Source organism: Ruegeria sp. AP12, assembly GCF_056540025.1.
The window spans coordinates 1,290,343-1,346,884 of the sequence record NZ_JBQFVZ010000001.1; the positions used below are offsets into that span (position 1 = coordinate 1,290,343).

At 59.3% G+C, this 56,542-nt stretch carries 54 protein-coding genes and 2 tRNA genes (2 of these 56 running past the window's edge); 26 read left to right on the forward strand and 30 right to left on the reverse strand.

The window, feature by feature from the left end; all coding sequences use genetic code 11:
- The 3 genes from ACR0E6_RS06480 to ACR0E6_RS06490 form a co-directional block, all read left to right on the forward strand.
- Positions 1-271 carry the final stretch of a capsule biosynthesis protein gene (locus tag ACR0E6_RS06480; protein WP_480581716.1) on the forward strand. The gene continues 1,028 nt to the left of window position 1, outside the view, so the window shows 271 of its 1,299 coding nt (coding positions 1,029-1,299); the start codon falls outside the window, past its left edge; the stop codon is at positions 269-271.
- A 79-nt stretch (positions 272-350) separates the two neighbouring features.
- On the forward strand, positions 351-1,484 hold the full coding sequence (locus ACR0E6_RS06485) for a polysaccharide biosynthesis/export family protein (RefSeq protein ID WP_480581718.1): 1,134 nt from the start codon (positions 351-353) through the stop codon (positions 1,482-1,484).
- Between the two features lie 15 nt (positions 1,485-1,499).
- Entirely contained in the window at positions 1,500-3,488 is a 1,989-nt protein-coding gene (locus ACR0E6_RS06490) for a capsular polysaccharide biosynthesis protein (RefSeq protein ID WP_480582225.1), read from the forward strand.
- A gap of 8 nt (positions 3,489-3,496) precedes the next feature.
- Here ACR0E6_RS06490 and ribD read toward each other — a convergent pair whose 3' ends face one another.
- The 6 genes from ribD to ACR0E6_RS06520 form a co-directional block, all read right to left on the reverse strand.
- Entirely contained in the window at positions 3,497-4,597 is a 1,101-nt protein-coding gene (gene ribD / locus ACR0E6_RS06495; RefSeq protein ID WP_480581720.1) for a bifunctional diaminohydroxyphosphoribosylaminopyrimidine deaminase/5-amino-6-(5-phosphoribosylamino)uracil reductase RibD, read from the reverse strand.
- On the reverse strand, positions 4,594-5,064 hold the full coding sequence (nrdR, locus tag ACR0E6_RS06500) for a transcriptional regulator NrdR (RefSeq protein ID WP_170451578.1): 471 nt from the start codon (positions 5,062-5,064) through the stop codon (positions 4,594-4,596). Before nrdR ends, ribD begins: the two co-directional genes overlap by 4 nt.
- Positions 5,065-5,184: 120 nt before the next feature.
- Entirely contained in the window at positions 5,185-5,598 is a 414-nt protein-coding gene (locus ACR0E6_RS06505) for a secondary thiamine-phosphate synthase enzyme YjbQ (RefSeq protein WP_170734496.1), read from the reverse strand.
- Between the two features lie 21 nt (positions 5,599-5,619).
- On the reverse strand, positions 5,620-6,018 hold the full coding sequence (locus ACR0E6_RS06510) for a hypothetical protein (protein WP_170451582.1): 399 nt from the start codon (positions 6,016-6,018) through the stop codon (positions 5,620-5,622).
- A 79-nt stretch (positions 6,019-6,097) separates the two neighbouring features.
- On the reverse strand, positions 6,098-6,640 hold the full coding sequence (locus tag ACR0E6_RS06515; protein ID WP_480581722.1) for a DUF4166 domain-containing protein: 543 nt from the start codon (positions 6,638-6,640) through the stop codon (positions 6,098-6,100).
- Positions 6,641-7,078 carry a thiol-disulfide oxidoreductase DCC family protein gene (locus ACR0E6_RS06520; protein ID WP_480581724.1) on the reverse strand — a complete coding sequence of 146 codons (438 nt, stop codon included), beginning with the start codon at positions 7,076-7,078 and terminating at the stop codon, positions 6,641-6,643.
- 320 nt (positions 7,079-7,398) lie between these two features.
- On the opposite strand from ACR0E6_RS06520, the gene ACR0E6_RS06525 reads away from it, so the two are divergent.
- The gene (locus ACR0E6_RS06525) at positions 7,399-8,418 is read left to right on the forward strand and encodes a helix-turn-helix domain-containing protein (RefSeq protein ID WP_480581726.1); all 1,020 of its coding nucleotides are present in this window, start codon (positions 7,399-7,401) and stop codon (positions 8,416-8,418) included.
- A 174-nt stretch (positions 8,419-8,592) separates the two neighbouring features.
- On the opposite strand, the gene rpoD is transcribed toward ACR0E6_RS06525, so the two are convergent.
- From rpoD to ACR0E6_RS06545, 4 genes are all read right to left on the reverse strand, one after another.
- Positions 8,593-10,581, reverse strand: coding sequence for an RNA polymerase sigma factor RpoD (rpoD, locus tag ACR0E6_RS06530; RefSeq protein ID WP_480581728.1), 1,989 nt, complete (start codon positions 10,579-10,581; stop codon positions 8,593-8,595).
- 114 nt (positions 10,582-10,695) lie between these two features.
- A complete protein-coding gene (gene dnaG / locus ACR0E6_RS06535) occupies positions 10,696-12,645 on the reverse strand; it encodes a DNA primase (RefSeq protein ID WP_170734492.1) in 1,950 nt (649 codons plus the stop codon).
- Positions 12,646-12,724: 79 nt separating this feature from the next.
- Positions 12,725-13,021: a hypothetical protein gene (locus tag ACR0E6_RS06540; protein WP_170451594.1), complete on the reverse strand. Its 297-nt coding sequence runs from the start codon at positions 13,019-13,021 to the stop codon at positions 12,725-12,727.
- A 127-nt stretch (positions 13,022-13,148) separates the two neighbouring features.
- Entirely contained in the window at positions 13,149-14,579 is a 1,431-nt protein-coding gene (locus ACR0E6_RS06545) for a Glu/Leu/Phe/Val family dehydrogenase (protein WP_170734491.1), read from the reverse strand.
- 327 nt (positions 14,580-14,906) lie between these two features.
- Between ACR0E6_RS06545 and ACR0E6_RS06550 the strand changes: the two genes are divergently transcribed.
- From ACR0E6_RS06550 to ACR0E6_RS06560, 3 genes are read left to right on the forward strand one after another with little or no spacing between them, the layout of a single operon-like run.
- Positions 14,907-16,808 carry a pilus assembly protein TadG-related protein gene (locus ACR0E6_RS06550; RefSeq protein WP_170734490.1) on the forward strand — a complete coding sequence of 634 codons (1,902 nt, stop codon included), beginning with the start codon at positions 14,907-14,909 and terminating at the stop codon, positions 16,806-16,808.
- Positions 16,805-17,407 carry a TadE family protein gene (locus ACR0E6_RS06555; protein ID WP_170451600.1) on the forward strand — a complete coding sequence of 201 codons (603 nt, stop codon included), beginning with the start codon at positions 16,805-16,807 and terminating at the stop codon, positions 17,405-17,407. Before ACR0E6_RS06550 ends, ACR0E6_RS06555 begins: the two co-directional genes overlap by 4 nt.
- Positions 17,394-17,996, forward strand: a complete 603-nt coding sequence (locus tag ACR0E6_RS06560) for a hypothetical protein (RefSeq protein WP_170451602.1) — start codon at positions 17,394-17,396, stop codon at positions 17,994-17,996. The genes ACR0E6_RS06555 and ACR0E6_RS06560 overlap by 14 nt, the downstream gene beginning before the upstream one ends.
- Here the strand turns inward: ACR0E6_RS06560 and ACR0E6_RS06565 are convergent.
- Complete coding sequence (locus tag ACR0E6_RS06565) at positions 17,993-18,406, reverse strand: hypothetical protein (RefSeq protein ID WP_480581731.1); 414 nt, start codon at positions 18,404-18,406, stop codon at positions 17,993-17,995. The two genes, ACR0E6_RS06560 and ACR0E6_RS06565, sit on opposite strands and share 4 nt — an antisense overlap.
- Before the next feature lie 221 nt (positions 18,407-18,627).
- On the opposite strand from ACR0E6_RS06565, the gene ACR0E6_RS06570 reads away from it, so the two are divergent.
- On the forward strand, positions 18,628-19,539 hold the full coding sequence (locus ACR0E6_RS06570) for a pirin family protein (RefSeq protein ID WP_170451606.1): 912 nt from the start codon (positions 18,628-18,630) through the stop codon (positions 19,537-19,539).
- Between the two features lie 23 nt (positions 19,540-19,562).
- On the opposite strand, the gene ACR0E6_RS06575 is transcribed toward ACR0E6_RS06570, so the two are convergent.
- Positions 19,563-20,150, reverse strand: a complete 588-nt coding sequence (locus tag ACR0E6_RS06575; protein WP_170451607.1) for a TetR/AcrR family transcriptional regulator — start codon at positions 20,148-20,150, stop codon at positions 19,563-19,565.
- 102 nt (positions 20,151-20,252) lie between these two features.
- Between ACR0E6_RS06575 and ACR0E6_RS06580 the strand changes: the two genes are divergently transcribed.
- The 6 genes from ACR0E6_RS06580 to ACR0E6_RS06605 all read left to right on the forward strand — a co-directional run bounded on the left by ACR0E6_RS06580 (position 20,253) and on the right by ACR0E6_RS06605 (position 25,078).
- A complete protein-coding gene (locus ACR0E6_RS06580) occupies positions 20,253-20,501 on the forward strand; it encodes a hypothetical protein (protein WP_170453088.1) in 249 nt (82 codons plus the stop codon).
- 118 nt (positions 20,502-20,619) lie between these two features.
- A complete protein-coding gene (locus ACR0E6_RS06585; protein ID WP_170621564.1) occupies positions 20,620-21,906 on the forward strand; it encodes a homoserine dehydrogenase in 1,287 nt (428 codons plus the stop codon).
- 71 nt (positions 21,907-21,977) lie between these two features.
- Entirely contained in the window at positions 21,978-22,961 is a 984-nt protein-coding gene (glpX, locus tag ACR0E6_RS06590; protein WP_480581734.1) for a class II fructose-bisphosphatase, read from the forward strand.
- 91 nt (positions 22,962-23,052) lie between these two features.
- Positions 23,053-24,795 (forward strand): single-stranded-DNA-specific exonuclease RecJ, encoded by a 1,743-nt coding sequence (gene recJ / locus ACR0E6_RS06595; protein WP_480581736.1) that lies wholly within the window; start codon positions 23,053-23,055, stop codon positions 24,793-24,795.
- A gap of 107 nt (positions 24,796-24,902) precedes the next feature.
- Positions 24,903-24,977, forward strand: a tRNA-Glu gene (locus ACR0E6_RS06600).
- Positions 24,978-25,003: 26 nt separating this feature from the next.
- Positions 25,004-25,078, forward strand: a tRNA-Glu gene (locus tag ACR0E6_RS06605).
- A 39-nt stretch (positions 25,079-25,117) separates the two neighbouring features.
- Here the strand turns inward: ACR0E6_RS06605 and ACR0E6_RS06610 are convergent.
- Positions 25,118-25,897 (reverse strand): DeoR/GlpR family DNA-binding transcription regulator, encoded by a 780-nt coding sequence (locus ACR0E6_RS06610; RefSeq protein WP_480581738.1) that lies wholly within the window; start codon positions 25,895-25,897, stop codon positions 25,118-25,120.
- A gap of 542 nt (positions 25,898-26,439) precedes the next feature.
- On the opposite strand from ACR0E6_RS06610, the gene ACR0E6_RS06615 reads away from it, so the two are divergent.
- From ACR0E6_RS06615 to ACR0E6_RS06650, 8 genes are all read left to right on the forward strand, one after another.
- Positions 26,440-28,179 carry an ABC transporter substrate-binding protein gene (locus tag ACR0E6_RS06615; RefSeq protein WP_170451615.1) on the forward strand — a complete coding sequence of 580 codons (1,740 nt, stop codon included), beginning with the start codon at positions 26,440-26,442 and terminating at the stop codon, positions 28,177-28,179.
- Between the two features lie 61 nt (positions 28,180-28,240).
- The gene (locus ACR0E6_RS06620; protein WP_170451617.1) at positions 28,241-29,290 is read left to right on the forward strand and encodes an ABC transporter ATP-binding protein; all 1,050 of its coding nucleotides are present in this window, start codon (positions 28,241-28,243) and stop codon (positions 29,288-29,290) included.
- A 1-nt stretch (position 29,291) separates the two neighbouring features.
- Entirely contained in the window at positions 29,292-30,368 is a 1,077-nt protein-coding gene (locus ACR0E6_RS06625; RefSeq protein ID WP_170451619.1) for an ABC transporter ATP-binding protein, read from the forward strand.
- On the forward strand, positions 30,365-31,228 hold the full coding sequence (locus ACR0E6_RS06630; protein ID WP_058280832.1) for a carbohydrate ABC transporter permease: 864 nt from the start codon (positions 30,365-30,367) through the stop codon (positions 31,226-31,228). Before ACR0E6_RS06625 ends, ACR0E6_RS06630 begins: the two co-directional genes overlap by 4 nt.
- Complete coding sequence (locus ACR0E6_RS06635) at positions 31,225-32,022, forward strand: carbohydrate ABC transporter permease (RefSeq protein ID WP_058280831.1); 798 nt, start codon at positions 31,225-31,227, stop codon at positions 32,020-32,022. The genes ACR0E6_RS06630 and ACR0E6_RS06635 overlap by 4 nt, the downstream gene beginning before the upstream one ends.
- Positions 32,023-32,030: 8 nt before the next feature.
- Entirely contained in the window at positions 32,031-32,432 is a 402-nt protein-coding gene (locus ACR0E6_RS06640) for a DUF2160 domain-containing protein (protein WP_480581741.1), read from the forward strand.
- A gap of 65 nt (positions 32,433-32,497) precedes the next feature.
- Positions 32,498-32,893 (forward strand): BlaI/MecI/CopY family transcriptional regulator, encoded by a 396-nt coding sequence (locus ACR0E6_RS06645; protein ID WP_170451622.1) that lies wholly within the window; start codon positions 32,498-32,500, stop codon positions 32,891-32,893.
- A complete protein-coding gene (locus ACR0E6_RS06650; RefSeq protein ID WP_480581743.1) occupies positions 32,880-33,977 on the forward strand; it encodes a M56 family metallopeptidase in 1,098 nt (365 codons plus the stop codon). The genes ACR0E6_RS06645 and ACR0E6_RS06650 overlap by 14 nt, the downstream gene beginning before the upstream one ends.
- A gap of 5 nt (positions 33,978-33,982) precedes the next feature.
- Here the strand turns inward: ACR0E6_RS06650 and ACR0E6_RS06655 are convergent, their stop codons facing one another.
- A complete protein-coding gene (locus ACR0E6_RS06655) occupies positions 33,983-35,386 on the reverse strand; it encodes an MATE family efflux transporter (protein ID WP_480581745.1) in 1,404 nt (467 codons plus the stop codon).
- A 317-nt stretch (positions 35,387-35,703) separates the two neighbouring features.
- Between ACR0E6_RS06655 and ACR0E6_RS06660 the strand changes: the two genes are divergently transcribed.
- Positions 35,704-36,804 (forward strand): Hint domain-containing protein, encoded by a 1,101-nt coding sequence (locus ACR0E6_RS06660; RefSeq protein WP_170734480.1) that lies wholly within the window; start codon positions 35,704-35,706, stop codon positions 36,802-36,804.
- Between the two features lie 11 nt (positions 36,805-36,815).
- On the opposite strand, the gene ACR0E6_RS06665 is transcribed toward ACR0E6_RS06660, so the two are convergent.
- The 11 genes from ACR0E6_RS06665 to ACR0E6_RS06715 all read right to left on the reverse strand — a co-directional run bounded on the left by ACR0E6_RS06665 (position 36,816) and on the right by ACR0E6_RS06715 (position 45,824).
- Complete coding sequence (locus ACR0E6_RS06665; RefSeq protein ID WP_480581747.1) at positions 36,816-37,916, reverse strand: alpha-hydroxy acid oxidase; 1,101 nt, start codon at positions 37,914-37,916, stop codon at positions 36,816-36,818.
- Positions 37,916-38,470 (reverse strand): sulfopyruvate decarboxylase subunit beta, encoded by a 555-nt coding sequence (comE, locus tag ACR0E6_RS06670; protein WP_170630348.1) that lies wholly within the window; start codon positions 38,468-38,470, stop codon positions 37,916-37,918. The genes ACR0E6_RS06665 and comE overlap by 1 nt, the downstream gene beginning before the upstream one ends.
- Positions 38,467-38,973 carry a sulfopyruvate decarboxylase subunit alpha gene (comD, locus tag ACR0E6_RS06675; RefSeq protein ID WP_170451631.1) on the reverse strand — a complete coding sequence of 169 codons (507 nt, stop codon included), beginning with the start codon at positions 38,971-38,973 and terminating at the stop codon, positions 38,467-38,469. Before comD ends, comE begins: the two co-directional genes overlap by 4 nt.
- A 49-nt stretch (positions 38,974-39,022) precedes the next feature.
- Entirely contained in the window at positions 39,023-39,433 is a 411-nt protein-coding gene (locus ACR0E6_RS06680) for a universal stress protein (protein ID WP_170517663.1), read from the reverse strand.
- Positions 39,434-39,456: 23 nt separating this feature from the next.
- Positions 39,457-40,434 (reverse strand): alcohol dehydrogenase catalytic domain-containing protein, encoded by a 978-nt coding sequence (locus ACR0E6_RS06685; RefSeq protein WP_480581749.1) that lies wholly within the window; start codon positions 40,432-40,434, stop codon positions 39,457-39,459.
- Entirely contained in the window at positions 40,431-41,192 is a 762-nt protein-coding gene (locus ACR0E6_RS06690; protein WP_480581751.1) for an SDR family NAD(P)-dependent oxidoreductase, read from the reverse strand. The genes ACR0E6_RS06685 and ACR0E6_RS06690 overlap by 4 nt, the downstream gene beginning before the upstream one ends.
- Positions 41,185-42,492 (reverse strand): histidinol dehydrogenase, encoded by a 1,308-nt coding sequence (gene hisD / locus ACR0E6_RS06695; protein ID WP_480581753.1) that lies wholly within the window; start codon positions 42,490-42,492, stop codon positions 41,185-41,187. Before hisD ends, ACR0E6_RS06690 begins: the two co-directional genes overlap by 8 nt.
- A gap of 12 nt (positions 42,493-42,504) precedes the next feature.
- Entirely contained in the window at positions 42,505-43,833 is a 1,329-nt protein-coding gene (locus ACR0E6_RS06700) for a TRAP transporter large permease (protein ID WP_170451642.1), read from the reverse strand.
- Positions 43,834-43,844: 11 nt separating this feature from the next.
- The gene (locus ACR0E6_RS06705; RefSeq protein WP_170517654.1) at positions 43,845-44,357 is read right to left on the reverse strand and encodes a TRAP transporter small permease; all 513 of its coding nucleotides are present in this window, start codon (positions 44,355-44,357) and stop codon (positions 43,845-43,847) included.
- A gap of 111 nt (positions 44,358-44,468) precedes the next feature.
- Positions 44,469-45,614, reverse strand: coding sequence for a TRAP transporter substrate-binding protein (locus tag ACR0E6_RS06710; protein ID WP_170451646.1), 1,146 nt, complete (start codon positions 45,612-45,614; stop codon positions 44,469-44,471).
- A 24-nt stretch (positions 45,615-45,638) separates the two neighbouring features.
- On the reverse strand, positions 45,639-45,824 hold the full coding sequence (locus ACR0E6_RS06715) for a hypothetical protein (protein WP_170451648.1): 186 nt from the start codon (positions 45,822-45,824) through the stop codon (positions 45,639-45,641).
- Positions 45,825-45,959: 135 nt separating this feature from the next.
- Here ACR0E6_RS06715 and ACR0E6_RS06720 point away from each other — a divergent pair, with 135 nt between their 5' ends.
- Positions 45,960-46,991, forward strand: coding sequence for a LacI family DNA-binding transcriptional regulator (locus ACR0E6_RS06720; protein WP_480581756.1), 1,032 nt, complete (start codon positions 45,960-45,962; stop codon positions 46,989-46,991).
- On the opposite strand, the gene ACR0E6_RS06725 is transcribed toward ACR0E6_RS06720, so the two are convergent.
- The 3 genes from ACR0E6_RS06725 to ACR0E6_RS06735 form a co-directional block, all read right to left on the reverse strand.
- Positions 46,978-47,958 (reverse strand): sterol desaturase family protein, encoded by a 981-nt coding sequence (locus ACR0E6_RS06725; protein WP_480581758.1) that lies wholly within the window; start codon positions 47,956-47,958, stop codon positions 46,978-46,980. The two genes, ACR0E6_RS06720 and ACR0E6_RS06725, sit on opposite strands and share 14 nt — an antisense overlap.
- 81 nt (positions 47,959-48,039) lie before the next feature.
- On the reverse strand, positions 48,040-49,014 hold the full coding sequence (locus ACR0E6_RS06730; protein ID WP_170734472.1) for a LysR family transcriptional regulator: 975 nt from the start codon (positions 49,012-49,014) through the stop codon (positions 48,040-48,042).
- Positions 49,015-49,139: 125 nt separating this feature from the next.
- Entirely contained in the window at positions 49,140-51,575 is a 2,436-nt protein-coding gene (locus ACR0E6_RS06735) for a GcvT family protein (protein WP_480581760.1), read from the reverse strand.
- 185 nt (positions 51,576-51,760) lie between these two features.
- Between ACR0E6_RS06735 and ACR0E6_RS06740 the strand changes: the two genes are divergently transcribed.
- A complete protein-coding gene (locus ACR0E6_RS06740) occupies positions 51,761-53,281 on the forward strand; it encodes a trimethylamine methyltransferase family protein (RefSeq protein WP_170517648.1) in 1,521 nt (506 codons plus the stop codon).
- Positions 53,282-53,350: 69 nt separating this feature from the next.
- Complete coding sequence (locus ACR0E6_RS06745) at positions 53,351-54,319, forward strand: agmatinase (RefSeq protein WP_480581762.1); 969 nt, start codon at positions 53,351-53,353, stop codon at positions 54,317-54,319.
- Here the strand turns inward: ACR0E6_RS06745 and ACR0E6_RS06750 are convergent.
- Positions 54,316-55,290 (reverse strand): arginase family protein, encoded by a 975-nt coding sequence (locus ACR0E6_RS06750; RefSeq protein ID WP_480581764.1) that lies wholly within the window; start codon positions 55,288-55,290, stop codon positions 54,316-54,318. The genes ACR0E6_RS06745 and ACR0E6_RS06750 overlap by 4 nt on opposite strands.
- Before the next feature lie 53 nt (positions 55,291-55,343).
- On the reverse strand, positions 55,344-56,542 hold the 3' portion of the coding sequence (locus ACR0E6_RS06755; protein WP_480581766.1) for an ABC transporter permease. Its footprint extends 391 nt past the window's final position; the window shows 1,199 of its 1,590 coding nt (coding positions 392-1,590); its start codon lies off the right edge, out of view; it ends in the stop codon at positions 55,344-55,346.

The window sequence follows — 56,542 nt, forward strand, 5'->3', positions numbered from 1 at the left end:
CAAATCGGTCTATGACAAGCCAGAATTCGTGTCGCATCAAGCCATCGAAGACTTCTATGCAAATCCCGATATGCCGGACGCCAAGGCCTACCGCATCTATCGTCAGTTCCTTTTGGAAACCAGTCAGGTTCCGGGCGGGTTCTATTCGCGCCGGGGGCGTCGGCAATTGCTGCGCCGCGCCGCAGATATGATGTTGCGCGCCAACGATCCTTATCAGAGTGTCCTCAGAAACAACGAGGCACTGACGCCACAGTTGCGGCTCGTTGAGTGAAATGGGGCATCCTCTGCTGGATGTTGTATCCCGAAGCGGGTAAGTTTCCCAAAACTAAGAATACTGAGGATCATCGGCAGTGCAGAGCTTTCCAATCCGATGGATGCGGGGGATAACCCTTGTGGGCCTTTGCGGCCTTTTGGCCGCGTGTCAGCTTCCCAAATCCGGACCGAACAAATCAGAGATTCTGGCAGGCTCGGTCGAAAATGGCGGCAATGCCTTCGTGGTTGAAGTTGATGATCGTGTCACACGGGCAACCTCCAGCGTTCCGCAGTTTGGCTTTTCGTCGTCGTTCAGCAGTGCGCAAAGCGTGGCGGCCGATACGGTGCGCCCCGGCGATGTTCTGGGCCTGACCATCTGGGAAAACGTGGATGACGGGTTGCTGGCGGGCGAAACGGGCTCGGCCACTGCGCTGGACGAAGTGCAGGTCGACAGCGAAGGTTTCATCTTTGTACCCTATGCCGGACGCCTGCGCGCCGCCGGGAACACGCCCGAGCAGTTGCGCATCCTGATCACCAACCGCTTGCAGGAACAAACCCCTGACCCGCAGGTCGAGGTGCGCCGCGTTGCCGGCGATGGCTCGACCGTGTCGCTGACAGGCACAATTGGAGCCCCCGGTATTTACCCGATTGAACGCCCCACCCGCACATTGCTGGGCATGTTGTCTCAGGCGGGCGGCGTGGCCGTCGGATCGGACATTGCGCTGGTCACCCTGATCCGGGGCGACCAAAAGGGTACGGTCTGGTATGAAGACCTGTTCACCAATCCAAGGCTGGATGTGGCGCTGCGTGGCGGCGACCGTATCCTGGTCGAGGCGGACAGCCGGTCCTACATCGCGCTTGGCGCAACCGGCGGGCAATCTCGTATCGCCTTTGACACTCAGGACCTGTCAGCTTTGGAAGCCCTGGCGCAGGTCGGCGGCCTGCAAGGCCTGTCATCGGATCCGACTGGGATTTTCATCCTGCGGAAAGAACGTCAGGACATCGCCCGCAGCGTGACGGGCCGGGCCGAGTTGCAAGGCGATCAGCGGATGATCTACCTGCTCAACCTCACCGCGCCGAATGGCCTGTTCATCGCCCGTGACTTTGTCATCCGCGACGACGACACGATCTACGTGACCGAAGCGCCTTACGCGCAATGGAGCAAATCGATCTCGCTTATCGCGGGCGGGCTGACTCCGGTTGCAAACGTCGCGACCCTGACCGGCAACTGATCCGTGACCCCCGAAATGGACACCGCAGCCGGGGCGGAGCGCTCTCGGCTGTTTGTGTATAATGGGGGATTTCTGACCAATCGGCGCATTCGGCGCATCCTGTCCTTGGCTGGCTATGACATTCGTCTGGGCCTGCTGAAACCCGGCGACATGGTTGGGGTTTGGGGCAATAGTCCGACCGCCCATCGCGGCCTGCGCGTTGCGGGTAAGTACGATGCCCCGGTCCTGCGGGTCGAAGACGCGTTTCTGCGCTCGCTTCACCCCGGTCGTCAGGGCGAAGCGCCGCTGGGCCTGCTGTTGGATCGAACAGGTCTGCATTTCGACCCGTCTGCGCCATCTGATCTTGAGACCCTGTTGGCCACGCACCCGCTGGATGACACTGCGCTGCTGGACCGGGCTCGGGGGGCAATCGCGCGACTGAAAGACCTGCATCTCAGCAAATACTCGGCCTTTGATCTGGATATTGCACCACCCGACCCCGGATATGTGCTTGTCATCGATCAGACCCTAGGTGATGCGGCAGTAACGGCCAGTGGCGGCGACTATGCCCGCTTCCGCGAAATGCTGGTGATCGCGCAAGAGGAAAACCCGGGCGCAAGGATCATCATCAAAACGCACCCGGAAACGCAGACCGGCCATCGCGCGGGGCATTTCAGCGATCAGGACCTGTCTGACCGGGTGTCCTTTCTAAGCGACCCGATCAGCCCGTGGTCCCTGCTGGAAGGCGCGGTTGCTGTTTACACACTGTCGTCGCAACTGGGATTCGAGGCTATTCTGGCCGGTCACAAGCCCCGCGTCTTTGGGCAGCCTTTCTATGCGGGTTGGGGGCTGACGCAGGATGAAAACCCAATCCCGCGCCGCACCCGCAATCTGACCCGACCGCAGTTATTCGCGGCATCCATGCTGCTTTACCCAGTCTGGTACGACCCATATCAGGACCAATTGTGCGAGTTGGAAACCGTTCTGGACACGCTCGAAGCGCTGAGCCGCGCGTGGCGGCAGGATCGGTTTGGCTGGACCGCGTCGGGCATGCGGCTGTGGAAGCGCAAGCATCTGCAACAGATGTTTGGGCGTCACAAAAAGATGCAATTCACCTCGGCCCCGCCGACAACGTCCGATCGCCCCCACATGGTCTGGGCCAATCAGGCCCGGGATGCCGAAGGGGCCATTCGGGTCGAGGATGGCTATTTGCGCTCGCGCGGATTGGGGGCCGAGCTGGTTCCGCCTCTGTCACTGGTGACGGACGATCTGGGGATTTACTACGACCCCACACGGCCTAGCCGGTTGGAGGAATTGATCGCCCAGCGCGAAACCCTGCGCCCCGATCAGGAACGGCGGGCCGAGCGGCTGGTCAGCAGGCTGCTCTCGGACGGTCTGAGCAAATACAACACCGGCCAGCCCGCGCCGACCCTGCCAGATGGGCACCGCATTCTTGTGCCGGGACAAGTTGAGGATGATGCCTCGATCCTGTTGGGCACCAGCGGCGTGCGCACCAATCTTGAGTTGCTGCAAACCGCGCGGGAAGCGAATCCGGACGCCGTTTTGATCTACAAACCTCATCCCGATGTCGAAGCCGGGCTGCGTGAGGGGCGCATTGAGGCGGAGGAACTGGCGGATCTGATCCTCGACAATTGCGATCCGGCGTCTTTGCTGCCTCATGTGAACGAAGTCTGGACCATGACCTCGCTACTGGGGTTCGAGGCGCTTTTACGCGGTGTTCAGGTCACGACGCTGGGCGCGCCCTTTTATGCCGGTTGGGGGCTGACAACCGATTTGGGTGCGGTGCCTGTCCGGCGCGGCGCGCGCCCGTCCTTGATAGGGCTGGTTCATGCGACGCTGATTGATTACCCGCGCTACATGGATCCGTTGACCGGACAGCCCTGCCCGGTCGAAGTCGCCGTTGATCGGTTGGTGAGTGACACGGCCGCGCCAACGGGGCCTTTGAACCGGTTTCTGTCCAAGCTTCAGGGGGCGTTTGCCACACATGCGCATTTGTGGCGCTGACCGGAACGTCACTGCGTTGGACGTCGCCAACGATGCAGAATGTCGGGACCGATAGCGCGGGTTTCGATCAGTTCGAACCGGGGGGCCGCGTCCAGCTTTTCCAGCCCTAACCGACCAACTGCGGCCAAACCCTCGGCCCCGATGGTCAGGCCCGCGGTGAAGCCGACCAGCTCATCCACCAGGTCCTTTTCCAATAGTGAGGCAGCAAGCGCGGCCCCGCCTTCGCAAAACACTCGGGTCAGCCCGGCCTGACCCAGTTGCTGCAACAGATCCGCCGCATCAATATGGTGATCCTGCAAGGCACAGGGGATCAGGCGCGCGCCCAGCCCGTCCCATGCGCGCGCACGTTCGGCATCGGGATGGGGGCCGTGGCACAGCCAGACCGGAACCTCGGCTGCGGTGCGCGCAAGCTGCCCCATAAGCGGCAGGTCGAGATGGCGGGACACAACAACGCGCACAGGCTGCTTCGCGACGCCCAGATCACGCACGGTCAGCGACGGATCATCCGTCCGCGCCGTGCCTGCCCCCACCATCACCGCATCATGACGCGCGCGCATCGCGTGAACGGCCCGGCGCGCCTCGGGGCCGGTGATCCACTGGCTATGCCCGGTCTGGGTTGCAATGCGCCCGTCAAAGCTGCTGGCCAGTTTCAGGGTTACAAAAGGTCGGCCTTGCTCGGTCTTCAGGAAAAAGCCTGCCAGATCCCGTTCGGCCTGCTCGGCCAGAACGCCGGTTTCAACCTCGATCCCGGCCTCGCGCAACATGGCAAAGCCCTGCCCTGCCACCCGGGGATCACTGTCTTCCACGGCTGCAACAACACGCCCGACCCCGGCCTCGATCAGGGCAGCAGCGCAAGGCGGTGTCTTGCCGTGATGCGAACAGGGTTCCAGCGTCACATAGGCCGTCGCGCTCCTGGCCGCGCCTCCTGCCTGAGCCAAAGCCTCGGTTTCCGCATGGGGTCGCCCGCCGGGTTGGGTCCAGCCACGCCCGACAATCCTGCCACCCTGCACGATAACGCACCCGACTGCCGGGTTGGGCCAGCATGACCCTTGGCCGCGCTGACCCAGTGACAAGGCCAGCGCCATAAATCGCTTATCTGTTTCGCTCACTCGTCTGTCGGAGGCTGCGGCGGGCGCAGTTCGTGGACAAACTCCTCGAAATCATCGGCCGCCTGGAAGTTTCTATAGACACTCGCAAAGCGAACATAGGCGACGGTGTCGATCCGCGCCAGAGCTTCCATGACAATCTCACCGATCTTTTCGGAGGGTATGTCGGTCTCTCCCATGCTTTCCAGACGCCGGACAATCCCCGAGATCATCTGATCGATCCGCTCGGGATCAACAGGGCGTTTCTGCATCGAGATGCGGATTGACCGTTCCAGCTTGTCGCGGTCGAAATCCTCGCGTTTGCCGTTGGTTTTGATCACCACCAGATCGCGCAGTTGCACGCGTTCATAGGTTGTGAACCGACCCCCGCAGGCCGGACAAAAGCGGCGTCGGCGGATCGCGACGTGATCCTCTGCCGGGCGTGAATCTTTCACCTGAGTGTCGATATTTCCGCAAAACGGGCAGCGCATCCGCCGTCTCCTCGTCCCATGTTCGGCCTCTTTTTGTAAGCGCTACGGCTTACTTATCCACAACTATAGGGCAGCCGCTAGGATTTGGGTAGTCGGAATTTTCAACCCCTAGATAAAGTGTTACCCCAGATGCGCAGCGACCAAACGGCGATGCGGTGCGGTCCGGTGTTCGAACAGGTAAATCCCCTGCCATGTGCCAAGTGCCATACGACCCCCAGAGACCGGGATCGAAAGCGAGACCGGCATAAGCGCCGCCTTGATATGCGCTGGCATATCGTCCGGCCCCTCATATGTATGGCGCAGATAGGCCATCGAGGGGTGGTTCGAGGGTGGTACAAGCCGTTCAAAAAACGCGTGCAAATCGGTCTGCACCTCGGGGTCAGCGTTTTCCTGAATCAGCAAAGAACATGAGGTGTGGCGAACGAACAGCGTCAATACGCCATCCTTCGCCACCGGGTTCAGCCAGCGATGCACATCCTTGGTGAATTCATAGAGTCCGGGGCCTTGCGTCTGGATCGAGAATTCTGTCTGCATCCGCGCTGTTTCACCACTGCGTCAGTTTATGAACGGGCGCGTCCTGCACCGTGCCTCGGCCCCTTGTACCGATACGCTGGACCCCGGAACGAAGGGCGTCAAGACAAAGCTGGGTTGCGCGGGAACCTCGGCCGGTTTTTTCAGCGTAAACTGAACGGCCGTTTTGCGCCCGGTGGTCACGCTGGGCCCATATCCGCGCAGGACGTAAATTTGCTGCTGCCAGCCGGCACCCAATTTGCGCCGAGCAAAATCGGCGGCCGCACACCAATACCCGTCCGTGAATTGCTGGGCGCGTGGGATGACTTCGAAATCGGTGCTGTTGATCGGCTCGGTTCGGTATCCATTGCGGGCGGCGTCAGCGGTGACGGGAATGCCAAGGGCAAAGGCCGCGAGCGTTACGCAGGCTAAAATCTGTTTCATTGTTAATCTCTTCCCTGATTGTGTGTGATCAAAATATTAGGATCGGGTCCGGCGCTGAACAGGCCCCCTCACAACCTGTTCAGACCACTGGCGGGTGACTGTGATCGGGCGTGAGCCAGCCATGATAGCGGATCAACTGCCCGACCAGCGGCGCGCGGGCGGACACGTCAAACCGGAACCGGCCCTGATCGTCCTGCCATTCGACCGTTGATGACTGCGGAAGCAGCGCGTTTGGAACGGCAATGCCCCACAGGGTCAAACGCCGGATATTGATCTGCAAACGCGCCCCGGCCACAACCGGTTTCAACCAGATGGACAAGGCACCAAAATCCTCTCGCACGCAGTTGGACTGTCGATCAAAAGACAAGCGGGACTGGGTGATATGCCCTCCGAAATCGCGCCTCCATTCCCATCCCGGCCCGCGCCGAGACACCGTGACCCTGACCGAAACGTCGCGCCCGGAGTGGGGGAACCCCCCTAACCACAAATACAAACCGGCCAGCCACCCTTGTCCCCGCTGAATATCGCAGCGACCGATGTATGTGCCTTCCTTGCTGTGCAAGTCATGTAACGCCTCGGGAAGCCTTGTCGGTTCCGCCGCAGCCTGCAAAAATGGATCCATCTAAAACCCTTGCACAGCAAAGCGCGAGCGGGTCGCCCCATCCGGCACAAGGCAGGTTTCCGACCTTCCGAAGATGGCATATCGGTTGCGCGCAATCGCGTGATAAAGCGGATCCTTCACAAACCTAGGCAGGATCCGGCACAGCGACAGAATACGCCATGGCCCGCGCAACTGCCCCATCGCCACTGCGAAGGCATCGAGGCGCTGATGAACCACGCCATTCACAATCACAAGATTGGTTTCAAAATCCTGCGTTGGCAGATCGAGTTCCCGGTAAAGGCGCTGCCCCAATGGTGACTGAGCTGTAGCAAACTGAAACACCTGCGCCTTGTCATGCCGCAGCATAAAGCGGAAAAACCCGGAACACAGGACACAGACCCCATCAAAGACGATGAGGCTGCCATCGTGAGTTTTCCGCGAAACATCAGGCTTTTGCATGACATCACCGCCTTTCCGCGATCTGCGCAAATACACGGTGTCACGCAGCGTTCGATCAGGCAATGCGACAAGAATGGCGGGACGGCGCGCGTGCCGGGGAGCCTCCGCGTGATCGCGGCGATCGCATGGTGGCTCTGACCTCATCCCCATAAAGGTCGCGACCCGACAGCACTGACGATGTAGGATACGTTCGGGGCAATCTCTTGATCGCATCGGACAATTCCATTCGATTTCCGGACATTTCAGCCTATGATCCCAATGCGCCTAACAGGTTTCACACCACCGAGGGCGGTTTTGGTTAAAAGCATTAGGGCACCGCAATGGATGTTGATATTGGCCGTCTTCATATCCTGACCCAATCGCTGGACCGGCACAGCGGCAATGCCTCGACCTCGCAACGCGTTCTGGCGCAAAGCGGGTTGGCTCCCGACCATATGGATCCCGCCGCAACCACCTATGACGCGCATAAAGAAGCGCTGTTTGTCCGCTATGCCTGCGACGCGCTTCGCGACATCACCTTTGCCGCGCGGGCCGGGTTGGACGTGACCTCGGTTTCAACCCTGACCGGATATATCAGCAAGTATTCCCGCGATTTGAAGCAAGTGACCGAAAACACGTCCCGGTTTCACGGCATAATTGACCCCTCCATAGCGTTCAGCCTGCGCATGGCCGGGAATTTCGCAGCGTTCGAGGCGGATTGGAAAGACCCCAGCTTTGCCCGCTATCATCGCAGAACCGAGTTTCTGTTGTTCGCCGCGCTGGCGCGAATGCGGAACCTGACCCAGACACAGTTCTATCCCATCGAAATGCGGTTTCAGCACGAGATCGGCGAAAACGCGAAGGCCTTTCAGAAACTTGCAGGCTTTCCGGTTGTTTTTGGTGCAGAACGGATGGAGATCATTCTGTCCTTGTCCTCATTGGACCTGCCCGTTCCAACTTACGACCCAAAGCTGCGCGCGCATCTGCTGGAATATGGCGAGCGTATCCTGGCCGAGCGCCGGTCCCCCCAGCAAAAGACCCGCGCCAAGGTCGAAGGGCTGATCACCCGCTCGCTGCCCGGCCATATCATGCAGGCCGAAGAGGCCGCTGCCAATCTGGGCATGAGTCCCAGAACTCTTGCGCGCAGGCTAAAGGATGAAGGCACCAGCTTCCGAGAGATTGTCGAAGACCTGAGATGCGATCTAGCGCAGACCTTCATCACCAACCGGATGCCGCTGGCCGAGATAGCCTATTCGCTGGGATATGCGGATCAGGCAGCATTTTCGACCGCGTTCAAGCGGTGGACGGGTCAGGCCCCCAGCGCCTTCAAAACCCGCGTCGAACACCCAATCCGCGACTAGAACCGGGGGTCATCAGCAATCGTGCCTCGCCCCGGCCCGTCCCATGAGTGGACAGGGCCGATATAAGGATGTGCTGAACCCGATCCTTGTGAGTTCGCGCCAATGTGTTTGGCGTGCTAGCCAACCGTGATGGCAAAGAAAAAAGGCGCCTCGGATCCGGGGCGCCTTTGATTTCTATTGATCCAGGAAAGATCGCAGTTTACGCGACCGGCTGGGATGTTTCAGCTTGCGCAGCGCCTTCGCCTCGATCTGGCGAATACGTTCGCGGGTCACGCTGAACTGCTGGCCAACCTCTTCCAGCGTGTGGTCGGTGTTCATGCCGATTCCAAAACGCATCCGCAGAACCCGTTCCTCGCGCGGGGTCAGCGAGGCCAGAACGCGGGTTGTGGTTTCCTTGAGGTTTTCCTGAATGGCGCTGTCCAGCGGCAGAACGGCATTCTTGTCCTCGATGAAATCGCCAAGCTGGCTGTCTTCCTCGTCGCCGATGGGCGTTTCCAGGCTGATCGGCTCCTTGGCGATTTTCATCACCTTGCGAACCTTCTCCAGCGGCATCTGCAGCTTTTCGGCCAGTTCTTCCGGCGTCGGCTCGCGGCCGATTTCGTGCAGCATCTGGCGGCCGGTCCGGACCAGCTTGTTGATCGTTTCGATCATATGAACCGGAATACGGATCGTCCGCGCCTGATCCGCAATCGAGCGCGTGATCGCCTGACGGATCCACCATGTCGCATAGGTCGAGAACTTGTACCCGCGGCGGTATTCGAACTTGTCCACCGCTTTCATCAGGCCAATGTTACCTTCCTGAATAAGATCAAGGAATTGCAGGCCACGGTTCGTGTACTTTTTGGCAATTGAAATCACCAGACGCAGGTTGGCCTCGACCATTTCCTTCTTGGCCTGACGCGCCTCTTTCTCGCCCTTCTGAACCTGCTGCACGATGCGGCGGAATTCAGAAATATCCAAGCCGACATATTGCCCGACCTGAGCCATATCGTTGCGCAGTTCCTCAACCTTGTCGGTCGAGCGTTCGATGAACATCTGCCAGCCCCGGCCCGGCTTTTCCGCCATTTCGGCCAGCCAGTTCGGGTCCAGTTCGCGCCCGCGATACGCATCGATGAACTCACGACGGTTGATACGGGCCTGGTCGGCCAGTTTCACCATCGAGCTGTCCAGCGACATAACCCGGCGGTTGATGCCATAAAGCTGGTCGATCAGCGCTTCGATCCGGTTATTGTGCAGGTGAAGCCCGTTCACCAGTTCGACGATTTCAGCGCGCAGTTTCTGATAGGTCTCTTCATCTTTTTCACTGAACGAACCATCCTCGTTCAGGGTCGCAGAAATCCGGCTGTCCTGCATTTCTGACAGCATCGAGAAGTCGGTCGAGATCCGTTCCAGCGTGGTCAGAACCTGATCTTTTAGCGCGGCTTCCATCGCGGCCAGCGACATGTTGGCCTGATCGTCATCGTCGTCATCGTCATCATTGTTCAGCGGGTTGCCGTCGGCATCCAGTTCAGGGCCGGTGTCCTTGGTGGGCTTGGCGGCCTGAACGGCGGATGTATCCACAACAGGCTCCTGAACGTCGCCGTCCTCGTCCATCTGGTTGCCAAAAGTGGTCTCCAGATCGATGACATCGCGCAAGAGGATATCTTCGGACAGCAATTCGTCGTGCCAGATGGTGATCGCCTGGAAGGTCAGCGGGCTTTCGCACAGACCGGCGATCATGGTGTTCCGGCCAGCCTCAATCCGCTTGGCGATGGCAATCTCGCCCTCGCGGCTGAGCAGTTCGACCGAACCCATCTCGCGCAGATACATGCGGACGGGGTCGTCGGTACGGTCCAGTTTTTCGGTGGCGGCACCAGCCAGCGCAACCTCACGGTTGCTTTCGGTGGTGGTCAGTTCGGTCGAGCCCTTATTCTCTTCCTCTTCGGCCTCTTCATCTTCGATGATGTTGATGCCCATTTCGGACAGCATCGACATGACGTCTTCGATCTGTTCCGAGCTGACCTGATCAGGCGGCAGGACCTGATTGAGTTGATCGTAGGTGATGTAACCTTTCTCGCGGGCCTCGGCGATCATCTTCTTGACCTGGGCCTGGCTCATGTCCAGCGAGATTTCCTGTTCCTGCTCGTCGGATTTGCGGTCTTCGTTCGTATCCTTGGCGGCCATTCAATGCTCCTGCAGGGATGGGTGATTCGTTGGAACCGAATCATTAGCGCGTGAAACTGATTCGGCCACCCGTTTACCCGTTTTTCTTTTCCAGTGCCTTATGAAAACACCACTTTACCGGCGTTTCCGCTCGAAATTGATACCGGACATGATCGCCTCAAACGCATCCTTCTCGTCGCGGTTGATTCGCGCACCGTTGTCGGCGATGTCGAAAATGGCCCTGTCCTCGTTCTGGCTGCGGCTTGCGCGGTTGCGCTCTTCGGCGGCCTGACCCACCCGGTACGTCAGTGACTCGTCAGCCAAGTCGGACAGTTCCTCAGTTGCTTCGGCAATCTCAGCATCCAACCCCCGGAGCGCTTTGATTTTCGCGAGTTCCTCGGCCAGCGTCATCTCGGCCTTTTCAACGTCGCCCGGTTTGAACACACAGGGGATCACTGCGACATGGCGAAGGCCCAGCAGGTTTTCAAGGGGCTCGGGCCCCAAAGTTTCAGCGATGTGGTCTTTCAGATTGTCCGGGTCGTCGATGGCGTGGCGCAGAATGGCATCGCGCAGGGCCGCGTGATCCGGATCACGGCATTCCATATCCTCAAGCTGGTGCTCGAACTGAACAACCACCTGCGGGTTCAGAATAGCGATGGCCAGAATGGCCGCTTCGCGCAGATGGATATCCGCGTTCTCCGAAGAGGCCAGGAATGACGACCGCGCGCCCGGCGTTGCCGGTTGTTTCGGCGGCTGCCATTTGCCACGCGGTTGCCACGCACGGTTTTGTGACTGTCTCTGCGGGCGAAACAGTTGCCAGCGCAAATCCTTGATCTCTTGCCCGTAATGGGACCGGATCGATGGGTCGCGGATCAACTTGATCTTATCGCGCAGCACCTTGTCCAACGCCGCCTTGCGTTCGGGGCTGTCGAAAACCTTGCCTTCGGTTTCGCGCTGCCACAGCAGTTTGACCATCGGGATCGCACCATCGAGAACCGCCTGTACGGCCCCCGGCCCTTCGGCGCGCAGCAGATCGTCAGGGTCCTGCCCTTCGGGCATGATGGCAAAGCGCAGGGACTTACCGGCCTCCAGCAACGGCAACGCCAGATCAACCGCCCGCATCGCCGCGCGCAGGCCCGCCGTGTCACCATCCAGCGCAATGATCGGCTCGTCCGAAACACGCCACAGCAGTTGCAGTTGATGTTCGGTAATCGCCGTCCCCAAAGGGGCCACCGACGCACCAAATCCGGCCTCGGCCAGCGCGATCACGTCCATATAGCCCTCGGCCACGATCAGCGGCTGCCCCTTGCCCGCCGCCTGACGCGCGGGACCGTGGTTGTAAAGACTACGGCCTTTGTCGAACAACTCGGTCTCGGGCGAGTTCAGGTATTTCGCATTGTCATTCGGGTCCATCGCGCGACCGCCGAAGGCAATGCAACGCCCGCGCGGATCGCGGATCGGATACATGATCCGGTTGCGGAACGTGTCATAGGGTTTTTTGCCCTTGTTCGAGGGCTTGGCCAGCCCTGCGCCAAGGATCAGATCCTCGGCCACATTCTTGCCGCGCAGATGATCCCACAGCGCCTGCCAACCGTCGGGGGCAAAGCCGATCTCCCACCGATCCAGCGCCTGAGCATCCAGCCCGCGCCGCATCAGGTAATCGCGCGCGGCAGCCCCTGCCCCGGTTTTCAGTTGCAGACGGAAGAACTGCACCGCCTGCTCCATCACCTCGGCCAATTGCGAACGGCGGTCCTGTTTTTCCTGCGCTTTGGGGTCACGGGCAGGCATCGGCATCCCGGCCTCGCGCGCCAGAATCTCGACCGCTTCGATGAACGAGACATTCTCGGTCTCTTTCACGAAACTGATGGCATCGCCTTTCGCGTGGCAGCCAAAGCAGTAGTAAAATCCTTTTTGATCATCTACATGAAATGACGCGGTTTTTTCGTGGTGGAAGGGGCACGGTGCCCACATATCCCCCTTGCCCTGATTGGATTTGCGCGGGTCCCACATGACCTTGCGGCCAACGACCTGAGACAGGCTCAGCCGGGTGCGCAACTCATCCAGAAATCCGGGGGGCAAAGACATGGATCAAACCTGCCAGAAATGAAAACCCGCGCCAAGGGGAAGGCACGGGCTTATCCACAAGGAAATGCGGGATTGTGGATTACTGCTGCAAACACAGCTCCAACCAGGCGGCACCGAGGTCCTTTTTACGCACGTCGCGCATCTTCTGTTCGTAGACCCAAGGCGTGATCAGCGGGATCGCGGCATTGTAGTTCTCGGGCCAGGTCGGACTGCTGTCGGCAACGGCCTGCGGGACATCGCGTTCTTTCACCCTGTCCAAACGCGCCTGCTGAATCGCGGCAACCACATCGGCCTGATACTTGCAGCTTTCTTCCTTGGTTTCAGCAGCGGCCAAGGGCGTGGCAAGCACAGCGGCAGCGATAGCGATACGCAACATTTAGGTCTCCCGGAATCGTTTGTTCGACGGCAGCTTACCCGCCCGCAGCCAGACCTGCCATTGCCATTTCAGAAAGGTTGTTAGTGTTTCATGAGGGGGCGGACCAACCGCCCCCTTCCGACCGAGATCAGAGGCCCTTGGCCCGATAGCTGCTGGCCACGCGGTCGATTGCGACAATATAGGCCGCGGTCCGCAAATCCTCGACATCGTCGCGGCTGTGCCAGACCTCGCGCATCGACTGGTAGGCAATGCGCATGGTGTCATCCAGGCCCGACCGCACAAGCTCCAACTCGTCCGCGCCCTTCAGGTACTTGGCCTTGAAGTCCGGCGACATCGACCAGGCATCACCGAGATAGCGATCGAGCCGCTCCAATTCGCTGACAATCAGCTCATGCCGCGCCTCTTCCTGACGGCGCTGCATCCGGCCAAAGCGAATATGGCTAAGGTTCTTGACCCACTCGAAATAGGACACCGTCACACCGCCCGCATTGGCATACATATCCGGGATGATCACCGTGCCCTTCTTGCGCAGGATTTCATCCGCCCCGGCCGTCACCGGACCGTTCGCGGCTTCGATGATCAACGGTGCCTGAATGCGCTCGGCGTTACCGAGATTGATCACACCTTCCAAAGCGGCCGGGATCAGGATATCGCATTCGGCCTCCAGCACGGCCCCGCCTTCGGCAGAGTGGGTCGCATCCGGGTAATTCTTGACGCCGCCATGCTTGACGATCCACTGGCGCACGGCTTCGACGTCGATACCGTCGGGGTTATACAGCGCCCCATCCCATTCGATGATCCCCACAATGCGCGAGCCATCTTCTTCGCTGAGGAATTTCGCAGCGTGATAGCCCACATTACCGAGCCCCTGCACCACAATGCGTTTCCCGTCCAATTTGCCGGACAACCCGGCTTTGGCGATGTCCTCCGGGTGGCGGAAAAACTCGCGCAGAGCATACTGAATGCCGCGCCCCGTTGCCTCGACCCGCCCGGCGATGCCGCCCGCGTTCAGCGGCTTGCCGGTCACACAGGCCCGCGCGTTGATGTCGGTTGTGTTCATCCGCGCGTATTGGTCGGCCATCCAGGCCATTTCACGTTCACCGGTCCCCATGTCAGGGGCGGGAACGTTCTGCGACGGATTGATCAGGTCACGCTTGGCAAGCTCATATGCAAAGCGCCGCGTGATCTGTTCCAGCTCATGTTCCTCGTACTGGCGCGGATCGATGCATAGCCCGCCTTTCGAGCCGCCAAAGGGCGTTTCAACCAGCGCACATTTGTAGGTCATCAGCGCGGCCAGCGCCTCGACTTCGTCCTGGTTGACCGCAGTGGCGTAACGAATACCGCCTTTTACAGGCTCCATATGTTCGGAATGAACCGAGCGATAACCGGTGAACGTGTGAATTTCGCCGCGCAATCGAACACCGAACCGCACCGTGTAGGTGGCGTTGCAGACCCGTATCTTTTCCTCCAACCCCGGGGGCATATCCATCAGGGACGCCGCCCTGTTGAACATCAGGTCAACACTCTCACGAAAGCTGGGTTCTTTGATGCCGGTCATAAAATCCTCCGTACCGGTAACTGACAAACGTCATGACGTTTTGTCGCACCACTTACTCGATGCTGCAATCTTCTCTTGCACTTTTTTTCATCACTTCCTGAAGGATTGGTTATCGGCTAAGGGCCTGAGTCGTCCGGTTAAGACTCCCCTGGGAATTGTTCGCCCTGACGAAACAAAGCTGACAAGCAACCCCAAACTGCGGCCGATTTTCATTCAATAATAGCATCATAGTGGCAAAGGCGCCCAAATCTCGCCACGTTCCACGGCTAATTTATTAAAGTTGCGACGGACTGAGATCAGTGTGCCTGACCGGCAGAGGGACTCATTATGAAGAAATTTGACTGGAAGCGGATTATCGACAAACCAAAGCGCGCAGACCGGCATGGATCTGCGCCGCATTCGTTTGTCCGGTCAGAAGACGGGACCATGACGATCTTTACGCTGGTCCTTATAATGATCGTATTTGCCGTCGGAGGATTTGCCGTTGACATCATGCGCTTTGACCACGAGCGCGCGCGGCTTCAATACTCGCTGGATCGTGCAGTTTTGGCGGCGACCGACCTGGCGCAGGACCTTTGCCCCACAGAAGTCATCGAAGATTATCTGGATAAAGAAGGTTTAAAAGAATTTCTTCTGAAGGATCAAATTGTCATCGAACCTGCAAACCTTTGCGGTTCCGACGCTGTGACCATTGAAGGTTTCCGTCGCGTCGAGGCGACCGCAGTTATGCCCGTCAAAATGCACTTCATGCAGTGGTGGGACGTTGATACGATCACGACTTCGGTTGTCAGCGCCGCGGAAGAAGCGCTGGGGAATGTCGAGATTTCGATGGTTCTGGATGTTTCTGGCTCGATGAACCGGAACAGCCGCCTTACGACGCTGAAACTGGCGGCACAGGAATTTGTGCAGGAAATGGTCGATAAATCCGAAGACGGCAAAATGTCGATTTCGATCATTCCTTACGCGACGCAAGTTGCGCTGCCGGATTCTGTGATGGGATACCTGAACACCGACGGTGTTAATCCGCATGCAAATTGCATCAACTTTGAAACCGCTCAATTTCAGACCAGCGATTTCGATCTGAACCTGGTGTATGATCGCACACTGCATTTCACTCCTTGGAACAATTACGACCAGCGCCCGGTGAATAACAATCTGGTCTACAGCGAAATTTGTGAGACCGACGAGAACCGTGAAGCAATGATCTTTCAGAAGGATGCAGACCTTCTAAAAGATAAAATTGAATCGTTTGTCGCGGATGGGAATACGTCGATCGACCTTGGCGTTAAATGGGGCCTGACCCTGCTTGACGACAGCTTCCAACCCGTAGTTGCGCAGATGGCGGCCGCAGGTGATGTTCCATCTGAGTTCGCATCTCGCCCAGACAACCCGCGAAGCGGTGATACACTCAAAGTTATGATACTTATGACGGACGGTGCGAATACGACCCAATACTGGACGAACGATCCCTACCGCGATGGTAAATCCGGCGTTTGCTGGAACGATGGGCTGAACGAATACGTTTCATACGCAGAGTTGGATGAAAATGACGAAATCACCATTGAATTCGGTACAGACTACATCTGGCCAGATGTCGACATGATCGAATGGGACTCGTCAAATGGCGGCGCGTATTGGGTTAGAGACGAGCTCCAGCCCACTTGTTTTGGCAACACGATTGTAAACACCGATACCCTCACTTACGTAAACGCGGACAGCGTCGCGACAGCTGAAGAAGTAGACCCAACCGGTGAGTACGTAAGGGGGTTTATTCAGTACCGCTGCCTGGCCTTCTCCGGTACCACGGGTGAATGCGTAAGCCTTGATAGGGACAATCCGCGCGTAAAAACCTACCTCGACTTAGACGTACAGCCTTCGGACAATCTGACGTGGCCAGAGTTGTGGGAACGAGCAACGCGATACAACCTGTACCAGCGCTTCTATGACTACTACGGTTCTAGCTGGGCCTACGACTTTTACTATGACGCCGTTTCGTCAAGCGGCCAGGGTACGAAAGATCCTCGTGTGCGCTCGATGTGCACCTACGCGAAAGACCAAATGGGTGTCGTAATCTTTACTATCTCATTGGAAGCCCCGAGCGCGGGCCGCGCGATCATGCAGCATTGCCGCACGGACGTCGGAACATATTATGAAGCCACACCAGAAGATCTGCCAAACGTGTTTGCTTCGATTACATCGAGCATTCGAAACCTGAGGCTCACACAATGATCACACGCCTTTTAAATAATCTGCGCCGATTTCGCGGCAAAGAAGACGGAATGGCCACTATTGAATTCGTGTTCTGGTTCCCGGTCTTCATGATGACAACCTATTCCGGCGTTGAGATGGGAATCGTGGCCTGGAACCACACCAACCTGGAGCGGGCACTGGACGAAACCATTCAGGACGTTCGCATGAACCGCATTGAAGAATACGATTCTAGCATCGGCGCAGTGTGGACGCATACCTTGCTGAAACAGATCATTTGCGACAAGGCTGGCGTCATCCCGGATTGTTTCGACAATCTGGCATTGGAAATGCTCTCGATCAATCCTTACGCAGAAGACAGTATCTTCAGCGACAATCCCGAGTCAGATCTCGGCAGCGTATTCAGCAACCCTTATTGCGTTGATACGCCTGAAGAAGTGCGCGGAAAAGAAGACCAGTTGTTCACGCCCGGTACGTCCAATCAATTGATGGTCGTTCGGGCTTGCATTGAAGTCGATCCGCTGTTTTTTGGCACAACGCTGGGACGATTGGCCCAACAAGACCCAGACGGCCAGTACGAACTGCATTCAACAACGGTGTTTGTCCATGAACCGTTTTAAGAAGTACATCGTTCAACCAACAGCCAATCGGCTCGCACGTTTCTTCCGCAAGGAGGACGGGATCGTGAGCATCGAGGCGGTCATGATTTTTCCGCTTCTGTTCTGGTCAATCTGGGCCTCCTACACATTCTTTGACGGCTATCGTCAAAGCGCTCGAAACCTGAAGGCGGCCTATGCAGTCGCTGACATTCTTTCTCGCGAAAAGAACTTGGTTACGGCCAATTACATTTCGAACATGTATGACCTGCAAAAATTCATGGTCGCAGACCGGTCAACTGTGTCTATGCGAATTTCTTTCGTCCGCTTTAACGCGGGCGAAAACGAAGCGGACGGAGGAAGCTACGAAAAGCTCTGGTCTTGCGTCCGAGGCGACAGCTTTGACGAATTGGATAACCAAACTCTTAACGAAGAATTCAAAGGGCGTATTCCTGTAATGGCGGACAGGGCCACAATGATCCTGGTCGAAACAAAAGACTGGTATACTCGACCCTTCAGAATCGGGTACGGGGATCATTCGTTCGCCATCGACAAGTTTATTTTCACTCAACCGCGTGGATATACGCAGATTGTCGCAGCTGACGACTGCTAAACCCCTTCCCTCTCCATCAGCATGGCCGAGAGCATTTCTGACATGAACTTGGCCTCGGAGGCGGCGGTCATGCCGCCGACGCCAACACGTCGTCCAAGCCGCCACCACAATCCTGGCGCCCAGGTGTTACCCGGTTTCGACCGCATACGGACCAGAAATCCGTTTGACGGCTTGAAGGCAAACACGCCCCGGTCCACCGCTTCGATCTCGTCCACGATTGCGATCACTTGCCCTGTTCCGGTGCGCAGTTCGGTGCGGGTCAGTTCGATCCGGTCCTGCGTTGCGTGCCAGACGCGATAGGCCAGCCACATAGCTGCCCCACCAACGACCAGCAGGAAAATCTGCCACATCAGCGCGGGTGGGGTGGCAAAGGCGACATACAGAACAAGAAGGCCAACCGTTGACAACATGGCAACCCCCGCCCAGCGTCTGGGCGCTGAGGCCTTTATTGTTGCCAGCACTTCATCTTGCATGGATGCCTCCGCTTTGTACGGGACCCGTCTATCCGCTTTTTTCACGGAAAAACAGGGCCGCTGAAATCTGCACAAATTCGCACAAGTCCAGTGGGTTTATGCAAATTGACCGCAGCAATGCAGGGGTTACATGCTGTGCAAAGGAATAGGAGGCACTCATGTCCCTGAGACCCACTTTGGAAACCCGCAAAGCCATGCCCACGATGGAAGGGGCTGGCGTCAAATTACATCGCGCGTTCGGATTCCAGGATCCATCGGAACTGGACCCGTTTCTGCTGTTCGATGATTTCCGCAACGAGCGTCCGCAGGACTATCAGGCCGGATTTCCATGGCACCCCCATCGCGGGATCGAAACCATCACCTATGTGCTGGCCGGAACGGTCGAGCATTCGGATTCGCTTGGCAACAGCGGCACGCTGGGCGCAGGCGATGTGCAATGGATGACCGCCGGGTCGGGCATTCTGCATCAGGAAATGCCGCATGGGAATACCGGCGGTCAGATGCATGGCTTTCAGCTTTGGGGCAACCTGCCCTCGGCCCAGAAGATGACCGCGCCGCGCTATCAGGATGTGCAAAGCAAGGACATCCCCGAGGTCATCGACGACGACGGCACAATCGTGCGCGTGATTGTGGGTGAGTTCTGGGGCAAGACCGGCCCGGTGGATGGCATTGCAGCGGACCCTCAGTATCTGGACATCCAGATCCCGGCGGGCGTGAAAAAGACCTTTCGCATCGACACCTACCGCCGCGCCTTTGCCTATGTCTTTCAGGGCCAGGCCGCGTTTGCCGATGCCTCGCAACCGACCGGCGTGTTGCTGGAAAAAGAGGTTGCCGGGGCGGAGGTGAATATCCGCGATATGTCCGGCGACCGTACTCTGGTGCGCTTTGGTACAGGCGATGAGGTCACCGTTCAGGCCGGGCCCGAAGGCGTGCGCTTTCTGCTGATCTCGGGGGCGCCGATTGATGAACCTGTGGCCTGGCACGGCCCAATTGTCATGAACACGCGGGCCGAACTGGAACAGGCGTTTCGCGAACTACGCAACGGCTCCTTCATCCGCCCGGCGCATTAGCCGTCAAAGCGGCCTGGCTTCGGTCAGGCCGCGACCGCGCTGCGGACCATGTCCCAGTAAATCTGCTCGACCTCGTCCAGCGACAGCCGCCCTCCGGCCCGATACCATGTCATGACGCCGTTCAGCATTGCGATCACCGCAAGGGTCGCGATCTTGGTATCCGAAATCGCAAATTCACCCGCTTGCTGGCCCTTGTGCAGGATCGTTTCCAGCGCGTCTTCGTATCGGCGGCGCAGGTCTTCGATCTCGGTAAAGTTCTCGGGCGTCAGATTGCGCAACTCCATATAGGCGATAAAGACCTCGTCCGGGCGTTCCAGATGGAAGCGGATATGGAAACCAACAAAGCGGCGCAGCGCCTCTTTCGGATCGGATGCGGTGTTCAAATCGGCATAGGCCTGCAACAGATCCTGCATATGTTCGCGCATCAGGCGGAACAGCAGGCTTTGTTTGTCCGGGGTGTAGTTGTAAAGCGCCCCGGCCTGTACCCCGACCTCTTTTGCGATCTGGCGCATCGACACCGCCGCATAGCCGTGGCGGGCAAAAAGCCTTAACGCGGCGCTGCGAATGCGCGGTCCGGTGATGTCCGAATGTGATCCCTGTGTGCGTGCCATGAAAACACCGTATCTGAACAATCGTTCAGATAGAAGCCCGCTTGATCCGATCCGGCAAAAGGTGCATCACGGGGGGACCTGCGCCAGAGAGAGCCTTTGTCGATGAAAGCTTTGCCCTTTTTGATCCTGACGGTTGCTCTGGCAAGCTGTGCCGATATTCCCGAGTTGGACGGGGTCGAACCGCGCGGGATCCAAAAAGCCGCCTATCCACGTCTGATCCCGCTGCAGGACACGCTGGGCGCACCGGTGGATCCTGTCAGCGAGGCGGAAGAGGTCGAAGAAGACCTGACCACCCGCAGCGAGGCGCTGAAGAAAAAGGCCGAAGCGCTTCAGAACGCTGAAACCAACTAGCTTAAACCGGTCAGGGCCTAGTGACGGATTGCACCCCCGGCCTGAACCCGCTAAGGCAGCGCTGAACGGACAAAAGCGTCCGGTTTCAGAACATGTCGAGCGGAAAGGAACCCACGGAATGACACAGGCGCTGCGGCTTGGAATTGCGGGCTTGGGAACGGTTGGTGTGGGTGTCGTCAAGATCATCCGCCGTCATGCGGATCTGCTGCAGGCCCGCACGGGGCGTCGGATCGAAATCGTGGCCGTGTCGGCCCGCGACCCCAACAAGGATCGCGGCGTGAACCTCTCTGACTATGCGTGGGAGGTTGATCCGGTCGCTTTGGCCAAGCGCGACGACATTGACGTCTATGTGGAACTGATGGGCGGCGAGAACGGTCCGGCCAAAGCCTCGGTCGAGGCGGCGCTGGCCAGTGGCAAGGATGTGGTCACCGCAAACAAGGCGCTGCTGGCGATCCACGGTCAGGACCTTGCGGAACAGGCCGAGGCCGCAGGGCGCGTCATCCGGTTCGAGGCCGCTGTGGCGGGTGGTATCCCGGTGATCAAATCCCTGACCGAAGGTCTGGCCGGGAACGAAATTACCCGCGTCATGGGCGTCATGAACGGCACCTGCAACTATATCCTGACCCGGATGCAATCGCAGCGTCAGGGCTATAACGCGCTGTTCGACGAATGTGCCGAGCTTGGCTATCTGGAAGCGGATCCGAACCTCGATGTGGGCGGCATTGACGCCGCGCATAAGCTGGCGCTGCTATCGTCAATTGCGTTCGGCACCAAACCGAATTTCGATGGGATCGAGATCGAAGGCATTCAGCAAATCAGCCTGGAAGATATCGATCAGGCCCATGACATGGGCTTTCGCATCAAACTGCTGGGCGTGGCGCAGCGCACTGCGCGCGGGTTGGAGCAGCGGATGCAGCCTTGCCTTGTGCCCAGCGACTCGCCACTGGGTCAGTTGGAAGGCGGAACCAATATGGTCGTGATTGAAGGCGACGCGGTGGAACAGGTTGTTCTGCGTGGCCCCGGTGCAGGGGAAGGCCCGACCGCAAGTGCGGTGATGGGCGATGTCTGCGATCTGGCGCGTGGGCTGCAAATCTCGACCTTCGGCCGCCCGGCGAATTCGCTGGAAGACGCCACCCCGGCCCGCACCGGCCTGCCCGCCCCCTACTATCTGCGGCTGGCCCTGTTCGACAAACCGGGCGCACTGGCCAAAATCGCGGCCATTCTGGGCGATGCCGGGGTTTCGATCGACCGGATGCGCCAGTATGGGCACAGCGACGACACCGCGCCGGTTCTGATCGTGACGCATAAGACCACACGCGCCACTCTGGACGTGGCGCTGGACGGGTTCCGCGACACGGATGTTGTTGCCGGTGAACCTGTCGCCTTGCGGATCGAACAGGTCTGACCCCTTGCGGCCTGCGCCCCGTGCAGGCTATGCCAGACGTAACGCCATTGCCGACCAAAGGAATACATCGCATGAGTGCTGCCAAGATCGATTTTAACGACCGCCTGTTGTCTTTGGGACTTGCGCGTGTCGCAGAACAGGCGGCGCTTGCCTCGGCCTCGCTGGTTGGCCGTGGTGACGAGAAAGCCGCCGATCAGGCCGCGGTCAACGCGATGCGCGAGCAGTTGAACCTGCTGGATATCGCGGGTGTTGTTGTCATCGGTGAAGGTGAACGGGACGAAGCTCCGATGCTGTATATCGGTGAAGAAGTCGGCACCGGGAACGGCCCCGGAGTGGACATCGCGCTGGACCCGCTGGAAGGCACCACGCTGACCGCCAAGGACATGCCGAATGCGCTGACCGTGATCGCCATGGGCCCGCGCGGGTCGATGCTGCACGCGCCGGACGTCTACATGGACAAACTGGCCGTGGGTCCGGGCTATGACGAAGGCGTCGTCAATCTGGATATGAGCCCGCGCAAACGGGTGGAAGCCTTGGCCAAGGCCAAAGGCTGTGAGCCTACCGATATCACTGTCTGCATTCTGGAACGCCCGCGTCACGAGGCGATGATTGCCGAGGTGCGCGAGACCGGTGCCTCGATCCGGTTGATTACAGATGGCGACGTGGCAGGTGTAATGCACTGCGCGGAAAGCGAAGTGACCGGCATCGACATGTATATGGGGCAAGGCGGCGCGCCCGAGGGCGTTCTGGCCGCAGCCGCGCTGAAATGCATGGGCGGTCAGATTTTTGGCCGTCTGCTGTTCCGCAATGATGACGAACGTGGCCGTGCGGCCAAAGCGGGCATCACCGATCTGGACCGTGTCTATGCGCGCGATGAAATGGTGACCGCCGATGTGATCTTTGCCGCGACCGGCGTGACCGGCGGCTCGCTGTTGCCGCGCATCAAGCGCGAGCCGGGTTGGGTTGAGACGACCACCTTGCTCATGCGGTCCAAAACCGGGTCGGTGCGTCGTATGTCCTACCGCACGCCCATGTGGTCGCATAACGACGGCTAAGCGGCTTGCGCCGCTGCCTTCGGCGACCGTATTTTGAACGAGAAGAAGGGCCGGGTCCGCAAGGGTCCGGCCTTGGTGCATGAGGGGCGCGATGGGTTTTCTTGGGGTTGAGCAATCTTTGACGGGTCGGCGTTGGGTGGGCCCCTCGCCCGAGGTTGAGCGCGCGACCGAGATGCTGGCCCAACAAGCCGACCTGCCGCGCGCGGTTTGTCAGGTTCTGGCGCGGCGCGGTGTTCCTCCGATGGAGGCGGCTGGCTTTCTGGAGCCGAAGCTGAAAGAGCTGTTGCCGGATCCGCGCAGCTTGAAGGATATGGAAGTTGCGGCGGCGCGGTTTCTCAAGGCCGTTCGGGACAAACAGCGGATCGCGGTTTTCGCGGACTATGACGTAGATGGCGGCAGTTCGGCGGCTTTGCTTCTGGTCTGGCTGCGCCAGATGGGGCTTCAGGCGACGCTTTACGTACCCGACCGGATTGATGAAGGGTATGGGCCGAATGTTCCCGCCATGCAGGAACTGGCGGCGGCGCACGATCTGATCATTTGCGTTGATTGCGGCACTTTGAGTCATGAGCCAATCGCGGCGGCCAAAGGCGCGGATGTCATCGTTCTGGATCACCATCTGGGTGGAGAAACTTTGCCCGACTGTGTGGCCGTCGTGAACCCGAACCGACAGGATGAAAGCGGCGATCTGGGCTATCTCTGCGCGGCTGGGGTGGTCTTTCTGACGCTGGTTGAGGCCGGGCGGCAAATGCGTGAAGCCGGGGCGAAGGGACCGGATCTGGTGTCTTTGCTGGATCTCGTCGCTCTAGCCACGGTCGCCGATGTGGCCCCTTTGATCGGGGCCAATCGGGCTTTGGTTCGGCAGGGGTTGAAGGTTATGGCCGGGCGGCAACGGCCCGGACTTGTGGCGCTGTCAGATGTTGCGCGTATGGATTCCGCGCCAAACAGCTATCACTTGGGGTTTCTGCTGGGCCCAAGGGTCAATGCGGGCGGGCGCATCGGTCAGGCCGATCTGGGCGCGCGGTTGCTCAGCACCGACTCGATGACCGAAGCCGAAGCCCTGTCCCAGCGACTGGATGCGTTGAATTCCGAACGACGTGACATTGAAAATGCCGTGCGCGCTGCAGCGCTGGAACAGGCTGAGGAACGCGGTCTGGACGCGCCACTTGTCTGGGCCGCTGGCGAGGGCTGGCATCCCGGCGTCGTCGGTATTGTCGCCTCTCGCCTAAAAGAAGCCGCGAACCGCCCCGCCATCGTCATCGGCTTTGACGGGGATGAGGGCAAGGGCTCGGGCCGGTCGGTGTCGGGTGTCGATTTGGGGGCTTCGATCCAGCGGCTGGCGGCCGAGGGGCTGCTGGTCAAAGGCGGCGGCCACAAAATGGCGGCGGGGCTGACCGTGATGCGGGACCAATTGGAACCGGCGATGGAACGTCTGTCGGAACTGCTGGCCAAACAAGGCGCGGGGCAAGGCGGCCCGGCGGACTTGAAGCTGGATGGCGCTTTGATGCCCGGCGCGGCCACCGTAGACCTGATCGAACAGATTGAAAAGGCAGGCCCTTTTGGGGCCAGCGCCCCTGCCCCACGCTATGCCCTGCCCGATCTGCAGGTACGGTTTGCCAAGCGCGTGGGCGAGTCGCATCTGAAACTTTCCCTGTCCGACGGGCTGAGCAGCGGGTTGGACGCCATCGCCTTTGGGGCATTCGACGGCCCCTTGGGCGAGAGGCTTTCGAACCACGGCGGCGCGCGGTTTCATTTTGCCGGTCGGCTCGAAGTAAATTCCTGGGGTGGTCGTCAAAACGTACAGCTTCGGCTTGAGGATGCGGCGGAGGCCAATTGAACGGATTTCCGGTCTGTTTCAAGCCACCAAAAAACTTTCGCATCCCTGCATTTTTCGGCTTGCGGGGGTCGGGGTGAAACCGTAAAAGGCCCTCCACAAGCCAGCGTGGCCCGTTCGTCTATCGGTTAGGACGCCAGGTTTTCAACCTGGAAAGAGGGGTTCGATTCCCCTACGGGCTGCCATTGTTGCTTGCGCGCCAATACCCAGTGGCCCGTTCGTCTATCGGTTAGGACGCCAGGTTTTCAACCTGGAAAGAGGGGTTCGATTCCCCTACGGGCTGCCATTTCCTTCCTATATCGCGAACGAAACCGGCTGCGATGGCTCAGGCAGACGCGATTTGCATGTCTATGCCCCATTCTGCGATCTGATCGGCCAGCGCTCCGTCCGGGGCTTTGTCCGTTACCAATATGTGAATCCGTCGCGGATCCGGGCCCACATAGGGTGCCGATACGTCGTATTTGTAATGCGCTGCCGCCATTACAACCTGATCCGCATTCTGCACCACGACGGATGCAAGATCCGCCTCGCCAAGGCTTTGATACAAAAACCCTTTGCTGTCCGAAATCGCGTCGGTGCTGAGGATCGCAAGGTCAAAGGCATAACGCTGCAGCTGCCGGTGCGCCACGTGGCCGAATGTTCCCCGTTCGTCGCTTTGCATCTCGCCCCCCAACAAATGCACCCGGTTGCCATTGACGCCCACCAGGGTCAGCCCCACCACGATTGAGTTTGTCACGATGGTCAGGTTCTCGGCATGGCGCAGTTCCTCTGCCACAAAAGCGGTCGTCGATCCGACGTCCAGAAAGATGGTCATCCGGTCCCTGACCATCCGCGCGACATGCTGCGCTATGAGGCGTTTTTCGTCAGCATGTTGCGAAATACGGCGGAAAAATCCGGGATCGCCCTGTGCCCCCGCCAGATAAACACCGCCATGAACGCGTTCGACTGTGCCGGCGCTGGACAAGGCTTTGATCGTACGACGCACCGTCTCTTCGGAGACATTCAACATCGTGGCCAGTTCCGAGTTCCGGGCCGTCCCGCCAAGACGTTTCAGGGCGTCCAGCAGTTCAAGCTCGCGATGGGTATTGAGGACGGGCTTTTTCAAGGTCGGCTCCGAAAAATCAAACTGGCGTACAAACTACGAAGCCGAGCCGGCAAATCCAGCAGATTTACAATTCGCACTGCGATCTCTGGCAGGGTTGGTTATTCGGGCAACAGCGCGGATCGGTACTATGAGGGGGCCATTGCCTTGGCATTGGGGACGAATCGCGATTCTGGCTGCGCCGTAGGGCTGCGAGCGTGTAATTGGCCCCTAAAAACAGTGTCCGCCAAATGAGCCAAAAACAGCCGCATATAAGGTGTATCGCCGTCGGTCTTCGGAACAGAATTTCAGAGCATATGGGTTCAGGGCATCGATTATTCTCACGCGAACGCGTCACGTATCCCAAGGTTGATTGCGCTTTTTAAATATTACTTTACAATTACTTAGATACAAGATGCGAACCAAGAAACGGCGCGGGGTTCGCATCCGAATTCCTCTCCGATCCTCATTTACTAAAAATTTAGTTTGACACATATGCAAAAAATCGCTGATGCTGAGCGCCATCCGGTTAGCGCCGGACAACCATAATCTTTGGGAGGAGACAGATGCGGAGACATCTACTTTCCGCAGTGGCGGCGGCTGCCGTCATTGCGGGGCACGGTCCCGTTTGGGCCGACGAAGCCGCAGCACAGCGTTGGATCGATGATGAGTTCCAGCCGTCCAGCTTGTCGAAAGACGAACAGATGGCGGAAATGCAGTGGTTCATCAAAGCTGCCGAACCCTATGCCGGAATGGAACTGAACGTTCTGTCGGAAAGCATCCCCACGCATTCCTATGAATCCGAGGTTCTGGCCAAAGCGTTCGAGGAAATCACCGGTATCAAGGTCAATCATCAGATACTTGGTGAGGGCGAAGTGGTTCAGGCCGTTCAAACCCAGATGCAGACCGGCCGAAACCTGTATGACGGCTATGTCAATGACAGCGACCTGATCGGCACCCACTCGCGCCTGCAACTGGCTTATAACCTCACCGAACAGATGGGCGGCGACTGGGCGGCGACAACCTCACCGACGCTGGATCTGGATGACTTCATGGGCATTCAGTTCACCACTGGCCCGGATGGCAACCTGTATCAGCTGCCGGATCAGCAGTTTGCGAACCTCTACTGGTTCCGCAAGGACTGGTTCGATGACGAAGCCAACAAAGCCGCGTTCAAAGAGAAATACGGCTATGATCTGGGCGTTCCGGTCAACTGGTCGGCCTATGAGGACATCGCCGAATTCTTCACCAATGACGTCAAGGAAGTCGACGGTGTGGCGATCTATGGCCATATGGACTACGGCAAACGCGCGCCTGACTTGGGCTGGCGTATGACCGACGCATGGCTGTCGATGGCCGGTGCCGGTGACGTGGGCGAGCCGAACGGTGTTCCGGTCGATGAATGGGGCATCCGCATGGAAGCGGGCACCTGCAATCCGGTTGGCGCTTCGGTGTCGCGCGGTGGTGCTGCAAACGGTCCGGCTGCGGTCTATGCGATCCGCAAATGGGATGAATGGCTGCGGGCTTACGCCCCTCCGGGTGCGGCGTCCTATGACTTCTACCAGTCGCTGCCCGCGCTTAGCCAAGGCAACGTGGCCCAGCAGATCTTCTGGTACACCGCCTTTACCGCCGACATGGTCAAGCCGAAGTCCGAAGGCAACAATACTGTCGACGACGAAGGCACGCCGCTATGGCGGATGGCGCCCAGCCCGCATGGCCCCTATTGGGAAGAAGGCCAGAAGGTTGGCTATCAGGACGTGGGGTCGTGGACCTTCCTGAAATCGACCCCTTCGGATCGTGCTCAGGCGGCCTGGCTGTACGCTCAGTTCGTGACGTCGAAAACTGTCGATGTGAAGAAATCCCACGTGGGTCTGACCTTCGCACGCGACAGCTCGGTCAATCACGAGTCGTTCACCGAACGCGCGCCCAAGCTGGGTGGTCTGGTCGAGTTCTACCGCTCGCCTGACCGTGTGGCCTGGTCGCCGACCGGCATCAACGTGCCGGATTATCCGAAGCTGGCCCAGATCTGGTGGCAGCAGATCGGTGACGTGAACTCGGGCGCGTTCACTCCGCAAGAGGCGATGGATCGTCTGGCCGAAGAGATGGACATCACCATGTCCCGGATGCAGGCGGCGGACGAAGCAGCCAATGTCTACGGCGGCTGTGGCCCCCGCCTGAACGAGCCGCAGGATCCGTCCTTCTGGCTGGAAAAGGCCGGTTCGCCCAAGGCGAAGCTGGAGAACGAAAAGCCGCAGGGTCAGACCGTCAACTATGACGAACTGGTTCAGCGCTGGCAGTCCCAGTAAACGCAACATCGTAGGCCGGGCTTCAGCCCGGCCTACCCCAAATACCCCACGAGTTTCCCCGATGATCGAACTACAGGACGCGACCAAACGGGTCGGCAACGTCATCCATATCAAGCCTACAAACCTGACGCTGCAAACCGGCCATTTCAATGTGCTGCTGGGCGCGACCGGCTCGGGAAAGACCTCGCTTATCAAGATGATGGCCGGGCTGGACCCGATCGCCTCGGGCAAGGTTTTGATGGATGGGCAGGATGTGACCCGGCTGAACACGCAGAAGCGGCAGATCAGTCTGGTGCACCAGTTTTTCGTCAACTACCCGCATATGAGCGTGTTCGACAACATCGCCTCGCCCCTGCGCGTGGCGGGCATGGCAAAGTCCGAGATCGAGGGCCGCGTCGAAGAGGCTGCCGACCTGCTGCAACTGCGTCCCATGCTGCACCGCCGCCCGCATGAGCTGTCGGGCGGGCAACAGCAACGTACTGCGCTGGCGCGGGCGATTGCCAAGGAAAGCCGCGCTGTTTTTCTGGACGAGCCGCTGGCTAATCTCGACTACAAGCTGCGCGAAGAACTGCGTGAGCAACTGCCCGACCTGTTTGCAGGACGCGGCGCAGTGGTGGTCTATGCCACATCGGAACCCGAAGAGGCCCTGCTGTTGGGTGGTCACACCGCCCTGATGGAAGATGGCTGCGTGACACAGTTCGGCCCCACCGCCGACATTTACCGCAACCCAGAAAACATCGCCGCTGCGCGCGTCTTTTCGGATCCGCCAATCAATGTGGGTCGGGTCAAAGTGACAGGCGCGATGGCGCAATTGGAAGGCGGCGGACGCTGGAATGTCTCGGGCATGGCAGATGGCGACTACTCCGTCGCCGTACGCCCGCATCGCGTGACTCCGTTCCGAACGTCGGAAGCGGATGTTGAACTGACGGGCCGGGTGATCGTGACTGAACTGTCGGGCTCAGATTCCAGCGCACATTTCCAGCATGGCGAGGATGCATGGGTCTCTCTGGCCGCAGGGGTACATCCCTACCGGGTGGGTGAGGACCACAGTTTCTACATGAACCCGGCCCATTGCCGGTATTTCGGCCAAGACGGCCAAAGGGTCGCGTGACATGGCTCAGATCAAGCTTTCAAACCTGCGGCACAGCTATATGCCCTCACCCAAAGGCCCTGAGGACTATGCGCTGAAGGAAATCGACGTAACCTGGCGCGACGGCGGCGCATATGCGCTGCTTGGCCCGTCGGGCTGCGGCAAGTCCACGTTGCTGAACATCATCTCGGGCCTGCTGACACCGTCTGAGGGGCAGATTCTGTTCGATGGTCAGGACGTCACCGCCCTGCCCCCCGATCAGCGTAACATCGCACAGGTGTTCCAGTTCCCGGTGATCTACGACACGATGACAGTGGGCGAAAACCTTGCTTTCCCGTTGAAAAACCGGGGTGTTGACCCGGCGACCATCAAACGCCGCGTCGATGAGATCGCCGAGATGCTGGACGTCACGGATATGCTAAACACCCGCGCCTCGGGCCTCAGCCCTGACAACAAACAGAAGATCTCGATGGGTCGCGGGCTGGTCCGCGACGACGTGAACGCGGTGATGTTCGATGAACCGTTGACCGTGATCGACCCGCATCTGAAATGGAAGCTGCGGTCCAAACTGAAAGAACTGCACCAGCGCGTGCAGGCCACGATGATCTACGTGACCCACGACCAGACCGAGGCGCTGACCTTCGCTGATGAAGTCGTGGTGATGCAAGACGGCGAGGTGGTGCAGATCGGCACACCGGTTGAACTGTTCGAGCGCCCTCAGCACACCTTCGTCGGCCACTTCATCGGCTCACCCGGCATGAACGTGCTGCCCTGCGAGGCCAAGGGCGATCGGGCCGTGTTCGAGGGCCACGAGGTCATGCTGGAAGGCCCGACCCATGGCGACGGAGGCCGCACCGATCTGGGCATCCGCCCTGAATATGTGGGCTTTGGCGATACCGGTATCCCGGCGCATGTGACCAAAGTTTCCGACATTGGCCGCCACTACGTCGTCAGCGCGATGGTCGGCAACACCGCCCTCAAAGCTGTCACGGAACATGAGGTTCCCGAACCGGGATCACAGGTTTTTCTGCAATTCAAACCCGAACAATCCCGCGTCTACCGCGACGGCTGGATCGCAACTCAGGAGCGGGCGCAATGAGAACGGAAAACCAAAAGGCATGGTTCTTTGTCCTGCCAGTTCTCGCACTGGTCGCGTTCAACGCGCTGGTGCCGATGATGACAGTGGTCAACTACTCGGTGCAGGAAACCTTCGGCAACAACCAGTTCTTCTGGGAAGGGCTTGGCTGGTTCGAACAAATCCTGCGGTCGGACCGGTTTCAGGCAGCGCTGGGAAGGCAATTCCTGTTCACCTTCCTGATCCTGCTGATCGAGGTGCCTTTGGGCATCATCGTCGCCCTTTCCATGCCGCGCAAAGGCTTCTGGGTGCCGGTTTGTCTGGTGCTGATGGCGCTGCCGATGCTGATCCCGTGGAACGTGGTCGGCTCGATGTGGAACATCTTCACGCTGCCCAAAATTGGTTTGCTGGGATATTTCCTGAATGACGTTCTGGGCATCAACTATGACATGACGCAACAGCCGATCTCGGCCTGGATCACGGTCATTGTGATGGATGTCTGGCACTGGACCTCGCTGGTTGTGCTGCTGTGCTACGCGGGGCTCGTCTCGATCCCGGATGCGTATTACCAAGCCGCCAAGATCGATGGCGCCAGCCCGTGGTCGGTGTTCCGCTATATCCAGTTGCCCAAGATGAAAACCGTCCTGACGATCGCGGTTCTGCTGCGGTTCATGGACAGTTTCAACATCTACACCGAGCCCTTCGTTCTGACCGGCGGCGGCCCCGGAAACTCGACCACCTTGCTGTCGATCGACCTTGTGAAAATCGCGCTGGGACAGTTCGACCTTGGCCCTGCGGCGGCGATGAGCCTGATCTATTTCGCCATCACTCTGCTGGTGAGTTGGGTCTTCTACACTCTGATGACAAAGGATGACGCGCAATGAAGAAGCGGTCCCTTATCCCGATCCTCTATATCGCGTTCCTGATGCTGCCGATCTATTGGCTGGTGGCGATGTCCTTCAAAACGACTAACGAGATCCTATCGGGCTTTTCCCTTTTTCCCCAGACCTTTACGCTGGAAAACTACATCACCATTTTCACTGATCCGACATGGTACTGGGGCTACATCAACTCGATCATCTACGTGACGATCAACACGGTGTTGTCGGTCTGTGTGGCCCTGCCTGCGGCCTATGCGTTCTCGCGCTATCGGTTCCTGGGCGACAAGCAGTTGTTCTTCTGGCTGCTGACCAACCGGATGGCCCCGGCAGCGGTCTTCGCGCTGCCCTTCTTCCAGCTTTATTCGTCGATCCACCTGTTCGACACTTATCTGGCTGTGGCGCTGGCACATACGCTGTTCAACGTGCCGCTGGCGGTGTGGATTCTGGAAGGCTTCATGCGCGGCATCCCGAAGGAGTTGGACGAAACAGCCTATGTCGACGGCTATTCCTTCCCGCGGTTCTTCGTGACGATCTTTTTGCCGAATATCAAAGCGGGCGTCGGCGTGGCGGCCTTCTTCTGCTTCATGTTCTCATGGGTGGAAATGCTGCTGGCAAAAACCCTGACGGCGGTCGAGGCCAAACCCATCGCTGCCGTGATGACCCGCACCGCTTCCAGCGCGGGGTATGAGTTAGGTCTGCTGGCCGCCGCCGGAACCCTGACCATCATCCCCGGCGCCATCGTCATCTGGTTTGTCCGCAACTACATCGCGCGCGGTTTCGCGATGGGACGTGTGTGAGGTTTGATATGCGTAAACTCCTTCTCACCCTGCCCTTCCTGTCCTCGATGGCATTGGCCCAGCAATCCGGATGGGGCAGTGTCGGCCAGCAAGAGGAAAAAGGCTTCTCGTGGACCGATCCCCTGTGGCCCGATTTCTGGATGGCCTGGACCCCGGCGACCTTGGCCCTGTTTGTCGGCATCTTCTCGGCCATCGCCCTGATCGGTATTCTGGAAGGCTTCAAATACCGCGACGGGATCGAACGGCGCGGGGTTTTGGGGCTGACAACCACGCTGGGTGATCGCCTGTTCATCACCCTGCTTGGATCGGCCTATATCTTCCTGGCCTGGCTGGGCTTGGTGGGTCAACCGGTCTGGACCCCGCTTTTCCTGTCCATCGGTTGGGGCATCTTCGTCTTCTGGAAAGTTTAAGCTTTGCGAAACAGCGAAAGGATGCTTGTCTGACAGGCAGACCAATCATGACGACACCGAGATCGATGCGTAAGAAAAAAACGACAAACCTGCTGACCGAAGTTGAACTGGAGTTCATGAACGAGCTTTGGGCGCTTGGTCACGGCTCGGTGCGCGATGTATTGGACCGCCTGCCCCCGGAACGGAATCTGGCCTACACATCAGGAGCCACGATCCTGCGTATTCTCGATGAAAAGGGATTTGTCGAAAGCCGCAAGGACGGCAAGACCCTGATCTACAGACCGCTTCTGGACAAGGACAGGTATCAGGCACGCTCACTTCAGAACCTGTCGCGGACGCTGTTTGACAACACGCCCGCTTCACTGGTCGCCCGGCTGGTCGACGATGAAGGTCTGAGCGAAACCGATCTGGAGGAAATTCGAGCACTGGTAGAGAGGAGACTGCAAAATGACCGCGGTTAAACCGGTACTCGACGCATTTCTGGAAATGAACATCGTGCTGGGCCTGTCGGCCCTTATCTGGCTGATCGCCCGCGCGGCGCTGGCCCGCACATCACTGCGCACCGGGTTTATCTCGCAGCTGCGCGCGTTCAAGGCGCTGTGTATTTGCGTTCTGGTCAGCCCGATCCTTGCACTTGGCGTTTCGGCACTGTCCAGTCTGGCATGGCCTGATCGGGGGTTTGCCCTTGGCGATATCGCGGTGGCCGCCTATCTGCGTGGCGACATTGCGATGCCTGCGACCCAGTTCGAAGCGTTGCTGAACACGCGCGAGCGTTGGGTCGATCTGGTGCTGTCCGGTCAATCCTCTGCCGTTACCGTGCTGTTGGCCCTGTTGGCGTGTGTCGCTGTCCTGCTGGCTTTGAGTGTCACACGCGACGCGCTTGCGATCCGCGACACGGTCACGTCCAGCTTTCTCTGGCGGCGATCCAACAAGGTCGATATCCGCCTGTCCGACCGTATCACCGTTCCTTTCGCCGTCCGCGGCCTGCGCCGCCGCCACGTGGTCTTGCCCAGTCACCTTCTGGACACCCCGCGCGAGCTGCGATTTGCACTGGCGCATGAGTTTCAGCACATCCGCGCAGGCGACGTCGAGTGGGAGTTGGGATTCGAACTTCTGCGCCCCCTGCTGTTCTGGAACCCGGCCTACCTAATCCTGAAATACCAGTTCGACCGCCTGCGTGAACTGGCCTGCGACCAGTCGGTTGTCGCGCGCAAGCGGATTGATACAAGGGACTACACGACGTGTTTGCTGGATTACTGCGCACGTTCGGTCGCCAAAGGCAGCCCCCGTGTGTTGCATGTCGCAATGGTCACAAGCGGAAACGCCAAGCGCGTGCTGCGACAGCGGGTCATCGCGTTGACCGACACTCCGACCGTTTCCGCGCCCTTGCCGGTGGCCTTTCTGGGACTGACGCTGATCTTCGCGGCCTTGTTGGCCTTGGGATCCGCTTCGATCCAACAGACCGGAGACTGGAGCCATGATCGCATCATGCTGTCAACGGTCGTGAATTTGGAGCGGCTGGAAGCCCGCAATCAGGGCAACTGACGCCGTTACCACCCTCGCCGCCCGAACAGCGAGTGGAGGCGGTTTTGATCCGCAAAAGGCTCAATCGCTTGCGATCTTTGCAGGCCCGAGACAACGCGCATCACCATCACCCAACTGATGACGGCGAAAATGACGCCGCCAAACGCCTGACCCAGCAAAACTCCGGGCGCGCCTGCCAGGTATGAGCCCAAGGTCGCAAATACCCAGGTTCCAACCGTGTGGCGGCCCCAGTTGATCCATGTGGAATAGACCGGGTGGCCCAGATTGTTGAAGCTGGCATTGGCAACAAAGATCACCCCGTTGAAGAACGACGCCAGGGCCAGCGGCCCGCAGAACAGGTAGATCAGCACGCGGGTCTCGCCCTGCGCCACAAACAGATCCGCAATGGGGGCACGCAGCAAAAACAGGATTGCGGCCATGCCCAGGACATAAATCGCCGTGAATTTGATCCCTGCCAGATAGGCCGCGCGAACCCGGTCGAACTTCTCGGCCCCGAAATTCTGGCCGATGATGGGCCCGATCGCGCCAGAAAGCGCGAAGATCACTGAAAACGCCACCGGCAACAACCGCCCGATCACCGCCATACCCGCGACCGCATCTGTCCCGTACTGCGCAATCTCACGCACGACAATCGCGTTGCCAATCGGCGTTGCCACATTGGTCAGAACAGCGGGGATCGCGATGGCACGCACGGGCCGAAGGTCGCGCCCGACCTGTTTCAACGAGGGGCGCGCAAAGCCCTGATGCACGCGCAATGCGGGCCACAACGCCGCCGCCAACATGCACACCCGCGCTACGACCGAGGCAATGGCCGCGCCGTCCAGCCCCAGCCCAACCCCAAAGATCAGGATCGGATCGAGCACCGCGTTGACAAGCCCGCCATAGATCGTGGCCATCATCGACCGTCTGGCATCCCCGTGCGCGCGCAGAACGGCCATTGCCGCCATGGCAATCGACATAACCCACATGGTTGGCAGAATGATCGAGACATAGCGGGTCGCCAGCCGCAAAACCTCGCCTTCCGCGCCAAGCAATGACAGCAAAAAGCTGATATTTAACAATACCAAACCTGAGGTAATTGAACCGACGATCAGGCCCAGTGTCGCCACGCTGGATGCGTAGTGCCGTGCTTGTTCGGGCCTTCCTGCCCCAAGCTCGCGCGCGACAAGCGCCCCGGCCGCGATAGACAAGCCGATATTGATCGCGTTGGTGAAAAACAGCAGCGTCCCGGCATATCCGACGGCTGCGGCCAACGCGTCATTGCCCAGCATCGAGATAAAAACCATATCGACGAAATCGACGGCAAAAATCGCCATCAAACCAATGCTGGTTGTCAGTGACATCCGCGTCACATGCCGCATCAGGCTTCCGTTCAGAAACACCGCCTCACGCGGGGAAGTATCGGCCAAGGTTCTGTCCCATTATTATGGTTTTGCAATCGTGTTCCGAAACGGTCCCAATGTGAAACACCTTATCCAAACTGAAACCGCTGTGTGAGGTTTTTGCGCCAAAGGGGTCTGATCACTTGGGGACTGGCGCACCTGCTTCAGATCGTTTCAAAACTCTGGCCACCTCACCCAGTTTTGATCGCCTGCGCCCACAAATTGCCTCAAAGGCGCACTAGCTCAGCCGCAGGTTGGTGCCGTTAAGGGAACGCCAACCTCCCTGGCTTAATCAATGAATTGAGACAGGGCGGTTTGTTAGGGGATGAGGTTTGGGTTAGGTCATGGCGAACTACTCGTATATCGGCTACGCGCCGGACGTTATTTCAGTGAACTTTGTCGGGCAGGATACGATCACACTGGCGGCCAGCTACAGCCCCGGCACGGATCGCAGGGTCTTTGATGTTCAGGACGACGCAGGCGGCACCATTCTGAACGGCGCGAATCCTTTGCCGGATGACGGCACCATCTTCAACGGGGACCGCTTCAATAACGAAAACGGAGATGACGCAACACAGACAGGTATTGTGACCAGTCTGGACGGTTCGACCACTTTTGGCAGCGGTGACATCTATCTTGAGGAATCCTATATCCTGACGGTACCCGGTGGCGACAACATCACGGTTTATGCCGTTGAAATCGAAGGCACGCTGGTTGGCTACATCACGTCCGAACCGTTGGATCCGGGGGTCACTTATGACATCCAGGTGGTCAATGTCACGCCAACCAACGCGCCTGACACGTCAGATCCAACCGCGATCATCGACGTGCCCTGTTTTGTCGCTGGCACCCTGATCACGACCCCTGAGGGACCAAAACCGATTGAATCTCTGTCCGCCGGTGATCTGGTCTGCACTGCCGATCACAGTGATCAGCCCATCCGCTGGATTGGCGCGTGCCAGTTGGATCAGGCGGCTTTGGCCGCCAAACCCAAGCTAAGGCCGATACGGATTGAAGCTGGCGCTTTGGGCAGCGGTTTGCCCCGTCGCGATCTGCTTGTATCGCCGCAGCACCGGATGCTTGTCCGCTCCCCCATCGCCACGCGGATGTTCGACGCGGCCGAGGTGTTGGTGCCTGCGCATATGCTGACCGAACTGCCGGGCATTGATTGCGAAGACACCGCAAGGAAGGTCACCTATTACCACATGCTGTTTGACCGGCATGAGGTCGTCTTTGCCGAAGGCGCACCGTCAGAAAGCCTGTTAACCGGTCCGCAAACCATGCGCAGCCTGCCGTCCGCCGCCCGCGCCGAAATCTTAGAATTGTTCCCGTTCCTACGGCTGCCGGGCTACGTGGCACACTCTGCGCGGCGCATCCCCTCGAAAGGGCGACAGGTCCGCAACATGGTGCAGCGGCACCTCAAAAACCACCGGTCCTTGGTCTGATACATGGTGCCCTACTCGGTTGATCGCGCGACCCGTGTCGCCCCGATCTGAGCCATGGCGATGCTCATCTCATCGCTCAGCACCTGCCAAAGCTGGTTGAGACCCGCCTCGCCCCCGGCGGCTATGGCGAATTGCAGAATGCGCCCAAAGAAGGTGAAATCAGCGCCGTTCCGGATTGCCTTCAACGCATCTTCGCCGGACCGCAGCCCGCTGTCGTAGAACAACGGATAGTCTTCACCGACCGCCGCGCGAATGTCGGGCAGAACCGAGAACGGGGCCGGTGCGCTTTCCAATTGCCGGGCCCCATGGCTTGAGACCTGAATTGCGTCCACACCGGCTGTTTTCAAAGCAACTGCATCCTCGGCATCCAGAACACCTTTGACGACCAGATGCCCCTGCCATTGATCCCTGAGCCTTGCCAGTGTGTCCCAATCGGCTTTGGCACGGCTTTCGGTTCGGTCGAAGGTGTAGCCCTCCATCAGGAAATTCGCCATCTGAGGCTTGCCACTTGCGAGGGTCGACAGGGACCAGCGCGGATGCAGGGCAAAGTCCAGAAACTGACGCGGACCCAGTCGGAACGGCATACGGAACCCATGCCGCAATTCGCGCGGTCTGCGTCCGACCTCGGGCACGTCAACGGTCAGGACCAGTGTCTCGTACCCAGCAGCCTTGGCCCGATCCACCAGCTTGGCGGTCCCCGACCCATCGCCACTGAAATACAGCTGAAACCAGGCGTTGCCTTCGGACACGTCCAGCATCTCTTCCATGGGCGTTGAGGCCACAGTCGAGACCCCCAAGGGCACCGAATATCGCGCAGACAGCCGCGCCAGCATCAGGTCGGCTCCCGGACCGGACAGGTTACACATGCCCATGGGCGCAATGCCAAAGGGACGTTGCGCGGGTTTGCCGAAAACCGAGCTTCCGAGCGAACGGTCACTCACATCCCGCAGGATGCGCGGGCGCAGGGTCATCGCATCCATTGCGGCGCGGTTGCGCGCAGCCCCGACTTCGGACCCCGCAGCACCGTCGATATAGTCGAACACCATCCAAGGCAAACGCCGCCGCGCAAGGCGGCGGGCGTCTTCGGCGCAGTGAATGGCGCTTGCGCCCATCAGGCCTGTACGGCCTTCATGAAACGGTCGCGGATCACCACCGGATCCATGGTGATAACCGGCATCTTGGCGTTGCCGCTCTCGCATTTGGCGACGATGATGGTCATCTGCTTGGCATCCAGCGCCTCTTGCAGCACACGGCCCGTGTCTTCGGCGGCGCATTCAATCACGCGTTCACAGCCCGCGGCCTGTGCCATTTTCGTCAACGAGGTCTTCTGGCCTGCATAGGTCGGCTGATCCCCGGTCGACCCGTACGAGCCATTGTCGACAATCAGCAGGATATAGTTATCCGCCACGTTGTTGGCGATGGTCGGCAACGTGCCCAGATTGGTCAGGATCGAGCCATCCCCATCGATCACAATCACCGGTTTCGGTTGCGACAGCGCAAGCCCCAAACCGATGGACGAAGCCAGCCCCATCGTGCCCAGCATATAAAAGTTGGTCGGCTGATCGTCGATGGCGTGCAGTTCCTGACTGGGGATGCCGATATTGCAGACCACCAGTTGGTCACGCAGGATTGGGGCGATTTCTTTCAGAATCTCGGAACGGATCATTGGTCGCCATAGCCTCCCCAGAAATTGGCATCGGTCAGGATGGCGACCGGCTTGTTGCACATGAAGGTGTATTTCAGGATCATGTCGAGCTCTTCGACATCCGATTGTTTGTGGAAATGGTAGGTCGGGATGTTCATCTGCGCCAACAGCGCTTTGGTGTGCACAGCCATCTCGACCTGGCAGGCCACAGGCTCGCGCAGCTCTCCGCGATACGAGATCAGCATGGGCAGCGGCATCCGGTAATACTGGATCAGCGTCGCCAGCGTGTTGATCGTCACGCCGATGGCGGTGTTCTGCATGATGATGGCCGGACGTTTGCCGCCCATCCAGGCACCGGCGCACAGGCCCATGCCTTCGTCTTCCTTGTTTGACGGGATGTGGAAGATGCCGTCGCGTTGGTCGATCTCTTCTATCACCCCGGCCAGTTGCTTGCAGGGGACGGTGGTCACGAACGAGATATCGTTCGCCACCAGATCGTCAGTGATCTTCTTGTCTATGTTCATGGTCCGGCTTTTGGTCCTGATTGGGGCGCGATAAGCGCGATTGAGGAATTCAGCCCCCGCGATGCACATGCACGGCGCAGGGGGCATGGCGAACGACGCGCGACGCGGTCGATCCCAGGAAATAGTCGCTGAGGTCGGGCTTATGAGAACCGATGACAATGCAATCCACATCGTTGCTGCCGGCATAGTCGATGATTGTCCGCGCGGTGTGGCCCTTCACGATCTCAGCGGTCACGCCGTCCAGCCCTTCGACCTTTTTCAGCAGCTCCAGACGGGCGCGCTGAAATCCTTCGGCGACCGCCGCCTTGTCGAGATATGCGCTGACCGAGCCCTGCGGCATCTCGTAGACATGCAGGGCGACGATCTCGGCCCCCTCTTCGGACAGCGCGCGGGCAACCTCGAGCGTGTGCTGCGAAATGCCGTGATCCAGCGCCATCGGGACAAGAACTTTTTTGTACATATCAAACTCCTTTTCAGCCCGGTCTATTGCCACGGGTCCAGGATAATCTTTGGCGCGGCAACCACGCCAGAGCGCAGATCGCGAAACGCCTGAGCGCCTTGGGACAAGGGTCGCGCTTCGGTCCAGTCCAGCAGGCCAAGACGGCCGTCGAAAATGGCCTGTGCCGTTTGGCGGAAATCTTCGGCGGTGTAGGTGTAGGTTCCGATGAACGTGACCTCTTGCAGGGTCATGCGGCGAATGTCCAAGCCACCTGTATCCTCACCCAAACCGACATGAGCAATAACGCCACCGGGTTCGGCGCAGGCCGAGGCGGTCGCACGGGTCGCTGCAAAGCCGACCGCGTCGATCACGATCGGATAGGTTCCTATGACGCCGTCCACGACGCGCAGGCCAAGCCCCAGCAGAAAGTCGCGCCGCCCCGGATTCGGTTCGGCCAGAGTGACCTCTTCGACGCCCATCGCGGTTAACGCCAGCGCAGCGGCCAGCCCAATTGCGCCGCCGCCCAGCACCAAGGCGCGCTTTTCGCTTGCCGGATGCAGCGCTGCGATGGCCAGCCGAACCGCATGCCAGCTAACCGCCAGAGGTTCGGCCAACGCGGCCTTGCTTAGCGGCACATCCTCGGGCACCTCGACCAGATTGCGGTCTGGCATGGTGACATATTGCGCAAAAGCCCCTTCGCGCGGGGGCATCGAAATGATCTGGCGGTTTGGGCACAGGTTTTCCCGACCCGACCTGCAGGCGGGACAGCCCCCGCAGGTGACCAGAGGGTTGACCGTCACCCGCGCGCCGTCGCGCGGGCCGCCGATGATCACGCCTGCGGCTTCGTGGCCCAGGATCAGCGGCGCAGGACGTCGCGCGTCATGCCCCAGATAGGCATGCATGTCCGAGCCGCAGATACCAACCGCCTCAACCCGGATCAGATGCTCGCCAAATTCCGGCACGGCATCCGGCACCTCACGATGCACAACCTGTTCGACACCTTCGTAGACAAGCGCTTTCATTTCGCTGTGAACCCCCCGTCCACCATGAGGATTTGCCCGGTAACATAATCCGACGCCTTCGAGCACAGAAACAGGATCGGCCCGTCCATATCCTCCATCCGCCCATTGCGCTGGATACAAGTCTGTGCGGCGTTTCGGGCGGCGCGCTCCGGGTCGTCGAACACGGCCTGCGTCAGTTCGGTCGGGAAGAACCCCGGCCCGATGGCGTTGGCGGTGATGCCGTGCGGCGACCATGCCTCGGCCATGGCGCGGGTCAACTGCCCGATCCCGGCCTTGGTCGCGCCATAGGCGATGCCACCCGGAAAGGCCCGTGTTGTTTGCAGCGAGGCAAAGTTCACGATCCGGCCCCAGCCTTTTTCCTTCATCGCGGGCACCATGGCCTGGCTGAGGAAAAACGGCGCGCTCAGGTTTAGGGCCAATGTCGCATCCCATCCCTTCTCGGTCACATCATCCGCCGCCTCGCGCGTGTTCACCCCGGCGGCGTGGACGACAATGTCTGGCGGGCCGAAGGGGGAAGAGATTTTGGCGACCAAAACCCCCATATTCCCTCGATCCGCAACATCGCCAGTCACTGCGGCGGCATTTGCCCCGATCTCATCGCACAGCTGAGACAACGCATCGGCCCGCCGCGCAACGCCTACCACCTTGGCCCCGGCCTGCGCCAGCACCAAAGCCACCCGCCGCCCCAGCCCCGAGCTTGCGCCGGTGACGCAGGCCACGCGCCCTGTCAGGTCAAAGAGCGAACGTGGGTCATCCATCTGCGGTCAGGTCGAATTGCTCATCCGGGAAATACTTGGCCAGCCGCACATCGGCGGCGCGGGCGTGGCCTTCCATCCCTTCCAGACGTGAAATGCGGGCGGTTGCGACTGCGATGGGCTTGGACCCTTCGCGCGTTGCCCGCTGCCATGTCACGATCTTCATATACTTATGTACGCTGAGGCCCCCGGTGTAGCTGGCCGCGCCCGAGGTGGGCAGAACGTGGTTGGTGCCGGTGGCCTTGTCGCCATAGGACACGGTGGTTTCCTCACCCAGAAACAGCGAACCATAGCAGGTCAACCGGTTCAGCCACCAATCCAGATCCTCGGCCTGAACGGTCAGGTGTTCAGGCGCATAGTCGTCGGAACAGGCTGCCATTTCCTCGCGATCTTCACAGACAATCACCTCAGCATAGTCGCGCCACGCGGCGGATGCGTTTTCGCGGTTCAGTTCCGGCAGGTCTTCGATCAGCGCGGGCACAAGCTCCATCACCTTTTGCGCCAACGCCCGATCATCGGTCACCAGCCAGACGGGCGAGTTATAGCCGTGCTCGGCCTGACTGACCAAATCGGTCGCGACCACATGCGCATCTGCGCAGCTATCGGCAAGGATCAGGCTGTCCGTCGGTCCCGCGATCATGTCGATGCCGACCTTGCCATAGAGAATACGCTTTGCCTCGGCCACGAACTGGTTGCCCGGCCCCACAAGAATATTCGCGCGCGGCAAGCCGAACAGGCCATAGGTCATCGCGGCCACGCCCTGCACACCGCCCATTGCAAGAATACTGTCGGCCCCGCAGATATGCGCAGCGTAGACAATCGCAGGGGCGACACCCTCGCCCGGACGCGGGGGCGAACAGGCCGTGATGTGGCGGCACCCGGCTACCTTGGCCGTGGTCACCGTCATGATCGCGCTGGCGATATGGCTGTAGCGCCCGCCGGGCACATAGCACCCTGCCGCATCCACGGGGATGGCTTTTTGCCCCGCGACAACGCCCGGCACGATCTCGGTCTGCACATCCGACACAGTGGCCTTTTGCGTTTCGGCAAAGCGGCGCACGTTGTCATGGGCAAAGCGGATGTCGGCCTTCAGCTTCTCGGGCACCAGCGCGATGGCGGCGTCGATCTCGTCCTGAGTCATCAGAACGTTACCCTCGAACTTGTCGAACTTCGCGGCGTATTCCAGCGCCTTCGCATCGCCACCCACCTCGATATCGGACAGAATGGTCTTGACCGTATCGTGAACCTCGGACGCATGAGATTGCGCCGTCAGGGTTGCCTTTTTCAAATAGTCACGCGGCATATTCAGCAGATCCTATTGGTAGATTGCAGGAAGCAAAGTGGTTGAAACGGCTGGTACATAGGCGATCAGGATCACCACGATCAGCATGGTCAGTACAAAGGGCACAGCACGAGCAGCGATTTTCAGGATCGACTCTCCGGTAATGCCCGAAACAACGAACAGGTTCAGACCCAGCGGCGGGGTGATGAAACCCACGCCAAGCGCAGTGATCATCATGATGCAGAACTGAATCTCGTTCATGCCGATATTGTCTGCCAGAGGCTTCAGGATCGGCGCAAGGATCACGATGTTCGGTGTCGTCTCCATCACACAGCCTGCGGCGATCAGGATGCCGATCATCAGCAGGATCAGCAGGTAGGGATCGTCGGTCAGGTTGGTCACGGATGTCACAAAGCCCTGCGGCACGCCCATGATCGCCAGCGCCTCGGCCAGCGGGGCCGAGAAGGCGATGATCGGCAGGATCACCCCGTTCACCTTGGCTGAGCTGACCAGCATCGATGGGAAATCAGCCAGCGTCAGCGTGCGTAGGATGAAGCCCATGATAATGGTGACGACAACTGCGGTCGCCCCTGCCTCGGTCGGCGTCAAACGGCCCGAGAAGATTCCGTAGAAGATGATGCCCGGCACGATGAAAGCATACCAGCCGGATTTCAGGGCCTTGCCCAGATTGGCCAGCCACTCACCCATCGTCATCATGCCGCCGCCTTCGTAGGCATACAGGCGGTTCATGATGATGTTGGTGATCAGGATGGAGACCAGAATGGCCAAGCCAGGGATCAGTGCCGCAAGGAACAGCGTCGAGGCCGAAATCCCCAGCACTAGGCCAATGATGATATAGGCAATCGATGGTGGGATCAGGATGCCGGTACAGGCCCCTGCTGCCACCAGCGCGCAGGCGTAAGGGCGCGGGTAGCCGCTTTCGACCAGACGGTTGATGGTCATCCGGCCTACGGCGGCGGCCCCCGCCGCGTCCGAGCCTGAAATCGCCGCGAACATGCCGCAGACCAGAACGGTGGCTGATCCGAAACCGCCCTTTGCGAAGCAAGTTAGTGCTTCGGCCACGTCCAGGAATTTTCGCGACAGACCGGTGCGAACCAGCACGTCTCCGGTCAGGATGAACAGCGGCACGGCGGTCAGGGCAAAGGCATCGATGCCGGTGAACAGGCTTTCGCCCACAAGGCTCAGCGGCAGGTCGCCGGACATGACCAGCATGACGATCGCGGCGGTGCCAATAGCGGCCCAGACGGGCACGGCCATGGCGATCAGGCCAACGAACAGAATGACGGGCAGGTAAAAATCCCAGCCAAGTTCAACGGTTTGATTGAGGGAATTCCAAAGCATTGCGGGTCTCCTCAGTCAAACAGCTTGTCGCCTTCGAAGACGGGCGTGCCGTCGCGAAGGGATTTCAGATCACGCATCAGGGATTGGATCAGCCGCCAGATCATCAGCGCAAATCCGGTCGGAACCGCCATCAGGAACCAAACTTTTGAGACCCGCAGACCATCCGTTACCGATCCGAACTTGGCCGAGACATGCACCGCCTCGTAGGACCAGTAGAGCGCGATAACCGCCACAACGAACATCACCAGATCACCGAAGATATACAGCAGTGCCTTGGGCCGCTGCGGCAGGTAATGCATGATCACATCGATGCGGATATGCGCGCGCTCTTTCACGGCGGCGGCGGCCCCGATCCAGGCGAGGTAGATAAAGGAATACCGGACGATCTCTTCGCCCCAGATCGAGGAATAGGCGAAAATCTCGCGCCGCAGAACCTCGATTGCCATGGTGATGACCAGCATCACGTAGAACACTAGCAGCAGCCAGCGCTCGGCATCCCGGTCTATTTTCTGAAGTACAGTCATGTCCGGTCCCAATTCTTGGCAGCACTTCAGAAGGCAGTCACGCTAACCGCTTCAATATGCTGTTTATTGTGGAGCAAACGGGCGCGCCGCAGCGCACCCGCCTAGATCGCTTTAGGCGTCGTGGACGTAGTATTTGCCCTGCGTACCGGCCGCTTCGACAAGCTTCTCGAAGTTGTCCATCGACCCGGCCAGCTCGGTCTTGAACGGATCCCAGTCGGCGTTCTGATAGCCGCCTGCGTCCTGCCATTCGGCCAGTTGATCGTCGCTGAGCGAGTGGAACTGCACGCCCGCCTTGTTCAGTTCGGCCATGGCATAGGCGCGCGCAGAAGGCACCTTGGACAGATTCTGGTGGCTCGTCATCTCCGAGCCCCACATGATGCCTTCCTGCACATCGGCGGGCATCGAGTTGAACCATTCCAGGTTACAGGAATAGACCTGACTGTCCGGCACCGCCTGGGTAAAGGTCACGTGGCTGAGGATGTCCTTGAAGCCAAAGACAAACAGCGCGCCCACGGACGGGTCAAGCGCATCCGCCACGCCCTGCTTGATGGCCGAGGGGGTCTCACCCCATGCCACCGGCGTCGGGTTGGCACCGACCATGCGGTAATACTGCTGCAGCATTTTCGAGCCCGGCACGCGGAACTTGATACCACTCATATCGCCCGGGGTGAGAACGGCATCGCCGCCCTGACGCACCGCAACCACGCGCGGGTCGATGACAACATAGAACAGCGCCTTGAAGCCCGCAGCCTCGACCTTGGGATGCACTTCGTTCTTCCAGGTGTCCGAATGGACCAGGTTGGTGAACCGCTGGTTCGAGCCACACAGATATGGCATGTTGATCAGGTCGACGGTCGATGCAAACGGCGCAAAGTTCGACAGCGAGTGCTGCGCGGCCTGAATGGTTCCGCCCTGCACCTTTTGCACCAGCGAGCCACCTGCGCCCAACTGCCCGCCCGGAGCAAGCTTGACATAGACCTTGCCATTGGTGGCGTTCTGGATGTTTTCCTTCAGGTCCAGCTGCATGATCGGATAGCTGCGCGACGCGCCCAGCACATAGGCCGTTGCTATGGTCATCACGTGATCGGCTGCCTTTTCCCGCTCGCTTTCTTCCTTGGCGGTCTGCGCTGCGGCCTCGGACGACCAAAGCACCCCGCCTGCCCCTGCGACCAGCGCCGCCGTGAACGCCCCACTGGCGCTGAGTTTCAGAAAATTGCGACGTTCTGCGGACGCCAGCTCGTTCTTGTCGTTGTTCATAAATTGCCCTCCCAAGCAAAAAATTCAGCCGCCGTTTTCGGTGTCCCGGTCGGCCTCCTTTTTCAGAATTGCGACAACGAACAGGATCGACGCCGCGAACAGGACCAACATCTCTCCGACATCCCCAAGAAACGCTGCGTTCGAGAAAGCACCCAACGCAACATTCGCAAAGTAGATGACGAATACGACAATCGAGGCTGCAAGAAACATTTCCGGGACTCCTTATAGAATCGGCCCAATTCCATTTGTAAGCGCTTACATCATAAATGCAAGCGCTTACATTGATGCTTTCACATGCGCTTGGAACGGGGTAGAGTTAAGAGAAATCGAAACCTGAGTTTGAAGATGCCAAAACCCCATTCCGCGCCAACCCTGGATGACGTCGCCAAAAAGGCGGGTGTGTCCACGGCAACGGTGTCGCGATGCTTGAACAATCCGCAGCGTGTGGTCGAAGCGACCCGCGCCCGGGTGATGACGGCGGTTTCCGACCTTGGATATACGCCGAACTTCGCAGCGCGTGTCATGGCAGCCAAGCGTTCATTCACCATAGGCGCGATCATCCCAACGATGGAAAACGCAATCTTTGCCAGAGGGTTACAGGCCTTTCAGGAGGAAATTCACAGCCAGAGCTACACCCTGCTGGTCTCCAGTTCCGCTTATCAGCCAGAAGCCGAAGAAGAGCAGATCCGCACCCTTGTCGCGCGCGGCGCGGACGGGCTGTTGCTGATCGGACATGACCGCGATCCGCGCATTTTCGACTATCTGGAAACGCAGAAAGTTCCGGTGGTCGTAGCCTGGTCATTTGCCGCGAACCAAAGCGCCCCGTCGGTCGGGTTTGACAACCGTCAGGCGATGCAAGCCTTGGCGGAACAGGTGATAAAACTGGGCCACACGCGCCTTGCCGCCATATCCGCGCTTACCAAGGGCAATGACCGGGCGCGGTTCAGAATCGAAGGGATACGGGATGCGATGCGGGCAAATGGCCTGCCCGAGACCTCTCTGTCCGTGATCGAGACGACCTATGAAATCGAAAACGGCGCCGACGCCTTCGGGCGGCTTATGTCCCTGCCCCAGCGCCCAACGGCTGTTTTGTGCGGCAATGACGTGCTGGCCGTTGGTGCGGTGCGGCAAGCGCAGAAAATGGGTATCTCAATCCCGGATGAAGTTTCCATTACAGGGTTCGACGATATAGAGCTTGCGCGGATCATCACCCCTCCGCTGACAACCGTGCACGTCCCCCACCGAGAGATGGGCCGCAAGGCCGCCGCCGAGCTTATTGACATGATCGAAACACGATCTTCCGGGACTTCACTGCGGTTGGACACCACCGTCGTCACCCGCCAGTCGCTGGGGCCAGCGCAAGCTACTTTCCCATAATCGACTTGCGCCTTTTCTGCATCCGATCATTCGCCTCGACGGTGCCATCGTGGAACGAGCCGAACCATTTGTCCCACGGCATTTCGAGCGAGCCGTAGTTGCATTCAAAATACCGGTGATGCATTTGATGATGGAACGTGCCCAGCGCCAGCCGGTTTTTGTCTTTGATTACAAGTCCTTGAAACCCGGTATGCGTCGTGACCGCCGTCAGCGTGTAATATTGCAGGTGTAAGATAATATGCAGCGGATGCGCGCCGATGACGAAATGGATCAGGACGGACCCCAGATAAATCGCATGCTCTGCCGGGTGCATCGACAGGCCGGACCACGGCCCCACATTGATATTCCGGTGATGGACCGAATGGATGCGTTTATACAGAAACGGAATGTGGATCAGCCGGTGGATCCAGTAGAAATAAAAGCTCTCCCATAGTGGGATCAGCAGGAAGATCGCAACAAACCAGATCGGGTTTGCAGCCCAACCGACATACGGGACAAAGCCGTTTGCCATCGACCAGAACATCAGCACTTCGTAAGCGGTCCAGAAAAACACGCCGGAACCGAGCGTCCAGAACATATTGTCCCGCACCTGACCGCCCAGAGTGAACTGTTTGCCCTTCAACATCAGGGGCCGGGGGTCGTATTTCAGCCGATCGCCTTGGGCCGAATACCTGTAAAACCACAGGTGCAGCAGCCCGGCGATGCAAAAGATCAGCACCAGATTGCGAACATAGATTTGCGCGATCCAGCCGAACTGTAACTGCGTCGTCTCAGCCAAGGATGGGCTGAGCCACAGGTAACAGGCGCAGGAAATCAGCAGGATAATCAGCTTTTCCGAGATCAGCAGCCAAGAGTCCCAGACCCAGCGCAGCATCCGGACCGGCCTGAGCGGCCAGGTGAAAAAGGGCGAGACCTGTATCGGAACCTCGGGCATGTGGTTCCAGCCTTTAAGCTTTGCGTCAGACATAAGCGCAATCCCGGTGCGATGACCCGATCAGTGTGGCACGAAGCGACGCCCTGCACCAAGGACTAGCTTGATACGCCCGCGCTAACCGTCGACTCCGCTGGGCAAGGTTCTGAACTCGTTCTCCATCCAGCGGTGTTTTGCCCCGATGGGGTCGCAATAATTGGTTTGGATCAGTTTACCGAGGACGCGGTGGATCAGCAGAGAAGTCGATCTGGGATACACATCCGTGGTGAACAAGGACACCGTGCGCACAAAATTCCGCCCCGGAAAGGGTTGTGCATTAATGCTGTCATGAAACCGCCGCGCGCGCCGAAAACTGGCCGCCGTGGTCACCGCCCAACCGCTACCTTCGGCCACAAGCCCGACGATGGACTGATTGCATTCCAGCTCAAACCGGTTGGGCAGGTTGTACTTGCTGCGCGTCAACTGAATCTCGATCTGCTTCCCGATGGTATAATCGCGGGAATAGCGCAGGAAAGGCAGGTCCGAGTCGGGTTTCAGCACATCCTCAATCGATCCACCGAAGGATTTGGGCAGAATGACAATGAACGGATCCCGCAGCAGCGGGTATTCGACCAGCCCATCGGTCTTGCCCGGTGGCCGGGTCGCCACGCCGGCATCCAGTTTGTGTTCCTGCAGTTTCGCGATGATTTCGTGGCTGGGGCGGGTGAAATGGCGGAAATTGCATCGCGGCAGGGTTTGGGCGAGATAGCGAAACAGTTCGGGCGCGACTTGATTGTCGAAATCGTCGATCAGCGCCAACCGTAAAGAGGTCGCGTGCAGCCAGTTTCCGGATCGGATTTCCGCCTCTCCCCGTTTCAACACGGTCAGACCTTCGCGTACGTATCGAGCGAACACCTCTCCGGCGGGGGTCAGGCTCATGGGGCGTCGGGTGTGGTCGACCAGATCAATCCCCAACGCGGTTTCCAGACTTCGCAAATGGTTCGAGACGGTGCTGATCGACAACCCGGTTTCCGAGGCCGTCTGTTGGATGGACCCGGATTTGGCAATCAGCTGGAACACCTCCAGCCAGCGCAGGCTCAGCGATTTCGACATAGGCGCCTCCTCCGGCCCCGTTCTTTCGGTAAAATCGAAACAGAGAATCGTCGGATCGGCAATGTTCAATTCGGAGTTCGGCCACCGAATGCGGCATGGCTGGCCAAAAACCGGGCCGTTTTCGCCTAGCTGCGCATCCGCTCGAACTGTGGATCATAGGGGGACGGGGCGATGATCCTGGCCTCGGCCCGCGTTCCGCACATGTCGATGTCAAACGTGGTATCGACGCTGGCCAAGGCCGCATCGACAAAGGCATAGGCCAGGTTCAATCCCGTCCGGTGCCCCCACTCGCCCGACGTCACCGTCCCCACCACACGGTCCCCTTGCATCACCGACGCGCCCCCATGCGCCGGGGCATGGGTGGCGTTCACCGCGAGGGTCACAAGACATTTCGACGGCCCCCTGGCGTGTCGCTGGGCCAATGCCTCTCGCCCGATGAATTCACCCTTCTGCGGTTTCACAAAACGGGCCAATCCCGTCTCATATGGATCAAATTCGGTGATCAGGTCGGCTTTCCAGTGCAGAAATCCCTTCTCCATTCGCATCGAGTCAACCGCTCGTGCCCCGAACAGGCGCATGTCAAACGCGGCACCTGCCTGTTGCAAGGCAAGGTATGCGGCATAAAGCGAAGCGTTGGGCACGTGAATCTCATAGGCCAGTTCGCCCGAGAAACTGATATTCATCACCGTCGCGGGTGCGATGCCCACGAAACACTCTCGCACGCAAAGCCACGGGAAGGCGTCCGCCGACCAATCGCCCCGCGCGCAGGCGGACAGAACCGCGCGTGCGTTCGGGCCCGCCAGTACAAGGATCGTCTGATCATTGGTCAGGCTTTTCAGGTGCACATCCTCGTCCGCGCGCAGATGTCGGGTCAGCCAGTCCATATCGTGAAACTCGCTAGCAGCCGCCGAGCCGTACCAGACCCGCGCAGGGCCGCGATCACTGGCGGGCAGGTTCGCAACCGTCGCCTCGCCCTTGATCATTCCGTGATGGTTCAGCAGATACCCCAGCCCGACGCGTCCTTCGCGTTTCGTCACCGTGCCGCAAAACATGCGATTCAGAAAGGCATGGCGATCCGCGCCGGTGATCTCGATCCGGTTGAACCCGTTTACCTCGGCCAGTCCGACATTTGTCTGCACGTTCTGCACTTCTGCGGCGACAACGTCGAACGTTTCGTCAAAATCGAAGCCCAAGGTCGGCTCAAACTCAGAACTGGGTTTTATGTAATCGACACGTTCCCACCCATTCACCAAAGTGAATTCGGCGCCAGCCGCAGCCAAAACCGGAGTCAACGGCGTGGTCTTGGCCGGGCGACCGGCAGGGCGGTGTTCATGCGGAAAATGAAACCTGAATTCGTTCTGATAGTCCTCAATCGCCTTCAGCGCCGTGAGTTCGACATTCGCGTGCCCGGCAAACCGGCGCGGGTCGAGGCACCATGTGTCATAGCAGGCCTCACCATGCACGATCTGCTGGGCCAGCAGCCAACCGTGCCCACCACCCTCGCCTAGACCCGCGCGTAGCCCGATGATGCAGAACGCGTTGCGCTTGCCGGGTATCGGACCGACCAAGGGCGCGCCGTCTATCGTGTAGGTGATTGGGCCATTGACGACCGTATGTATGCCAACCTCCATCAAGGCGGGCATCCGCGCAAAGGCCCCTTCCAGAACGTCCGTCACCCGGTCCAGATCATCTGGGCACAGGGCATTGACGAAATTGGGGTCGATCCCATCCATGCCCCAGGTTTTGCAATCCTGCTCATAGAAACCGACCAATAGGCCATTTTTTTCCTGACGGCAGTAATAGTCGCTGATCGGGCATCTCAGCAGCGGCATACGGTGCCCGGCATCGCGAATGGCCGCGATCTCTTCCGTCAGGAAATACTGATGCTCCATCGAGGAAACCGGATGATGCACCCCCATCATCGCACCGACCTCGTTCACACGATAGCCACAGGCATTTACGACGATTTCGCAGTCGATATCGCCATGTTCTGTCTTAACGGTCCAGGTGTCGTCGCTGTGCTGGATCAATCCGATCACGGGCGTGTTGCGATAAACCTCGGCCCCTGCTTTCCGGGCGCGTCGCGCCAAAGCCTGACACAGTTGCGCCGGGTCAATATCACCATCCAAAGGGTCCCATAGCCCGCCGATCAGGTTATCCGTGGAAATCAAAGGGTGCCTGCGGGCGCATTCCTCGGCATCAATTACCTCGAAATGCACATCCATCCCCCGCGCCATCGAGGCAAAATGGCGATAGCCCTGCATCTGCGCCTCGGTATTGGCCAGCCGAATGCCGCCATCACCGTGGTGGTAGTTGATCGGGTAATCGGGGTCTTCTGCCAGCTCTTTATACAGCCGGATCGAGTGGGATTTCAGCCCGACCATCGTCTGGTTCATGCCGAAATTCGTCACTTGCGCGGCCGAGTGCCATGTGGTGCCCGATGTCAGTTCGTTCCGTTCAACCAGAACCACATCACTCCACCCCTCTTGCGTCAGATGGTACAGGGTGGAACACCCGGCGATCCCCCCTCCGATCACAACGACCTTTGTGCGTGACTTCATCGCGCGCTCCTTCCTGCGTCGGTCAGATGGTGGGGACAAACAGGACTTCTCAGCAACGCGCCTTTTGTTGCTTTGAAAAAATCGAAACTGTGGTTTTAGATTTCGAAAGGCTGATTTCTGGTTTTGCGGGCCGCGATATGTGAGTTTTACGGTGGGACCAGACACGACGGAGGAACGCCCCGCGCATGGCATCGGACGGAAACAGAAGAAGCGGTCGCAAGGCCCGTCATGCCCAACGCGCGGCCAAGCCCGAGGTTGATCCCTGCGCGCCCGGTCAGGTTGGTGGTTTCTACAAGCCGCTGACCGAGGGTGAGATTTCCCGGATCTTCGACACCGCGCTTCGTCTGCTGGAAACGCTTGGCATGGGCGAAGTCCCGGATCGTTTGCGCAAGGACCTGCTGGCAGCAGGCGCGTTGGAGGCTGAACATGACCGCGTTTTGTTCCCGCGCGCGATGGTCGAACGTGCAATCAACACGGCGGCAAAAACTTTCACCCTGCATGGGCGGGACGAGGCCCGCTCGATCGAAGTCGGAGGCGATCGGGTGTTTTTCGGAACCGGAGGGGCTGCGGTTCAGACGCTGGACCTTGAGAGCGGTGTTTATCGCCCTTCAACCCTTGCCGATCTGCATGATTTCACCCGCCTGCAGGACACGCTGGCCAATGTCAGCTGGTTCACCCGTTGCTGCGTCGCGACAGATGTACCCGATGTTTTGGATCTGGACGTGAACACCGCTTACGCGCTGGTCAAAAACACCACAAAACCCGTCGCGACATCGTTCACTCTGGCCGAGCATGTCGCACCTATTGTCTCGCTTTTGGACATTGCCGCAGGTGGCCCCGGCGCATTTTCCGAACGGCCGTTTCTGAAGGCGCATATCAGTCCCGTAATTTCTCCGTTGCGATACGGTGAAGATGCGGTGGACGTGGTTTATGAATGCGTCCGGCACAACATCCCGATGTCCTGCATCACCGCCGCGCAGGCCGGCGCAACAGCCCCTGCGACGCTGGCCGGGTTTCTGGCGCAATCGCTGGCCGAGACACTGGCCAGTCTGGTGATGGTCAATACGATCCAGCCCGGCTTTCCCATGGTGTTTTCCAACTGGCCCTTCATCGTGGATCTGCGGACCGGGGCATTTGCGGGCGGCAGTGGCGAGACCGCCATCCTGAACGCGGCCTCGGCCCAGATCATCAACTGGCTGGGCCTGCCCTCGGGCGTTGCGGCCTCGATGACGGACGCCAAGGCCATTGACGCGCAATATGGGGTTGAGAAGGGCATGACCTCGCTGGCGGCGGCTTTGGCGGGCGGCAACCTGATCTATGAAAGCTCGGGCATGACCGCGTCGCTATTGGGTGCGAGTTTTGAAGCCTTTGTGCTGGACAACGAAATGCACTCTCACACATATCGCGCGCTAAGGGGGATCGAAGTGACCGAGGAAAATCTGGGCTTCGAGGCGATCTGCCAGTCGGTTCTGGGTGATGGTCACTTTCTCGGCAGCTCTCACACCTATGAAGCGATGGAGCGGGACTATTTCTACCCTGCCCTTGCAGATCGAACCGAGCCGCGCACGTGGCAGGAGGACGGTGCAAAGGACGCCTGGACCAACGCCCGCGAACAAGCCATCGAGACCTTGCAAACACATCACCCCACCTATCTGACGCCCGAGCAGGATGCAGAGATTCGCAAGCGGTTTCGTATTCTCTACTGACCGCAAACTATGGATTGGCGACACACCGCCAGCCGGTTAGGGTCACACCGACACGGATCAGGGGGCACCATGGCAGACGCATTTTTTCAACCGGTATCGGCGATGGACCTTGCCCGCTTTGCGGGTGTTCCAACCTTCATGCGCCTGCCGAACCTGACACCCGAGCATGAGCGATACAAAGACGTCGATCTGGCACTCGTCGGCATCCCATGGGACGGTGGCACCACAAACCGACCCGGCGCGCGGCATGGTCCCCGGCAATTGCGCGACTATTCCACCATGATCCGCGCCATGAACCCGGTGACCGGCGTCAGCCCATTTTCCTTGGTGAACTGCGCCGATCTGGGCGATGTTGCGCCCAATCCGGTCGACATTGACGACACTCTGGATCGCGTGACCAGCTTCTACGGTCGTCTTGTGTCGGGTGGCATTACGCCGCTTACCGCTGGCGGGGATCATCTGACCACCCTGCCCGTGCTGCGCGCGCTTGCTGCGTCCGGTCCGCTGGGTCTGATCCAATTCGATAGCCATACCGACCTGTTCGACACCTATTTTGGCGGCCACAAATTCACCCACGGCACCCCGTTCCGCCGCGCCGTCGAAGAAGGTCTGGTCGATCCGAAACGCTTTGTGCAGGTCGGCATTCGCGGCACCGCCTACAATACCGAGGATATCGAGTGGGGCGAGGCGCAAGGCACTCGCATCATCCGCATCGAGGAACTGTTCGACCGCGGCATCGACGATGTCATGGCCGAGGTCCGACAGATTGTCGGCACAGCCCCGACCTATTGCACCTATGACATAGACTTTGTCGATCCGACTTATGCCCCCGGCACAGGTACGCCTGAAATCGGCGGACCCAACAGCTTTCAGGCGCAGCAGGTCATTCGCCAGATGTCGGGCGTGAACCTTGTCGGCGCCGATCTGGTCGAGGTCGCCCCCCCGTTCGATCCAAGCGGGGGCACGGCATGGCTTGGTATTTCACTGATGTTCGAACTGCTCTGTGTGCTGGCGCAGGCCGTCGACGCGCGGCGCTAGCTGACGTTTTCGGCAATCATCGAGATCATCTCGAACATCACCGCCGCCGCCGTCAGCGCGGTGATGTTATTCGGGCTGTCTTTCGTAGGCATCATGCAGACCACGTCGCCTCCGATGATGTTCAGCCCCCGCGCCGCGTGAAGAAGGCCCACAGCCTCATCAATATCGAAACCCTTCTCGCCGGGCTCCAGATTGGACACTGCGGGCGCAACAGTCGGGTCAAGGCAATCCAGATCGAAGGTGATATAGACAGGACGGTCGCCCAGCACTTCGCGCGATTGCGCCACCACGTCGGCAAGACCGCGCTGCCGAAACTCGCGCATTGTGACGATGTTATAGCCGTAGTCATAAGATGGCTGGAGCCAGTCCAGACTGCGCGGATGCCCCCGCAGACCGATCTGCATGGACCGGCTTGGATCAACCTGCCCCTGATCGGCCAGATACGCCCCCCAATGCGCCGCCGATTTCTTGGCGCCCAGAAAGTGATCCACCTTGGTAAACACATCCGTGTGGGCGTCGAGATGCAGAAAACTTACTGGCTCGCCCCCCGCCAGCTTGCCACAGCCCAGCGCCTGAACGATACCGCCGGTGATCGAGTGATCGCCGCCAATGGAAACCGGGCGCGCACCGGCGGCGTCAATGTCTTTGTAGAACCTGGTGATCTGCTCGATACAGGCTTCGTTGTCGTTTGCGCGGGGAAAGGGCACATCGCCTACGTCTGCAATCTTCGCACTGGTCCACGGGTCGATCTGAAACAGGGAATGGACCCGGCGCTGCACCGCCGAGACATGACGCAAGGCGCGCGGGCCCAGATGTTGATCCCGCTCGGTCGTGCCGTTACCCGTGGAATGCGGCACGCCCACCACGGCAATGTCCTGCCCCTCGGGGCCTGTGTTGGGGCAGCGAAACAGCGTCGGCACACCCCACCAGTACAGATTATCCATCATGGATTGTTCGTAGCGATCTACCATCCCGCTCTCCTTCAATGAAAAACGCCCCGGGCGGGAACCGAGGGCGTTTGCATTCAGATTTTTTCGTCTTCTCGCCGGAAGGCACCCTGCACGATGCGGTCGATGACCATGGCGCAGAACAGGATGGCAAAGCCGCCCAGCAGGCCCGGCCCCTTGGCCGCGTATTGCAGCGCTTCAAGGATTTCCTTGCCCAGGCCTCCGCCGCCGATCAGTGAGATGATGACTACCATCGACAGGCACATCAGAATGGTCTGGTTTACCCCGGTCATGATCGAGGGCAAGGCCAGCGGAATCTCCACATCCTTCAGCAATTGCCATTTCGAGGCACCAAAGGCGACCGCAGCCTCTTTGATGCTGTCAGGCACCCCGCGCATCCCCAGCGCCGTCAGGCGGATCACAGGGGGCATGCCGAAGATGATCGTGGCCAGAATGCCCGGCGGGTTGCCGGTGCCAAAGAAGGCGATGATCGGGATCAGGTAGACGAACGCGGGGAGCGTCTGCATCAGGTCCAGCACCGGTTCCGCCGCACGGTAGGCGCGCTGAGATTTACCGAACCAGATGCCCAGCGGAATGCCGAAGACCACGCACAGGATCACTGCCGCACCCACCAGCGCAACCGTCTCCATCGCCACGTCCCAGTATCCCAACAGCGCGATATAGGCCAAGGACGCCGCCGTGAAGATCGCCACCCGAGGACCAGCGGCCCGCCATGCGGTGACGCAAATGACGAGCATGACCACCGGCCAGGGCGACCCGATCAGGGCAATGGTCAGCGCATCCAGAACGGATCGGACACCCGCCACGATTCCGTCAAAGACATCGCCCCCGGCGGCGGCTGCGGCATCAATCTGCGCCTCCATCCAACTGGCAAGCGCTGAGAACAGCGTCCCACCATCCTCGCCCAAAAAGACAGCCGAGACCTCCTGTTCCGGGAAGGCGTCCAACAAGGGCAGCGATGCGTTCACGGTGAACTTGTAGACGATCAGAGGCCCGATGGCTGCAATCAGGATCGTGCCCATCACGATATTCCGCGTGGACCGCCCGCTTTCCGTCTTGTCTGGATTGATCCGCCAGTTCGAATACTGTTTCTCGTACACACGGTCGGCGTATAAGCCCTGAACCACCTTGAAAACCAACAGCATCAAGAGCCCGGTTATCAGGATGCCCGTCGCCTCAGACTGTGCCGCCAGCGCGCGTTCCAGGCTTGTGTCCGCCGCTTTCTGGATATTCTCGGCCAGTTTGGTGAAACGGT

Bases quoted from the DNA above. Each gene is read 5' to 3' on its own strand.
- ACR0E6_RS06490 (WP_480582225.1), top strand. From the start codon at position 1,500: ATGGACACCGCAGCCGGGGCGGAGCGCTCTCGGCTGTTTGTGTATAAT.
- nrdR (WP_170451578.1), bottom strand. From the start codon at position 5,064: ATGCGCTGCCCGTTTTGCGGAAATATCGACACTCAGGTGAAAGATTCA.
- ACR0E6_RS06505 (WP_170734496.1), bottom strand. From the start codon at position 5,598: ATGCAGACAGAATTCTCGATCCAGACGCAAGGCCCCGGACTCTATGAA.
- ACR0E6_RS06510 (WP_170451582.1), bottom strand. From the start codon at position 6,018: ATGAAACAGATTTTAGCCTGCGTAACGCTCGCGGCCTTTGCCCTTGGC.
- ACR0E6_RS06515 (WP_480581722.1), bottom strand. From the start codon at position 6,640: ATGGATCCATTTTTGCAGGCTGCGGCGGAACCGACAAGGCTTCCCGAG.
- ACR0E6_RS06520 (WP_480581724.1), bottom strand. From the start codon at position 7,078: ATGCAAAAGCCTGATGTTTCGCGGAAAACTCACGATGGCAGCCTCATC.
- ACR0E6_RS06525 (WP_480581726.1), top strand. From the start codon at position 7,399: ATGGATGTTGATATTGGCCGTCTTCATATCCTGACCCAATCGCTGGAC.
- rpoD (WP_480581728.1), bottom strand. From the start codon at position 10,581: ATGGCCGCCAAGGATACGAACGAAGACCGCAAATCCGACGAGCAGGAA.
- dnaG (WP_170734492.1), bottom strand. From the start codon at position 12,645: ATGTCTTTGCCCCCCGGATTTCTGGATGAGTTGCGCACCCGGCTGAGC.
- ACR0E6_RS06540 (WP_170451594.1), bottom strand. From the start codon at position 13,021: ATGTTGCGTATCGCTATCGCTGCCGCTGTGCTTGCCACGCCCTTGGCC.
- ACR0E6_RS06545 (WP_170734491.1), bottom strand. From the start codon at position 14,579: ATGACCGGCATCAAAGAACCCAGCTTTCGTGAGAGTGTTGACCTGATG.
- ACR0E6_RS06550 (WP_170734490.1), top strand. From the start codon at position 14,907: ATGAAGAAATTTGACTGGAAGCGGATTATCGACAAACCAAAGCGCGCA.
- ACR0E6_RS06555 (WP_170451600.1), top strand. From the start codon at position 16,805: ATGATCACACGCCTTTTAAATAATCTGCGCCGATTTCGCGGCAAAGAA.
- ACR0E6_RS06560 (WP_170451602.1), top strand. From the start codon at position 17,394: ATGAACCGTTTTAAGAAGTACATCGTTCAACCAACAGCCAATCGGCTC.
- ACR0E6_RS06565 (WP_480581731.1), bottom strand. From the start codon at position 18,406: ATGTTGTCAACGGTTGGCCTTCTTGTTCTGTATGTCGCCTTTGCCACC.
- ACR0E6_RS06570 (WP_170451606.1), top strand. From the start codon at position 18,628: ATGTCCCTGAGACCCACTTTGGAAACCCGCAAAGCCATGCCCACGATG.
- ACR0E6_RS06575 (WP_170451607.1), bottom strand. From the start codon at position 20,150: ATGGCACGCACACAGGGATCACATTCGGACATCACCGGACCGCGCATT.
- ACR0E6_RS06580 (WP_170453088.1), top strand. From the start codon at position 20,253: ATGAAAGCTTTGCCCTTTTTGATCCTGACGGTTGCTCTGGCAAGCTGT.
- ACR0E6_RS06585 (WP_170621564.1), top strand. From the start codon at position 20,620: ATGACACAGGCGCTGCGGCTTGGAATTGCGGGCTTGGGAACGGTTGGT.
- glpX (WP_480581734.1), top strand. From the start codon at position 21,978: ATGAGTGCTGCCAAGATCGATTTTAACGACCGCCTGTTGTCTTTGGGA.
- recJ (WP_480581736.1), top strand. From the start codon at position 23,053: ATGGGTTTTCTTGGGGTTGAGCAATCTTTGACGGGTCGGCGTTGGGTG.
- ACR0E6_RS06615 (WP_170451615.1), top strand. From the start codon at position 26,440: ATGCGGAGACATCTACTTTCCGCAGTGGCGGCGGCTGCCGTCATTGCG.
- ACR0E6_RS06620 (WP_170451617.1), top strand. From the start codon at position 28,241: ATGATCGAACTACAGGACGCGACCAAACGGGTCGGCAACGTCATCCAT.
- ACR0E6_RS06625 (WP_170451619.1), top strand. From the start codon at position 29,292: ATGGCTCAGATCAAGCTTTCAAACCTGCGGCACAGCTATATGCCCTCA.
- ACR0E6_RS06630 (WP_058280832.1), top strand. From the start codon at position 30,365: ATGAGAACGGAAAACCAAAAGGCATGGTTCTTTGTCCTGCCAGTTCTC.
- ACR0E6_RS06635 (WP_058280831.1), top strand. From the start codon at position 31,225: ATGAAGAAGCGGTCCCTTATCCCGATCCTCTATATCGCGTTCCTGATG.
- ACR0E6_RS06640 (WP_480581741.1), top strand. From the start codon at position 32,031: ATGCGTAAACTCCTTCTCACCCTGCCCTTCCTGTCCTCGATGGCATTG.
- ACR0E6_RS06645 (WP_170451622.1), top strand. From the start codon at position 32,498: ATGCGTAAGAAAAAAACGACAAACCTGCTGACCGAAGTTGAACTGGAG.
- ACR0E6_RS06650 (WP_480581743.1), top strand. From the start codon at position 32,880: ATGACCGCGGTTAAACCGGTACTCGACGCATTTCTGGAAATGAACATC.
- ACR0E6_RS06660 (WP_170734480.1), top strand. From the start codon at position 35,704: ATGGCGAACTACTCGTATATCGGCTACGCGCCGGACGTTATTTCAGTG.
- ACR0E6_RS06665 (WP_480581747.1), bottom strand. From the start codon at position 37,916: ATGGGCGCAAGCGCCATTCACTGCGCCGAAGACGCCCGCCGCCTTGCG.
- comE (WP_170630348.1), bottom strand. From the start codon at position 38,470: ATGATCCGTTCCGAGATTCTGAAAGAAATCGCCCCAATCCTGCGTGAC.
- comD (WP_170451631.1), bottom strand. From the start codon at position 38,973: ATGAACATAGACAAGAAGATCACTGACGATCTGGTGGCGAACGATATC.
- ACR0E6_RS06680 (WP_170517663.1), bottom strand. From the start codon at position 39,433: ATGTACAAAAAAGTTCTTGTCCCGATGGCGCTGGATCACGGCATTTCG.
- ACR0E6_RS06685 (WP_480581749.1), bottom strand. From the start codon at position 40,434: ATGAAAGCGCTTGTCTACGAAGGTGTCGAACAGGTTGTGCATCGTGAG.
- ACR0E6_RS06690 (WP_480581751.1), bottom strand. From the start codon at position 41,192: ATGGATGACCCACGTTCGCTCTTTGACCTGACAGGGCGCGTGGCCTGC.
- hisD (WP_480581753.1), bottom strand. From the start codon at position 42,492: ATGCCGCGTGACTATTTGAAAAAGGCAACCCTGACGGCGCAATCTCAT.
- ACR0E6_RS06700 (WP_170451642.1), bottom strand. From the start codon at position 43,833: ATGCTTTGGAATTCCCTCAATCAAACCGTTGAACTTGGCTGGGATTTT.
- ACR0E6_RS06705 (WP_170517654.1), bottom strand. From the start codon at position 44,357: ATGACTGTACTTCAGAAAATAGACCGGGATGCCGAGCGCTGGCTGCTG.
- ACR0E6_RS06710 (WP_170451646.1), bottom strand. From the start codon at position 45,614: ATGAACAACGACAAGAACGAGCTGGCGTCCGCAGAACGTCGCAATTTT.
- ACR0E6_RS06715 (WP_170451648.1), bottom strand. From the start codon at position 45,824: ATGTTTCTTGCAGCCTCGATTGTCGTATTCGTCATCTACTTTGCGAAT.
- ACR0E6_RS06720 (WP_480581756.1), top strand. From the start codon at position 45,960: ATGCCAAAACCCCATTCCGCGCCAACCCTGGATGACGTCGCCAAAAAG.
- ACR0E6_RS06725 (WP_480581758.1), bottom strand. From the start codon at position 47,958: ATGTCTGACGCAAAGCTTAAAGGCTGGAACCACATGCCCGAGGTTCCG.
- ACR0E6_RS06730 (WP_170734472.1), bottom strand. From the start codon at position 49,014: ATGTCGAAATCGCTGAGCCTGCGCTGGCTGGAGGTGTTCCAGCTGATT.
- ACR0E6_RS06735 (WP_480581760.1), bottom strand. From the start codon at position 51,575: ATGAAGTCACGCACAAAGGTCGTTGTGATCGGAGGGGGGATCGCCGGG.
- ACR0E6_RS06740 (WP_170517648.1), top strand. From the start codon at position 51,761: ATGGCATCGGACGGAAACAGAAGAAGCGGTCGCAAGGCCCGTCATGCC.
- ACR0E6_RS06745 (WP_480581762.1), top strand. From the start codon at position 53,351: ATGGCAGACGCATTTTTTCAACCGGTATCGGCGATGGACCTTGCCCGC.
- ACR0E6_RS06750 (WP_480581764.1), bottom strand. From the start codon at position 55,290: ATGGTAGATCGCTACGAACAATCCATGATGGATAATCTGTACTGGTGG.